This window comes from Sphingomonas sp. 28-62-20 (genome assembly GCF_002281505.1).
The window spans coordinates 1-56,701 of the sequence record NZ_NCGH01000018.1; the positions used below are offsets into that span (position 1 = coordinate 1).

Sequence of the window (56,701 nt, forward strand, 5' to 3'; positions counted from 1 at the left end):
CGGCGACATCGCGCGCGAAGCCGATGGGATTTCGCATTACTGGATCAATCGCGGCAAGGTGCCGACGGTGTTGCTGTCGTCAGACGTCCATCACGGTAACTGATCCGATTGATCGGATCGATGACAAGGAACGGGCTCCGCTGCCAAGGCTGGCGGGGCCCATGCGCTTGCAACGGTCGTTAAACAGCCGTGAATGCAAGCAGGCCGGAATCGACAGGTGAAATCAACATGAAGATGCTCGTATTCTACGGATCCTATCGCCGCGACCGTGTCGGCATTCGTTTTGCGAACTATGTCCGACAAAGACTCGCCGATCGCGGCCATGATGCCGAACTGATCGACGCCAAAGCGATTAATCTGCCGATGCTCGACCGGATGTTCAAAGAATATCCGTCAGCCGAAGCACCCCCGGCGATGGCAGAACTGGCGGCAAAGATCCGTGCGGCGGACGGCTTTGTGTTCGTCATCGGCGAATACAACTGGGGCATGCAGCCTGGCCTGAAAAACTTGACCGACCATTTCCTCGAAGAGTGGTTCTGGCGGCCGGCCGCGATCGTCAGCTATTCACCGGGACAAGTCGGCGGTGCCCGCGCGGCAATGGCCTGGCATCCGACGCTGTCGGAAATGGGAATGGTCGTCATTTCGAGCACGATCGTACTCGGTAGCGTCGGCGAGGCCCTCGATGCCGACAGCCTCCCGCAGGGGAAGGGCGGGAAAATGCTCGATCAGCGGTTCCCGCGTTTTGCTGCCGATCTCGAATTTTGGGCTGCTGCGGCCGCACGTCAACGGACGGCGCAAGCCCCGCCGTATTGATGAGCTTAAAATCGGAGAGCTTCTCCTGAACAAACGTCAGATTCCGGTCAGCGGACGAGGGTCGCCGATAGTCCGCATCTGGGTCGTTGCGGCTTCGACATCCGCTACATCTATTCGACCTTCCCCATCGTCTCCGCGCAAGAAGCGGCGAAATGGGGCAGTTATCGCGGCCGCGACCTGTGCCTCGCCTGGGTCAATGCGCTGATCGCCGGCAAGCCCGATGCCGAGGTCGCGGGGTGAGTGCCGCGGCACCGCTGGATTTCGCCGATTGCTCGAACGATTTTTGACCAACTGGATCTCGCATCTGCTTCTCAAGGCAATATTAGGAACAGTGAATACCATGGAATTCGAGATGGAATGAGCCGCCCAACCTTAGAATTTGGCGGCGTCAAACAGGCGAGGATCTCAGATCCTGCCATTTCTGGCAGATTCCCGCTACTGTTGAGCACTCAGGTGAATCTCACAGCGTGATCTTGTTGACAAAAAAACCTCGAAAAGCGTCAACAAACGACCAACAACTGTACATACAAGGTCCGTCCAATCTGCAATTTGTGTCGCCGATTATCCCTCCCGCATCGCAGTTATTCGAAGCTTGAACCCCAAGGGGCTTCTGAGGCCCTCAGGGAGCCGTACAGAGCGATTCAAACGAACTGCCAGGGCCGCAGCGCCGCAGCGCCGCAGCCAGAATTGCGCTGTGCGGGGCTCTATTGCACAATCAATTCCACGGCGATTAAGTTCTCTAACGGCGCTCCGCTACTATTCAAAGTCGACCGTGCGTCTCGACCAGCTGGCCGGCACCGCTTGATCGCATTCGCCAGGCCGATCCAATTTTGAGGATCACACCGGCCAGATCAAATGAGCAAAAGCATTATGCTCTCGCCTTGGGTAGCCAACCTCCAGAGTAGCGTGGCTTCAGCTATCAGTTCGCTTCGAATGGCGAGGCGTCGCATAGGAAGGGTTGAACTGAATTTTGCGGCGTTTTTGAACATATAATCGACATGCTGCGTATTGAAGATCGGCAGCCGAGGATCATGTAGCCAGACCCTGGATGCCGCGCTGATCGATTTCGAATTGGTGTTGTTACCAATCGGACCGCTTGCCGCGCGCAATGCCTGTCGGATTAGCCGCTTTCCCCAAACCAGCTCTGCGGTCTGCTTCCCCTCCTTTGCCGCAATCCGCCTAAGCGCCACAGCGACCCGTCCATTCTGTAGCGTTGGCAATGGCGCACAGAGCGCTTCGATTGCGCCATGGGCATGGGGTGCCACGGTGGCGCCGTTTTTGTCCCGGTCTTCCATGACGAAAAAGAACATCGGTACGGTCCCGCCGAACCGCGGACTCAACTGCCGACTGATTTAGTCCCGGAGGTAGTCTTTGGGATCCTTACCGATTTGAACCAGGTGATCCAAGACGCCCTGATCCAGATGAACCCTGAAGGGCATGAACCCCGTTTCACCCAGAACCAATTGAGCCATTTGAACCTTGAGCCATGGAGAGATTGATCTCCACTTAGGAAGCTGCCTGCCTTTAACGGATCTTATAGGGAATCCATTTCCCCTGTATCTCTTATATAGTGAGGGCTTGATTTTGAGCGGGCCACGCTGAGATGGCCTCTTCATGTTGCGCCGTACTCTTTCTTTCAGAATTTCAAGGAGTTGTGCGTCCCGGTGGATGGCCGGATCATCCATTCGAAGAAGCGATAGCGCGTCGACTTTTTGCAGCTTTGGACGCTTTTTGGCTGGTTGGATATTTGGCGGGATCATCCGCAATGCGCGTTGCAGCCGAGCGCCGGTGGGTCAACCGTAAAACTTTGGTTTCCCGCCCGTATTCCTTGCAATCGCCCTGTATATTTTGCTGTATATTTCAAGCGTGCGAAATTCGCATAAATACATGATATTGTTGTATAAATGATTGCTGGTCGGGAAGAGAGGATTCGAACCTCCGGCCCCTGCCTCCCGAAGGCAGTGCTCTACCAGGCTGGCATGGAAGCGGGCCTATACCGACGGCCATGCGCGGGTGCAAGCGTCAGCTTTACAGGCGAGCGGACGGCCCATTGCCGCGCCATTTCGTCCATAAATGCCGCACCAGCAGATGGGGCGGCATGCGCAGCCAATGCGACCGAACATAAAAGCCGAACCGTGTTACCGGGCGAGTCGCCCTGCCCCAGCCGTCGCGCGCGGTGAGCCGACGCAGATAGAGCGCGTCGGTCCGGTTAGGCGTGGCCCAATCAGGGGGAATCTCCGTGCCATAAAGTGCGTGCGCAAGCCGCACCGCGCGGCGGACCTCGCGCGTCAGCCCGTGATGCGCGGCGCGGGCCGCAACACCTGCCAGTCCGAATTCGCCAATCAAGCGATCGACGTCCCACAGATTGCGCATCCCACCCGCCAGATCGCCGTCTGCAAAGAGATGTGCAGCGGCATGAACGATCATGTCGGCGGGCGCGGGCACGCGCAGACCATTTTCCAGGGCAATACTGTCGGCGATAATCGCCGCGGGATCGGGGGTGATCCGCGCAGTGAGCGGCAGGATGCTGTGATGGACATCGATCATCCGGTCACGATCACGGTGAATCAGCGGCGGCAGTTCATGCATCCAGCGGCGATAATAGCTGTCATCATAAGGGTCAGGCTTGACCCATTCCCAGCCGCTGGCGAGCAACGCCGCCTCGACCGCATCAAGGGCGTCGCGCGGCACGAGAATGTCGAGATCGCCGATCGAGCGCCCCTGCCCCGCTGCCAGTCCGGCCGCGACAAAGGCGGTCCCTTTCAGCAGCACGACCGACCGATCCAGCGGCGCGAGCGCGCGGCGCGCCATTTCGGCCTCCCACAGCGCCGCCACCCGCCCCTGTTCGGCAGAAGCGCGAGCATCAGCGAGGAGACGTGCGACCGCAGTCGGCACCGGCAAACCGCCAAGCCGGTGCGCAAGCGAACCGATTAACTGTTCGGCGCGCGCCATGGCGAGCAGCGACGTCCAGCCCGCCGGGTCCAGATCAGCCGTCGTCGCCGGATCGCGCAGCGCATCGGCAAGCAGCCAGGCGGCGCGGTTCATGTCGACGCCCATAGCTGCTCAACCAGGTCGATCGCCGTTTGCGTATCGGGGTAATCGATTGCCTGGGCGGGGATCTGGCCGACCAACCCGGTCAGCGCATCAAAGCCGCGTTCGCCCATGGCGACATAGTTGGTCGACGCCTGAGTCAGCCGGACGAACACTTCGCTGGGCGGTACCGGGCGCATCGCGGCTTCAAGCCCAAAGCGCGGGAAGAGCAGCAAGGCGGGGCGCGCCGGCTGGTCCATTGTCGCAATAGCGTTGGCGTCGGGCACAAGATGTCGGATATCGCCCTTGGGCGTGCCTGCCAGCAGCGGGCCGAACCGAGCGCTGGGCACCGCCATTTCCACCACGCTGATCGCGGCATTTTTCAAACTGACCAGCCGGGGAAAGGCGTGCACCAGCCCGCTAGCCGGATCGATCAGCGCGAATTCATCGCCCATCAGCCGCCAGCCGCGCGCCGCCAGCAAGGCCGCCAGCGTCGATTTGCCCGCGCCCGATTCGCCGGTCATCAACAGCGCGCGCCCGTCGCGTTCGACGACTGAGGCGTGGAGCAGCAGATAGCGCCGCTGGCCGAGCGCCATTTGCAGGTTCATGCCCATTTCTGCCGCCAGCAGCCCCTGGGCGATGGGCAATGGCGCCGCTTCGGGCAGGACATAATCACCGCCGATCATCACTGAGGGGCGAATGAAGCGCCGCCACGGTCGCGCAGCGAACAGCCGCACGGTGAAATCGGGCACGCCGCCCTCCGGTGCAGGATAATCGCTGTAGAGTGCGCGCAGGGCGGCAATTGGTGCGGACCAATCCGATCCGATGCGAAAGCCGATCGGGCCAATCTTCACTTGATGGGCAAACCTCATCGTCGTTCGACCAGCCCGGCGGCGACAAGTTCATCCAGCCGGGCCAGCAACGCGACGGAATCAGCGTCGCCCAGATCATATTCGTCGCCCAAGCGCGCGAGCAGCGCCGCGCCGGTCAATGCTTCAGGCGCCAGGGCATCAAGAATTTCGGGGGCGGGGGGAGCAAGGATATGGGTAATGCCCGACGCGCGGTGATACACCAGCGTCAATTCATCAAGCTGCGTGGCCCGCAAAGTGGCGGCTGACACCGATCGATAGACTGGTGCCGACACGGCGCCTAGCCGCGCGGCATCTGCAGCGAGGCGAAACAGGTAAAGCCGCTGGTGCCCGATTGCAGGCGCCGAATATATTGCAGATAAGCGCGGGTACGATCGCTATCCATCCCCGGCAACCGCCCGCCAGCCATGGCACGGCGGACATCTTCGCCCTTGAACGGCACGCGCGCTGGCGGAAAGGCACCCGCTGTTCCGGCGGGCACCAATGAACCATCGGCGGCAATGTAGCTGCCGGCACGGGCGGGATCGGGCACTGGAATTTCGCAGGTGAGCACTGAAGCCGTGGTTTGCGCGAGCGCCGGGCGGATCGAGACGATGGCGGTTGCACCGACCGCGCCGAGCATCAACGCACGCCGCCGAGTTGGCATGGCCTCTGCTGCTGCCGCCAAGGACGGCGTCGCGGGCAGCGGCGGGGGCGCTTCTGCCGGGGGAATATCGTCGCTCATGGCCGTTCCATCATGCTGCCCCGAATATGATCCTGTGGCCCTTTCACAATCGTAAATTGAGTGCAAGCCGGGTAACCATACTCGCCGCCGCGCGCGGATTGCGCTAGACATGGCCAATGCTTGACGCCTTTGGTTATCGGACGCTCACCGCAATCGCCGTCATCGTCGTCGCGGCGATTGCAATCGTCATGCTCGAACAGGGCCTGCAGGGCGGGCTGATCGTGCTGGTCGGCGGCGTTGCAGCCGTGCTGGTCGCTGCGGGCACCGGCGATGTCGCGCCCGAACCAGCGGTGATTGCCGACCCAGTCGACCGCAGGGCGAACCCGATCGATATCGACGAAATGATCGAAGCTGTCATCGAGCCGATCCTGATCGTCGCCGATGGCCGCGTCGGCCATGCCAATCAACCCGCACGGGTTTTGCTCGGCGGGCATATCATTGGCGAGGATGTCCGCCTGGCGATTCGCCACCCGGCCGCCGCCGAACGGCTGACCGAGATGCGGAGCAATTCAACCCGGCCGATCAACCTGGTTGGGCTGGGTACGCTTGATCAACGCTGGGAAATGCGCGTGACGACCATGTCGGATGGCCGCCGCGTGGTGCATTTGATCGATCAGACCGGCAGTTATGCAGCCGAACGGATGCGCGTGGATTTCGTCGCGAACGCCAGCCATGAACTGCGCACCCCACTCGCCTCCATCCTGGGTTTTGTCGAAACGCTGAGCGATGAAAAGGCTGGCGGCGATCCCGATGTGCGTTCGCGTTTTTTGAAAGTGATGTTCGACGAAGCCCGGCGCATGCAGCGCCTGGTCGAAGATCTGATCTCGCTCAGCCGGATCGAAGCGGAGAAATACCGCGTGCCAGCAACCGCCATCGATCTGCGCCAGCTGATGGAAGAGGTGCATGCCGAAATCGCTGATTCGCATGACAAACGCGGTGCCGATCTGGTCAGCGATATCGAGGCCAATGTCCCCCCGGTCACGGGCGACCGCGCGCAATTGTCGCAGGTGCTGCACAATCTGATCGGTAACGCGATGAAATATGGCCGTCCGGGCACGCCGGTTATCTCGCGATTATGGGTCGATCAGACCGGGATGGTGCGAATCAGCGTGGCTGACGAGGGCGACGGCATCGCGCCCGAACATCTGCCCAGACTGACCGAGCGATTCTACCGAGTCGATGCCGGGCGGAGCCGATCATTGGGGGGCACCGGCCTTGGCCTTGCCATCGTCAAACATATTATCGAGCGCCATCGCGGTCGGCTCGATATCACCAGCATCGTCGGCAAGGGCACAACTGCGTCGATTCTGCTGCCCGCCATCCCCAACACCGCCCCGCGCCAGGAGGCCCTGTCATCAAACGGTAACCCTACTGTCACAGAGGCAACCCGTTCGGGGTGATAGCGGCGCCGCGGGAACAGTCCTGCAAGGAGGGATTCGATGCGACGTCATCTCGCGATTTTGGCGGTTACTGCGCTTACGCTCTCGGCATGTACCGATCAGGCCAATGGCGGCGGCGCGGGATCGCGCGACCAGATCAAGGCCGTTGGGTCATCGACGGTCTATCCTTTTACGACCTTAGTCGCCGAACAATTCGTCAACAAAAACCCCGGCATGAAGGCACCAGTCGTTGAATCGACGGGTACTGGTGCTGGCATGAAGCTGTTCTGCGCCGGGGTCGGCGCGCGGCACCCCGATATTGTCGATGCATCGCGCCGGATGAAGCTGACTGAATTCACGACGTGCACAGCAAATGGTGCCGATCGGATCATGGAAATCCAGGTCGGGCTTGACGGCATTGCCTTTGCCGAGGGCACGGACGGGCCGAAGCTGCAGCTGACGCCGGTTGACATCTATCTGGCGCTCGCCGCCAATCCGCGCGGCATGCCCAACACTGCCAAGACCTGGAAAGACGTCAATCCGGCGCTGCCCGCTGTCGCGATCCAGGTTTATGGCCCACCAGCGACCAGCGGCACCCGCGATGCGCTGGCCGAACTGATCATGGCGCGCGGTTGTGCTGCCATCTATCCCGCTAGCATCGCCATGAAGGACAAAAAGCCTGACGATTTTGCCAATGCCTGTACCCGCATTCGCGATGACGGCCCCTATGTCGATGCCGGCGAGAATGACAATCTGATCGTCCAGAAGCTCCAGTCAAACCCCAATGCCGTTGGCATTTTCGGCTATAGCTATCTTGAGGAAAACGCTGACAAGTTGATCGGCGTGCCGATCAGCGGTGTCACGCCAACCTATGAGACGATTACGGCGGGCACCTACCCTGGATCGCGCCCTTTGTTCATCTATGTGAAAAAGGCGCACCTCACCGCCATTCCTGGCCTGCCGCAGTTCCTGGATGCCTTTGCCGGTGCCTGGGGACCGGGTGGTCCACTCGTGAAGCGCGGCTTGATCGCGGCCCCGCAATCGGTGCGCGATGCATCGGCGGCGATTATCAAGAACGGCACAACCCTCGACGGCCGCACCCTGAACTAACGTTTTCGGCAGGATGGTGCTGATGATCAGCGCCATCCTGCCTTTTGTTTCCAGATAAGTTGAAGAATATCGCCCTTGCCCACGTTGCTGCTCCTTTTTCTCATCGCCGGTCTCGGTCTGATCGGCTGGCTGACAGCGCGCGTCCGCGCGGTTGGTTTCCGGCGCGGCGCGGCGCGGCGATTCAGCTCGTTGCCGTCTCACCATGGCACCTATGTCGCCATGTGGGTGGTGATCCCGGCGTTAATCTTCGTAACGGCCTGGCTGTTCATCACCCCCGGCATGGTCACCAACACCGTGCTGCAGGTGCCGATCGCCGCCAATCTGCCCCCGCCCGGCTTTGAGCGCGCGGCCGTCCTTTCAGAAGCCCGGTCGATTGCGCAAGGCAACCATTTCGGCAGCGGCAACCCGCTTGCCCAGGCGCTGGCCCCCGCCTATGCCAGCGCTCAATTACGCTACAACTGGATGGGATCAACGCTGGCGCTGCTGCTGGCGCTCTCCTGTGGTGCCTATGCCTATGTCCGGGTGAAGCCGGATTTCCGGGCGCGCACCCGGATCGAACGGGTGGTGATGCTGTTGCTGCTCACCGCATCGCTGATCGCGATCCTGACGACGGCGGGGATTGTCGGTTCGCTGCTCTTTGAATCCTGGCGCTTCTTTCAAATGGTGCCGATCCTGGATTTCCTGGCCGGCACGCATTGGAGCCCGCAGGTGATCGATGCGCGCGATCCGGGGGCATCACTGGGCGCGGTGCCGCTATTCTGGGGGACCTTCTTCATCGGCGCGGTGATCGCGATGATCGTCGCCATTCCCTTCGGGCTGATGAGCGCGATCTATCTGACGCAATATGCCGCCCCGCGGGTGCGCCGCTGGATGAAACCAATTTTGGAGGTGCTCGCCGGGGTGCCAACCGTGGTCTATGGCTATTTCGCGGCGCTGACGGTTGCGCCCGCCGTGCGCGATCTGGCGGTGGCAGCGGGCTATAGCGCGGCTAGTTCGGAAAGCGCGCTGGCGGCCGGGCTGGTGATGGGGGTGATGATCATCCCGTTTGTATCCTCCATGGCCGATGATTCGATCGCTGCCGTCCCCGCCGCGATGCGCGATGGGTCGCTGGCGATGGGCGCAACGACATCGGAGACGATCCGGCGGGTGTTATTACCGGCAGCACTGCCCGGCGTGGTTGGCGGCGTACTGCTCGCGATCAGCCGCGCGATTGGTGAGACGATGATCGTGGTGATGGCGGCCTCTGGCATCGCCACGCTCAGCATCAACCCGCTGGCCAGCGCGACGACCGTTACCAAGCAGATCGTCGATCTGCTGACCGGCGAGGCTGAGTTTGACAGCCCCAAGACATTGGCCGCTTTTGCGCTGGGGCTGACGCTGTTTGTCGTCACGCTGCTGCTCAACATCGTCGCGCTGACGGTGGTCAAACGCTATCGTGAAGCATATGAATAAGATGGGCCTTCCCCCGATCCAGCCCGATCGTGCGCCCACTGACTGGCGTGCAAACGCGATGCAGCAGCGCATCCGTCGGCGCTATGCCGCCGAACGCCGATTCCGGCTATTTGGCCTGGGCGCCGTAATCATGTCGGCCGGTTTTCTGGTGTTCCTGCTGGCGACCATGGCGATCAACGGCGCTCAAGGGTTCACGCAAACCGAAATCACCCTGCCGTTCGATTTTCCCCGTGCCGGCCTGGCCCTGGAAGCGGATCGACTGAAGGGGGAAGGCGCCGATCTGGCGCTGGCCGGTGCTGGGCTGGCCGAAGCAACATCGCGCGCCGCTGTCGTCGCCTTTGGTCGGGGTGGCGATGCCCTGCTTTCGGACGGGGCATGGCTGCGCGTGCGCGACCAGCTAAAGGCCGATCCGTCGCTGCTCGGCCGCCGGGTGATGCTGCGCGTACCCGCATCGACTGAACTCGATATCGCTTCCAAGGGTAAGGGATCGCCCGCCGCAGAGGCGACCGTCGCGCAGTTGCAGCGCAATGGGCGGCTCCACACCGTCTTCAACTGGCCGTTCTTGACCGAATCCGATTCAACCGATCCCACAATCGTTGGCATTTGGGGGGCGCTGAAGGGGTCATTGCTGACGATGTTGGTGACGCTGTCGATTGCCTTTCCGGTTGGCGTGCTTTCAGCGTTATATCTCGAAGAATATGCGCCCCGAAACCGCTGGACCGATCTGATCGAGGTATCGATCAACAACCTTGCTGCGGTCCCATCAATCATCTTCGGCCTGCTTGGCCTGGCAGTGTTTCTCAACACCTTCCACCTGCCCCGATCGGCATCGTTGGTGGGCGGCTTGACGCTGGCGTTGATGACGATGCCGGTGATCGTCATCGCCGGGCGCAACGCCATCAAATCGGTGCCGCCGTCGATCCGCGACGCCGCGCTGGGCGTTGGCGCGAGCCCGATTCAGGTGGTCTTCCACCATGTCCTGCCCCTGGCGCTGCCGGGCATCCTCACCGGGACGATCATCGGCATGGCGCGCGCCCTGGGCGAAACTGCGCCGCTCCTGATGATCGGCATGCGCGCCTTTATCGCCACGCCGCCGGCACGATTGACCGATCCGGCGACGGTCTTGCCCGTCCAGATCTTCCTCTGGTCGGACGAAGTGAGCCGTGGCTTCATCGAAAAAACCAGCGCGGCGATCATCGTGCTGCTCGTCTTCCTGCTCGCGATGAACGGGGTCGCCATCTATCTCCGCAACAAATTCGAGACCCGCTGGTAATGAACGCTTCCCCCCTTTCGCCCGCGCGCGCGCCCAAGATGACGGCGAAGCACGTAAATGTATTCTATGGCCCCAAACAGGCGATCGATGATGTTTCGCTGGACGTCGACAAGGATCATGTCACCTCGCTGATCGGCCCGTCGGGCTGCGGCAAATCGACCTTTTTGCGCACGCTCAACCGCATGAATGACACCATCCCCATCGCGCGCGTGTCGGGCGATATTCGGCTGGATGGCGAGGATATTTACGCTGCCGAGATGGACGTGGTGCAGCTGCGCGCGCGCGTCGGGATGGTGTTTCAAAAGCCGAATCCCTTCCCCAAATCCATCTATGAAAATGTCGCCTATGGCCCACGTATCCATGGGCTGGCGTCGACCAAGGCGCAGCTTGATGCCGCCGTCGAGCAATCGCTGCGCCGCGCTGGCTTGTGGGAAGAGGTCAAGGACCGACTGAGCGACAGCGGCACCGCCTTATCGGGCGGGCAGCAGCAGCGGCTGTGCATCGCGCGCGCCATCGCGGTCGACCCCGAAGTGATCCTGATGGACGAACCGTGCAGCGCGCTGGACCCAATCGCGACCGCCAAGATCGAGGAACTGATCCACGAGCTGAAAGGCCGCTACGCCATCGTCATCGTCACCCATAACATGCAGCAGGCCGCCCGCGTTTCGCAGCGCACGGCGTTTTTCCATCTCGGCACGCTCGTCGAATATGGCACGACTTCGGACATTTTCACCAATCCCCGCCAGGAGCGGACCAAGGATTACATCACCGGCCGTTATGGCTGATTGTTTCAAGATCGAGAAAATCATTGGTTGATCATACAGTTAAGGCGTTTGATGAAGATATTGGGGAACTTCGCGGGTTGATCGCGCAGATGGGCGGTCTTGCCGAACATGCGATTGTCGGCGCGATGAACGCGCTGAAGCGCCACGACCTGGAAGGCGCCGAGGCGATTGTCTCTGGCGACAAGCAGATTGACGCTATCGAAATGCAGGTGGAGCGGCTGGCGGTCCAGCTAATCGCCTTGCGCGCGCCGCTTGCCAATGATCTGCGTGAGGTTGTTGCTGCGCTCAAGATTGCCGGGGTGATTGAACGGATCGGCGATTATGCCAAAAACATCGCCCGCCGCGTTGCCGCCATCGAAGATCATGGCGATATCGAGCCGCTATCGGTGCTGCCCGCCATGGCTGGCCTGGCGACAACGATGGTGCATGACGTGCTCGATGCCTATGCAGCGCGCGATGCCGAAGCCGCCATCAGGGTCTGCGAAAGCGACCGCGCGGTCGATGATTTTTACAACAGCCTGTTCCGCGTCCTCGTCACCTATATGATGGAAAACCCGGCCAGCATCGGCCAGGTCGCGCATCTACTGTTCATCGCCAAGAACCTGGAACGCGTGGGCGACCACGCGACCAACATCGCCGAGATGGTCTATTATGCGGCCACAGGCGTTCACATGGGGGAGCGCGAACGCGGCGCTGCCCCAATTCACTGATTAAAGCCCACTGAACGGAGACGAATAATGGCCCGCGCCAAGATGTTGCTCGTCGAAGATGACGCCGCCCTCGCCGAATTGCTGATCTGGCATTTCAAGCGCGAGGATTTCGAGGTTCAGCAAACCCCCGATGGCGAAGAAGCGCTGCTGCTCGCCAAGGAGGCCACCCCCGATATCGTCCTGCTCGACTGGATGGTCGAGGGACTGTCGGGCATCGAAGTCTGCCGCCGCCTGCGCCGCATGCCAGAGACGGCGAATGTGCCGATCATCATGCTCACCGCGCGCGGCGAAGAGGAAGATCGGGTGCGCGGTCTGGAAACGGGCGCCGATGATTACGTCACCAAGCCTTTCTCGCCCCGCGAGCTCGTTGCGCGTGTTGGCGCGGTGCTGCGCCGCGTGCGTCCCGCGCTCGCTGGTGAGCAGCTGACCTATGCCGATATCGAGATGGACACGGTTGGCCATAAGGTCCGTCGGTCGGGCGAGGTGATCCCGCTCGGTCCCACCGAATTCCGGTTGCTCAAGCATTTCCTGGAGCATCCCGGCTGGGTGTTCAGCCGCGAACGCTTGCTCGACGCGGTCTGGGGCCATGATTCGGACATCGAATCGCGCACAGTGGACGTCCATATCCGGCGGCTGCGCAAGGCGATCAACAATGGCGACCGGCCGGATATCATCCGCACCGTCCGCTCGGCGGGCTATGCGCTCGATTCGGGCGCCTGAGCGCCGATCCGGACCCTAATCCTCCTCCCGGCGTTTGGTCAGGGTGCGGCTTCGGCTGCCCCCGACCCTTCGCCAGGAGAGACAAGATGAAATCCACTTATATCCTAACCAGCTTGGTCTTGCTGGCCAGCCCCTTGGTCGCACAGACCGGCCCCACCACCACCAACGGTATCCCAGATACCGCGCTGTCGACCGCGACGACACCATCGACCGGACCGCGATCGCGTGAGGCTGATCTGCAAACCAATACCGCCGCGCGCGCCAATCAAAGCATGCTCGCCGTCGCCCCGGAATCGACGCTGCCAGCACCAGCGCTCGATCCTTATCCGCTCTGCAAGGCGGGCGAGTTCGATCATTGTATGGAGCCAGGCAACGGCCCTGCCAAAAAGCACCGCCGGGCCAAGCGGCCACGCTGATATCGCGGTTATCGTGGTTATAGCGTCGTGGCGGGGCCGTAATGATGACGGTCCCGCTTGCACCGCCCGATCAATCGAATAGGAAGCGCACCAGATATCAATAGAGGAAGAGCGCTATGACCATCAGTTTCGAAAACCGCGTTGCCATCGTCACCGGCGCAGGCGGCGGCCTGGGCCGCGCCTATGCGCTCGAACTGGCGCGGCGCGGCGCGAAAGTGGTGGTCAATGATCTCGGCGGATCACGCGATGGCACCGGGCATTCCGATACGGCGCTGAAGGTCGTCGAGGAAATCGAGGCAGCTGGCGGCACCGCCATGTCGAATGGCGGCAGCGTCACTGAATATGACCAGATGGTCGCGATGGTCGAGGCAGCCAAGGCGAAATGGGGATCGGTCGACATTCTCATCAACAATGCCGGCGTGCTGCGCGACAAGAGCTTCGCCAAGATGGAACCGGCCGATTTCAAGTTCGTCGTCGATGTGCACCTCAATGGCTCGGCCAATTGCACCAAGGCAGTGTGGGAGACGATGCGCGCGCAAAATTACGGCCGCGTGCTGATGACCGCGTCGTCAACCGGCCTCTACGGCAATTTCGGCCAGGCCAATTATGGCGCGGCCAAACTAGGCCTCGCCGGCCTGACCAAGACGCTGGCGATCGAGGGCGCCAAGAACAACATCAAGGTCAACACGATTGCGCCGACCGCTGGCACGCGGATGACCGAGGATCTGTTCCCGGCCGAAGCCTTCGCCGCCTTCGCGCCAGAGAAAGTCGCGCCTGCCGCGCTGTTCCTGGTGTCAGAGGATGCCCCGACCAACATGATCATCGGCGCAGGCGCGGGTGTGTTCCAGGCGGCCTATGTCACGCTGACCCAGGGTAAGCTGCTGACCGGCGACGAGCTGTCGCCCGAAGGTATCGCCGCCCATTGGGCAGAGATTACCGACCGCGCCGGCGAACTCACCCCGCAATCGGGCAGCGAGCAATCGCTGAGCATCCTGAAGCTGCTGCAGGCCAAGTAACGACCGTCATCCGACAACCCCCACCTCCGTTCGCCCTGAGCGAAGTCGAAGGGCAAGCGCAGCGCCTGGGCTTCGACTTCGCTCAGCCCGAACGGAGGTCGATATAAGCACCGGTCTAATTGCGGCCCCGATTCATTCGTGCAACCTTGATCGCACGATGACATCCCCCCCCACCTTCACCAATGGAAAGCTGATCCGCAGCGTCGGGCTGTGGGGGCTGATCGCGATGGTGCTCAACGGTCTTATCGGCGCAGGGATATTCGGCTTGCCCGCCAGCGTCGCCAATAGCGCGGGTGGCTGGGCACCGGTGATTGTGCTGCTCGTCGGGCTGGCGATGCTGCCGATTGTGCTCGTCGTCGCGCGGCTGGCGCGGTTGTTCGACGGCACCGGCGGGCCAATTCAATATGTGGAGGCCGCCTTCGGCACGACCGCCGCTTTCCAGATCGGGTGGATGCAGCTGCTATCGACCACCGCATCGGCTGCCGCCAACGTTAACCTGCTCGCCGATTATGCCTTGCGGGGCTGGGGCATGCCGGAATCAAGCCTGCAGGCTCATATGGCCGTGGTCCTTGGCGCATTGCTGCTGATCTTCATCGTCAATCTGAATCGCACAAATGGTGTTGCCCGCATTTTGGGCGTGCTGTCGGTGATGAAGCTTGCTCCCCTGGCGCTATTGATCGTCCTCGCCATACCCCTGGTGGTCAGCGATGGCGCGAGCGTGCGCCCGGCATCAACATGGTCGCTGAGCCAGGCGGCCTTGCTGTCGGCTTATGCTTTTACCGGCTTCGAAGGCGCCCTGACGCTGGCGGGCGAAGCGCGTAATCCTAAACGGGATATGCCGCGCGCCGTTGTTGGTGTGTTTCTCGCCGTCAGCTTGCTCTATGCACTGTTGGTCTGGGGCTATGTCGCGACCGCCTATTCCCCGTCCGCAACCGACACCGCCCCGCTATCAACGATGGCCATGGTGCTAATTGGCAGTGCCGGGGCAGTGCTCATGCTCGCGACGGCGACATTGTCGATATTCGGCAATATCACCAACAACATGCTGTTTTTGTCGCGCCGGTTGCTGGCGTTGGAGGCATTGGGCGGCCTGCCGCGTTGGTTCGGCCAGGTCAGCCCCAAAGATGCAGTCCCGCGCAACGCAGTCATCTTCATCATGGCCGTTTTGGTCGGATTGTCGTTCAGCGGCGGCTTTGCGGCGCTGGCGGTGCTCAGCGTGGCATCGCGGCTGATCGTCTATCTGGGCTGCATTGCCGCGCTGCCCGTCATTGAGCGACGCCACGCCCCAAGCGGATCGGTGCGCACCGGGCTAATCGTCGTCGCAGCAGCGTCCGTCTGCCTCGCGCTGATCGCAGGCAGCGAAGCCAAGTCCTGGATATCGCTGGGGGTCGCCGCGATCATCGGGATTGCGGTATATTCGGTCACCCGCGCCGTACGGTCTCGTGATCCGATTGCGGCGACTTAAACGCTATCGATCACCCTATTGCCGGTACCGGGTAAAGCTCATCCATGGGCACCGACTTGCCATTCGCCTGCACCACCCGGACATGATAGCGGCGGAGCGCGCGCGGTTCGCCGACGCCGCAGCTATGCGCGATCACCTCGACCTCATGGACCAGGTTTTTGCAGTAATTCGCAACCTTCACCGCCTTGTCCTGCGGGTTGAGGCCCTTTTGCAGCCGCTGGTTGTGGGTGGTGATGCCGGTCGGGCAGGTATTCTTGTTGCACTTCAGCGCTTGGATACACCCCAGCGAGAACATGAAACCACGCGCCGAATTGACGAAATCCGCGCCGGTACACAGCGCCCAGGCGACGTCGGCCGGCGTCACCAGCTTGCCCGACGCGATCACCCTCACGCGATCGCGCAGGCCGTGACGGTGCAGGATATCCGCCACCATTGGCAGCGATTCCCTCAGCGTCAGCCCGACATTATCCATCAACGGCATCGGTGCCGCCCCAGTGCCGCCGTCACCGCCGTCGATCGTGATGAAATCAGGCGCGCTCTCAATCCCGCGCCGGTGGATTTCGACGCAAAGAGTGTCGAGCCACCCATAGGCACCAATCACTGATTTGAACCCGGTTGGCTTGCCCGTCACCCGGCGCACCCGGTCGATAAAGTCGAGCAGCTCGCCAACATTGTCGATCTCAGGATGGCGGTTCGGTGAAATCGAATCCTCGCCCGCGCGAATGCCGCGAATGGCGGCGATCTCATCGGTCACCTTGGCCCCAGGCAGGATGCCTCCCTTGCCAGGCTTTGCCCCCTGCGACAGCTTGACCTCAAACATCCGAATTTGGTCCAGCGCCGCCATCTCGCGCAATTTGTCGTCGCTCAGATTGCCGTCCTCGTCGCGTACGCCATATTTGGCGGTCCCAATCTGGAAGACGATATCGGCCCCGCCCGACAAATGATGCGGCGACAGCCCGCCCTCACCCGTATTCAGCCAGCACCCCGCCAGCTTCGCCCCGCGCGACAGCGCCCGCACCGCAGGTGTCGACAGCGCGCCATAGCTCATCGCCGAAATATTGAAGATCGACGGTGCTATATAGGGGTGCGCGGCATAGGGCCCGATCTGCAGCGGCTTGGTTCTGGCCGCATCATCGTCCAGCGTGGGAAAGGCGCAATTGGCGAAGATGACGCTACCCGGCAGCATGATGTTCTTGGTCGATCCAAAGGCGACCGTGTTGTCATGCCCCTTTGCCGTATCATAAATCCAGTTCCGCTCGGCCCGGTTGAAGGGCATTTCCTCGCGGTCCATCGCGAAGAAATATTGGCGGAAGAATTCGCCCAGCGACGTGAACAGATCACGGAACCGCCCCACCACTGGATAATTGCGGCGGATCGCATCGCGCGTCTGGCCGATATCCGCCAGATACATCGCCAGCACGAGCAGAACGCCGGCACCCACGACGAAGATAAAGGCATAGGCCAGCAGCTGCAGCGTCTCCACCAGCCAGAACGGCAACATTTCGACCATGATGTTTCTCCCCCGGTCCCCTGTCAGGCGGTGACGCCGACAAAACAGGCGTGACGATAGCAGGGTTGGAGAGCACCGTCCGCTAAGGTACGGGTAGCTCAGCGTCCGTACCGGTGCGTTTTTACAACGAACCGGTGCGTTTTCAGCCCGTCAATAGACCGCCCGCACCAGCTGGCGGACGCTAGCGCGAATGCGCGACCAGTCTTCGTCAGTGACAAGATCGATCCCGGCAAAACCACCAATCGACGACGCTGACAGGACAAGATGCTGGGCGGCGGCGATCAGCATCGCGTTAATCGCCGGCGCATCGATGGCTGGCGGTGGCATCAGATCCCCACGCTGCTTTTCGACCCAACGCCGCAATACAAAGCTGCGCGCCGACGCAAAGCGGATCACCATCGGGCCCGGCTCAGAGATTTCCCAGGCAATGATCCGCTGCAAGAGCGAATCGGCGCGAAGTACCTCGATAAAGCCAAGCACGAGCTTTTCGATCAGGCCGGCATAGCTGTCGGGCACGCCCTCCCCGGCCTGCTCGGTCAACCGCTGACCGAGCCCGTTGGCAACATCATTGCCGATCGCGTCGGCTAATCCGTCAAGCCCGCCATAATAGCGATAGAGCAATTGCTTGTCGCATCCCGCCTGGCGCGCGATTGCATTGATCCCGAACCCCTGAAAGCCCTGATCGGCGAGCACGCTGCGGGCAGCGGCGATAATCACTTCCTCGGTACGGGCGCGATCGCGGGTTTTCGGGTTCGGCTCGGCGATCTTGTCGGTCATTTTCATCTCCTGCAGCCCCACCCTAGCAGGCCCGAAAACCCCGTCCATAAAAAATGTCACCGATTGGTGATAAAATCGCTTGCAGATGTCACCGACCGGTGGCAAATGTTTTGTCACCAACTGGAGACAATGATTCGCCATGACCCAACGCACCTGGACCGGCCTGGCCACAATGGGCCTCGCCATCGCTTTCAACATTCCCTACGCCGTGCTCGCGGTGATTTTCGATTATCCGGAAATCCTGCGTCTCAGCGCCGCCGACGTGCTCACCCGCTTTGCCGGGGGTGGCGCGCAGCTGCTGATCAGCTGGTACGGCTTCATGCTCGCTGCATTGGCGCTTGTGCCGCTCGGCGCTGCACTGTCGGTTACCGCCGATCGCCTCACCCGTCGCCCCGCGCTCGCGATTGGCGCAGCGATCGCGGCGGGCCTGTCCGGCCTCGCCCAGGCAATCGGCTTGTCACGCTGGGTCTTCGTGGTGCCCGCCTTAGCCCGCGATCACGCCAATCCCGCGTCAACACCCGAAGCGCGCAACGCCTTTGAGCGCAGCTTTGAACTGCTGAACAGCTATGGCGGCGTCGCGATCGGCGAACAGATTGGCCAATGGCTGCTCGCCTTGTTCGTGATCCAGGTCGCCACGATGCAGTGGCAAGAACAGGATCGACCCGCCGCATTGATTGGCATCGCCACGGCCGCATTGATCGCGGTCGGCACCGGCGAAGGGCTGGCGATCGCCCTTGGTGGCTCGGGGGCGCTGTTCTCCATGGCCACCATCACCGGATTTCTGGGCCTCACCATCTGGCTGATCGCCACGGGCATCACCCTGCTGCGCGCGCCCCGCGCCGCCTGACCTGAACAATCAATCCCGTTTTACCCCGCACCGTCACGACGGCCGGTGCCCTGTTTCCGCGCGCCGTCGAAACCCACCACAAAGGACCAAGATCATGAACATGTTTCAAGCCGTATTGCCGATCATCGCCCTGCTGGCGCTGACCACCCCTGCCGCCGCCCAGGAAGCCGACACGATCGACCAAAAAGATGGCGGCGTTCACGGCACCGTCATTGCCGGTATCGGCGCGGTACCTGATTATGAAGGCGCCGACACATACCGCCTCTTCCCACTGCTCGGCGGCAAGATAAATCTCGACAACCGCTATGTCGCGATTGAGGGATTGAGCGCGCGCGCCAACATCCTCAACAGTGACCGTTTCGAATTCGGCCCGGTCGCCCACTTGACGCTGGGTCGCCGCCGCAGGATCGACAGTGCCGCCGTGGCCAGTCTCGGCCGGATCGACGATGCTTATGAAGTTGGCGCCTTTGCCGCGACATCGTTCACGATCGGCGACACTGGTCGTCTGCGGCTGGCGATAGAGGGCGTCCATGATGTCAGCCAAGTTCACAACGGTTGGCTGGGCACCGCGACCATTGGCTATGTCCAGACACTGGGCAGCAAATGGCGTGTTTCCGCCGATGCATCGCTCACCGGGGCAAGCGACGACTATGCCCAGCGCTATTATTCCATCTCGACACTCGGCGCGGCGGCGAGCGGGCTCAACGCCTTCACTGCCCAGGGCGGCATCAAGGATGTCGGCGCGTCGCTGGGGGTTGGCTATCAACTGTCGCCGCGCTGGTCGATCAACGGCTTTGCCAATTACAAGCGCCTGTTGGGCGACGCTGCTGCCAGCCCGGTTGTCGCGCGCGAGGGCTCTGCCAACCAGTTCAGCGGCGGGATCGGCATCGGCTTTTCCTTCTAACACAGGTCTGTAGTAGTGTATTGAACCGCTAACACACTTATGCTATCCTCACGGAATCAACGGGAGGATTACGATGTATAGCGAAAGCGATATTGACGGCGCGGTGGCCGCGGGGGTTCTTTCCCCCGATCAGGCCGCCGCGTTTCGCAACTTCACCGCCAGCGGGCGCTACGCCCCGGCAGTGGACGAAGAGCATTTCAAACTGCTGACCGGCTTTAACGACATTTTCGTCGCGATTGCGCTCAGCCTGTCGCTCGCCGCGATTGCGCAGATCGGCGGCATGGTAACCCCGGCGCTCGGTGGCGCTGGTGTCGCCGTATCGGCCTGGCTGCTGGCGGAGTTTTTCACCCGCCGTCGCCGGATGGCGCTCCCCAGCATCCTGCTGCTGCTCGCCTTTGTCGGCGGTGTCGCTGCAACGATGATCGGCGGGTTGGTCAGCTTGCAGCCCGATCTGCCCGATCGCACCGATGCGGTAATCGGCGCGGGCATTGCGCTGGTGACGGCCGGGGCTGCCTGGGCGCATTGGCGGCGCTTCATGGTGCCGATCACGGTGGCAGCGGGTGCTTTGTCCCTGGTCGGCATGGTGATTGCGCTAACCCTTGCGGCGGTGCCTGCCGCGAAGGACGCCATTTATCCGATCACGTTGGCCGCCGGTGTCGCGGTGTTCCTCGTCGCCATGGGGTGGGACATGTCTGACAAGGAACGCCGCACGCGCCGGTCCGATGTTGCCTTTTGGCTGCACCTCGCTGCGGCGCCGCTGATCGCCCATCCGGTGTTTCAGCTGCTTGGCGTGTTCAACCAGGATGTTGATATTGCCAAGGCGGGGATCGTGCTTGGTTTGTACCTGATCTTCGCCTTTGTTGCGCTGGCGATCGATCGCCGGGCACTGCTGGTTTCCAGTCTCGTCTATGTGCTTTACGCCATGTACGCGCTGTTCCAGAGCGCGGGCGCGGTTGAACTGAGCGCCTCACTCACCGCCTTTGTCATTGGCTCGGCGCTGCTCACTCTTTCAGTCTTTTGGCACCAGATGCGCGGCTTTGTCGTTTCGCTGCTGGGTGGCCTCCGCAATCGACTGCCCCCTGTGCAGACGATGGTACCAGCGTAACGCCATTCCGTTGGTACGAAGCCCCTGCCCCGGCGCCCCCACGGCGCCGGGGCTTTTTTCATTCGGTGACCAGCTTGACCAATCGGCGTTCGACCGGGGCAAGCACGGCGGCCAGATCATGGCCGCGCTTCAGCACGGCTCCACTCTCTCCCACCAGCGCCCACATGCCCTGGCGGTTGCGCAGCATCGGGCGCTTCTCGATCCGAAACTCTGGCCGCTCGGCGGCTCGGCGAAAGGCGGAAAAGACGGCAGCATCGCGGCCCATATCCATCGCATAGTCCCGCCAATGCCCCGCCGCGACCATCCGCCCATAAAGATCAAGGATCCGCGTCAACTCCGCGCGATCGAAACCGACTTGCACGGGCATGCGAGCGGCAGGCAGCGGAAAGGGTGTAACCGTCCCCATCAGGCACTCAACGCCGGGCCATTAGCGCTGATCCTTCAGCGCTGGACTGTTACGCACGATCACGCAGATCCTCATTATCCGCGAGCAACGCATCCAGGCGCTTGCGCAGCGTATCAATCTCACAGCGGAGCAGTTCGACCTTCTGCGTCTCGGGATCGAACATTTCGCTGCACGGCGTGCCATAGGGCACGAAGCTCTTGTCGCTCCGCCCCCCATCGACCATCGTCGCGCGCGCCGGGATGCCAACCATTACCGCGCCGGGCATAACGTCCTTGGTGACGACGGCATTCGCCCCCACCCGCGCGCCCACGCCAATAGTGATCGGCCCCAGCACCTGCGCGCCCGATCCGATAATGACATTATCGAGCAGGGTCGGGTGCCGCTTTCCCGCCACGCCATTGTCCGGGCTGGTGCCGCCCAGCGTTACGCATTGGTAAATGGTAACATTGTCGCCAATTTCGACGGTTTCCCCGATCACCGTGAAGCCATGATCGATAAAGAAATTGCGCCCGATTTTGGCCCCGGGGTGGATATCGATCGCCGTCAGGAATCGCGACAGGTGATTGACGAGACGCGCCAGAAAAAACAGATCGGCCTGATACAAGCTGTGTGCAACCTTGTGCAAGCCAAGCGCCAGCACGCCGGGATAAAGCAGGATTTCCCAGCGTGATCGCGGCGCGGGATCGCGCAGCTTGATCGAATCGAGATAGGCTGTCAGGCGCTCGAACATGAGCCGGGTCCTCTTTTGAACTCGCGCCTATTTAGGCACTCCCCCGGACGAATTCCATAACCGCTTCGTCGCAGTATTTAGTCCAATAAATCCTATCTATCTTGTAGGGTATAATGTCGCTGCCTATTCTTCCTATATCCAAGGGAAGGCGGCCGGCGTGTTTGACGTTTCTCTTATTGATTTCAATGTTATCCTGCCCTTCATCCTGGCCGGATTCGCTGCGCAGGTTATCGATGGCGCACTGGGCATGGCCTTTGGCGTGATCTCAAGCACGTTGCTCGTCAGCCTGCTTGGCGTGTCGCCCGCGCTTGCCTCGGCAAGCGTTCATGCGGTCGAGACCTTTACGACGGCAGCTTCCGGCGCCAGCCATATCTATAACCGCAATGTCGATTGGAAACTGTTCAGGCGGCTCGTCATCCCCGGCATGATCGGCGGTGCGCTGGGGGCTTATGTGCTGAGCAGCATCGATGCATCGATCGCGAAGCCGTTTGTGATGGCCTATCTGGCCGCGATCGGCCTTTATCTGCTGTATCGCGCCTGGCGCGGGCAGACCGAACCGCGCAAGCCGAGGGTTGTCGCGCCGATCGGCTTGATTGGCGGATTTTTGGACGCGGCGGGCGGCGGCGGCTGGGGGCCGGTGGTGACGTCAAACCTGCTCGTTCAAGGCGCGGCGCCACGCACGACGATCGGCACGGTCAACACATCCGAATTCTTCCTGACCGCAACAATTTCGGCAACCTTCATTGCCACGATGGGTTTTGCGGCATTCACGGTTGCCACGCTTGGAATCCTGATCGGTGGGCTCATCGCTGCGCCATTCGGGGCTGTGCTTGCCAAGCGCATGCCCGCGCGGGCGCTGATGGTGATGGTCGGCATGCTGCTGACCATCACGAGTGTCTACACGATCTGGAAGGCGCTGAGCTGATCCCGGGCCGCTCCCCCCGCCAAGGGTCAGTTCAGCGCCGCATGGACCGAAGCAACCGCCTTCATCACTGATGCATAGCGAACGGCATGCTGGATCGTCTCGGCATTCACGCCTGCCTTTTTCAGCACCTGCTCATGGCTGTCGATGCACATCCCGCAGCCGTTCATCGCTGAGACCGCCAGGCAGAACAGCTCGAAATCGGCCTTGTCGATGCCCGGTGCACCGATCACGTTCATGCGCAACTTGGCGGGCATGTTCAGATATTCCTTGTTCCCGGCCAGATGCGTGAAGCGGTAATAAACATTGTTCATCGCCATCACGGCAGCGGCAGCGCGGGCAGCGGTGGCTGCTTCAGCGCTCAGTTTGCCACTGCATTCGGCTTCGACGGCATCGACCAGGGGCTTATAGGCGGAACCATGCGCGCAGGTCAGCAGCAGGCCATATTTGCGCTGGTCGGGCAGCGCCTGTTCGTTGAGCAATGACGATACGTTGAGCCGGATATCCTTGGCGAAGTCAGGCAGCGCACCCGAAAATTCCTTGAGCGACATGGTCGATCAATCTCCTGAAAACGAGTCACCCCGGCGCTGGCCGGGGTGACAAGAAAGCGGGCGGAACCACGCCCGCCTCGCTGGTGGATTAGGCGGCGAGCTGGAGGACGTCGTCGCCCTTGTTCCAGTTGCACGGGCAGAGTTCGTCGGTCTGCAGCGCATCAAGCACGCGCAGCGTTTCCTGCGGGTTGCGGCCGACGTTCAACCCGTTGACCTGCACCGCCTGGATGACATTGTCGGGATCGATGATGAAGGTCGCGCGGTAAGCGACATGCTCATTGGCATCGAGAATGCCGAGCGCCGAGGCCAGCACCGCGCCATTATCCGCCAGCCAGGGGAAATCGGCTGCCGCCAGATCAGGATCCGACTTCCGCCAGGCGAGATGGACATGTGCGGTATCGGTCGATGCGCCGATCAGCACGGCATCACGATCGGCGAAATCATCCTTCAGCGCGGCATAGCCGATGATCTCGGTCGGGCAGACAAAGGTGAAATCTTTTGGCCAGTAAAACAGAATCTTCCACTTGCCCGGGAAGCTATCCTGGCTGAGCGTTTCGCCGGCGGGGAGGGCATGAATGCCCTGCTGAACGGGAACGGTGAAATCGGGCAGCGTATCGCCAACGGTCAACATGGATAGGGACTCCTTTAAATGAACTCGGAGCCAGCCAGGTCCTCTCACGTCCACGGGGCGTGCGCCGCCCTCTCTTCTCGCTCCGCCTATATAAGGCTGTTATTTAACGAGCCAACAGGTTATTTGTTCCGTATTGATTGACTGGAACGATAAATGGCGACGTACCTGCCAACGCTCAAGCAACTGCAATATCTTGTTTCCTTGCAGGAACACGGGCATTTCGGGCGCGCGGCAGAGGCGTGTTTTGTCACACAATCAACGCTGTCAGCCGGCCTGCGTGAACTGGAAACGCTGATTGGCGTCACCCTGGTTGAACGCACCCGTCGGGTCGTCCGCTTTACGCCCTTGGGTGATCGGATAGCCGAAAAGGCGCGACGCGTGCTGCGCGAAGCCGATGAGTTGGGCGATCTGGTGCGCGCGGCCGGGCGGCCGCTATCGGGCGACATGCGGATGAGCGTGATCCCGACGATAGCGCCCTTCATGCTGCCGCGCATCCTGCCAAGATTGCGCACCGACTATCCCGACCTGAAACTCTATCTGCGCGAAGAGCCCAGCGGTGTCGCGTGTGACGGGCTGCATAATGGCCGCACCGATTGCGTGCTGCTGGCATTGCCCTATGCCTGCGGGGAAGTTTCGGTGCAGCCCTTGTTCGATGACCGCTTGTTCGTGGCGTTTCCGGACGGCGAATACACCCCCTGCCCCGCCAGCATCCTTGCCGCTGACATCGACGAACATCGCCTGTTGCTGCTTGAAGACGGGCATTGCCTGAAAGATCATGCGCTATCGGCCTGCAACCGGCCTGAACTGCGCGCCGAGGCCACGATGCTGGGCACGTCGCTGCATACGATCGTCCAGATGGTCGATAATGGGCTGGGGGTAACCATGCTGCCGGAAATGGCGATCACGGCAGGGATATTGGAACACACCAATATTGCCGCCCGGCCACTGGAGGCGGACAATGCGATCCGCCGGATCGCGCTCGTCTGGCGACGCGCATCCCCGCGCGAAAAGGATTTTCTACTGCTGTCGCAAGTGCTCGCCGATGCGCAATCGCTGCCGCGTTAAAGCGCGCCGGATTGGCGCTGCCGCTTTAGCTGCCGCATTAGTTGCCGTTGGCTTTAGCTTCGCTGCCGGTGCACAGCAGTACGACGTCATGATCGCTGTCGGCACTCCCGCGCCGATGCCGACGGCCGACATTGGCAGCACCAACATGCAGGCGAACAAGAAAATCGCCGAAAATGTCGCTGCCGCACCGAATTTGTCGGCGCTTTTCGCCGCCGTGCAAGCCGCCGGGCTGATCGATACGCTGATCAATCCTGGGCCGTTGACGCTATTCGCGCCAACCAATGCCGCCTTTGCCCGCCTCCCACCCGGCACGGTGGAGATGCTGCTGAAACCCGAGAACAAAGCGGCGCTGGTCAGAATATTGCGCTACCATATCGTGGCCGGCGCGATCACTACCGAGCAGATCCGCGAACGGGTAAAGGCTGGCGGCGGCAAGGCGCGCTACACCAGTATCGACGGCGAGCCGCTGGTGATCCAAATCATCCATGACGCAATCAGCATCACCGACGCCAATGGCAACAAGAGCTATATCGAAACCGCCAATCTCCGCCAGGCCAATGGCGTGGTGCATATCGTGGGCGGCGTATTGCTCCCCAAGCTGGATTGAGTGACGAGCTACGCCGTAATGAAGAACGCGGTGCACTATTGGAGCATTTGACGCGCGCAATTGTGAACATTGTCGCCCGACCGTCACGCCAGATTCCAGATTGGCTCACTTTCCAAATATAACCCCAATTGCAGACGTCAGCCAGAAACGATATCATTGGCAAATGAAAGATCTGGGCAGTTATCCAACATGGATTTTGGTCGCGCTTGGGATCATATCGCTTGTGCTCGGGCTCGTCAGCAGTTTCGCGCTCGGCACCAATGGATTACCAGTGGGCATGGGGTTCATTATAACTGCGATCATATTAATCACCTCCCCATTGAAGCGTTCAAAAACGAAATAATCGGTTGCCAAGGAGGGGCTGTTTTCCAACCATCCGCCTGAGCGCACTGAATCGCAGCGCAGCGCAATCCCTACCCAGCCCGCCAGCGATCAGCCGCTGCATCATCGCTAGCACGCGGCTCCACCCAGCGGGCATCGCTGCCGCGCAGCTCACGCTTCCAAAAGGGCGCGTCGGTCTTCAGCCGGTCGATCAGGAAGGCGCAGGCGTCAAGCGCAGCACCGCGATGGGCGGCGGCGGTGCCGACAAACACGACCCGGTCGCCGGGAACCATCGGCCCGACCCGGTGGATGATCTCGACGGCAATGAGCGACCAGCGCGCGCGCGCTTCGACCGCAAGAGCTTCCAGCGCTGCTTCGGTTGCCCCCGGATAATGCTCTAGCTCCAGCACGGAAACGCCATCATCGCCGCGCACCAGGCCGGTAAAGCTCGCCACCGCGCCCGCCCCCGGTGCCTCAAGCCCGGCAAGCGCTGCCGCCGTATCGATCGGCTCGGCCTGCACGCGAACCGCCATCATCCGCCCGTCACCGGTGGGAAAATGGCGATTTCGCGGGCCCCTTCGATGGGCGCGTCGAGCGGACCGAAGCGCTGATCGATCGCCGCCCGCAACCGCGCGCGATCGGCAAAGGCGGCGGCATGGCCGGCGCTTCGACCGGCTAGCCAATCGATCAGATCGGCCACCGTCGCCAGGCCTTCGGGCGGCGAGACGCTTTCATGGCCACGGCCAATCTGTTCGCGGACCCAAGCGAAATAGAGCATCTCGACCGCCATCGCCGTCAATCCATATGCTTCAGGCCGACGCGCAGATAATCCCAGCCCGTGATCACCGTCAGCCCAGCCGCCAGCCAAAGGGCTGACAGACTAGCCAGCTTGATCCAGGCCGCTGCCGGCAGCGCCCCGGCCAGGATCAGCCCGCCAAAGGCAATGATCTGCAGCGCGGTCTTCCATTTGGCGAGCTGCGATACCGGCACCGAGACGCGGAGCTGCGCCAAAAACTCCCGCAAGCCAGATACCGCAATCTCGCGCAGCAGGATGACGAGGGCTGCAACCTTGTGCAGCCCGGCGATATCGCCCGTCCCCACCAGCAGCAGAATAACCGCGGCGATCATGATCTTGTCGGCAATCGGATCGAGAAATATGCCAAGCTTGGATACGGTGCCCTGTGCACGCGCCAGATAGCCATCGAAATAATCGGTGATGCCCATCAGGCAGTACAGGCCGAAGCCGATCGCATAGCCAAGCCGCCAATCGGGCCACCACAACAGGGCAGCGAGCAACGGCACGGCAAGGATCCGCGACAGGGTCAACAAATTGGGCAAGGTCAACATTGCGGGCCGCTCTACGCCTGTCATGGGCCGACGCAAACCCCACCCGGCGGGCGCATGTACATTATCCGATTGCCGGTTTCCGCGCCGCTCGGCTATGGCCTTGTCACAGTCTTGCCATTTTGAGGTACGGTTTTTCCATGTTGAATGCGCTCGGGCTCCTGAAGAAGCGCAGATTTCTGCCCCTTTTTGTCACTCAGTTCCTCGGCGCCTTTAACGACAATCTGTTCAAGACCTCGATGGTGCTGTTCGCGACGTACCAGATTTATAACGATCCCAAGATCGAGCAAAATTTCAATGCGATTGCGACAGCGATCGGCATTTTGCCGTTTTTCCTGCTCTCGGCGCTGTCCGGCCAGCTCGCGGATACGCACGACAAGGCAAAGATTATCCGGATCGTGAAGACCGCCGAAATTTTGATCATGATCGTCGGTTCGGCAGGCCTGCTGTTGGCGCATGGTGGCTATGCCACCCCCGGCCTGGCGCTGATGCTCATCGCGGTGCTGGGGCTTGGCATTCATTCGGCGTTTTTTGGGCCAATCAAATACGCCATTCTGCCCCAGCATCTGCACGAAGACGAAGTGCTGGGCGGCACCGGCCTGGTCGAATCTGCGACCTATCTGGCGATCCTGGCCGGCACGATCGTGGCGGGCTTGCTCGCGGCCCAGCCGGCCGAGTGGACCGTGATCACGGTACTTGTCGTGGCGCTGATCGGCTGGGTCACCGCACTGTTCGTGCCAGCAGCGCTGCGCGCCGGGCCAGAGCTAAAAATCAACTACAACCCCTTTACCTCATCCTGGCGCGTGATCAGCGCGACGATGCATATCCCCCGCCTGTTCATGACGATTTGCGCGATCAGCTTTTTCTGGTCGATGGGGGCGGTGCTGATCATCATCTTCCCGCCGCTGGTCAAAAATGTGCTCACCTCTGATGAGGCTGTTTCAACCTTTGTGATTGCGCTGTTCTCGGTCGGTGTCGCGGTTGGCTCGGTTGCGATCAACGCGCTGCTCAAGGGACATACCTCAGCGCGCTATGCGCCAGCGTCGGTGTTGGCGATGGGCGCATGCGTCGTGATCTTTTCCTTACTGTGCCGCAGCTGGCCAGCCGCCCCGGCCGGTACACTGTATGATTTGCACAGTTTCATGCAGTTGCCGCGCGGCATTGCTGTGGTCGCTGCGTTGATCGCGATTGCTGTAACGGGCGGCATGTTCGTGGTGCCGCTCTATGCCTTTTTGACGACGACCGTCACCAAGGATCAGACCGCGCGGACCGTCGCTGCCAATAATGTCGTCAATGCCGGCGCCATGGTGCTGGGCGCCGTTGGTGTGCAGGGGTTAGCGCTTGCCGGTGTCGGCCCTAGCGACATGCTGTTCGTGGTCGCGGTGATGTGCCCGATATCGGCATGGCTGGGCTATAAACTGCACCTGCTCTGTGACGACATCCCGGCGACCTAACGCCTGCCAGGCCAGCTCCAGGCGATAACGCCTATAAAATCAGCGTATAGATGCAGATGAAGAATGCGGTGAAGCTGAGCGCAAACAGCTTCAGCTCATCCTCCCCCTTTGCCGCAGCGGCCAGCGCCTTGGGCGCAGAGCGCTTGGTTCCCACCATCCGGCGGATCGGGTGGCCATGGGCCGGGGCGGATGCGATTGATCTGAATGCCATGCGCTGAAGTTAACGCGATGTTTACGATTATTGCCAGCATTCAAGATGGTTAAGCAGTGTTACGCTTTGGTACAACGGCAGCGGCAATGCTGCCTGTGGTGTAAAGAAGTATTGCTTGATTCGCTTTGGGAACCGCACTCCGTTGACGCTCCGGAACGCTCCCCCTACTTCTGTTCGATGAAACTAGGCGATCTTGTATGACGGCCCCAACGATTCTGCTGGTTGAAGATGACCCAGCGCTTCGCACGCTTACCACCCGAGCGCTGCAGGAAAACGGCTATACCGTCCGCCCTGCGGCCGCCGCTCCCGAAATGTGGTTGGCCTTTGATCAAGGGCCGGTTGATCTCGTGCTGCTCGATATCATGCTGCCCGGCACCAACGGCATCGATCTGTGCCGGTCGCTGCGCCAGCAAAGCGATGTGCCGATCATTTTCATCAGCGCCAGGGGGAGCGAGACCGACCGGGTCGTCGGTCTTGAGCTGGGCGCGGACGATTACATTGCCAAACCCTTTGGAACGCGTGAGCTCGTCGCGCGCGTCCGCGCAGTGCTGCGCCGTCCCGCGCTTGACCGGGGCAAGGGCGATGGCGAAGCCAAAACCATTGTTTTTGATGGGTGGGTGGTTGACCTGCCCCGCCGCGAATTACGCTCACCCAGCGGTGCCAGCGTCGATCTGACCGGCGCAGAGTTCGATCTGCTGGTAACATTGCTTGATCACGCCCAGCGCGTGATCGCCCGTGATCGGCTGATCGAATTGTCGCGGACCCGGCTTGGCGACAGTTCGGATCGCAGCATCGACGTGTTGATCAGCCGGTTGCGCCGCAAGCTTTCCAGCGCCGGCCGTGATGCGCCGATCATCACGGTGCGCGGGATTGGGTATATGCTGAACGTCCCTGTCGAGCGTCGTTGATCAAGTTCGTCCGTCCATCGCCCGGGGTCCTTGGGCAGATTGTGGCGATCCTGCTGCTGACGGTGATTATCGAATTCGGCATCAGCACAATCCTTTACGAGCGCGACAGCCAATTTTCGGTGCGCGATGACGAAGCGCGCCGCATTGCCGAACATCTGGCGATCACCCAGCAACTGGTGTCCGCAGCACCCGTCGCCCAACGGCCGCAGCTTGCGGCATCGCTGAGCACCGGCCACTATCTGGTCCAGTGGCAGACTACACCGCACCCGCCGCCGCCATCGGCAACGGCGCTCGCTGGGATGACAAAGCAAATTGTGGCATGGGAACCGACGCTGGGCAGCACTGACCTGCGGATTTGGCTCGAATCGCCAGGCCGCAAATCCGTGGTCACGGGCGGGCTTCACCTCGCCGACCATAGCTGGCTGTATTTTCGCACCCAGGAACCTGTCGCCAATGTGCGCGTCATTACCGAACGGGTCCTGCTCGCGCTGGCACCAGCAATTGCCCTGGTGCTGATGGCGGGTTTGCTGATGCAACGGACATTGCAGCCGCTGCGCCGGTTGGCAGCCGCCGCCGACCAAACCGGCAGCGGCGTCGAAGTCTATGTCAAGGAAGAAGGGCCAACCGATGTCGCGCAGGTGATTCGCGCCTTTAATGGCATGCAAAGCCGTATCCATGGGCTGATCAACGATCGCACTCAGGCGCTGTTCGCGGTCGGTCATGATCTGCGGACGCCGCTTTCGCGGCTTAAGCTGCGCGCCGATGGCGTTCAGGAGCAACAAGTACGCGACGCGATCCGCGAAGATATTGATGAAATGGAAGCGATGGTTTCATCGTTGCTCGCCTATTTGGGCGGCGACGAGGATCCAGAAACGCCAACCCGCGTCGACCTTGCGGTAAAATGCGCGACTATTGCCGATGATGCGACCGATCATGGCGCCAATGTCAGCTATGTCGGCCCTGATCATCTTGAGGTGATGATCCGTCGATCGGCAATCAAGCGCGCCATCACCAATCTTGTCGATAATGGCCTGCACCACGGATCATCGGTGATGCTGACGCTGCAAGACGATGGCGATGCGATCCGCCTCTATGTTGAAGATAACGGGCCCGGCATCCCGCCCGACAAGCTGGCTGATGTCCTTAAACCCTTTGTCAGGCTCGACACCGCCCGCCAGCGCGACACCGTCGGCTTTGGCCTCGGGCTATCAATCGTCTCGCGCGCCGTTGAGGATGAGGGCGGGACGATGACGCTATCGAACCGCGCCGAAGGCGGGCTGCGTGCGGAGATCTACCTCCCCATGGCCAAGGCGGTTACGCGGGCGCAGCCAGCGTCTTCAAGGCGATCAGTGGATCGGCCAGCTGGATCGGATCGGGTGACAGCCCCGTCGTAATGCCAGCAACCACCAACGCCCGCCCCGCGACATAATCCTTGATCATGTTGACGCAATCCAGCGCGATCACATGCCCATCACGCAAATAGATGACCGAGAAGCTGCGCGTGGCGGGGTCCCCACGCACCAGCACATGATCATAGCCCGTCGATAGACCGACCGTCTGCAACTTCAGATCATATTGGTTGGACCAGAACCACGGCACTGCGTCATAGCCATCAGTACCGCCCATGATCGCCTTGGCGGCAATTGTTGCCTGATCATTGGCATTTTGGACCGATTCCAGCCGGATCACCGCGCCCCCGGCGAAGCGATTGGCATGGGCCGCGCAATCGCCAATCGCGAAGATATCGGGCAGGCTGGTGCGGCACTGCGCATCAACCAGCACACCATTGCCCCCTGCGGCACCTGCCTCCAGCAGCGGCGCGACAGCGGGAATGATGCCGATCCCCACCACCACCATGTCGCAACCGATCAGCTCGCCGTCCGTCAGCCGGACGCCAATTGCCCGGCCGTTCGCGCCCTCAATCGCCTCGACCATCGCGCCCAACCGCACATCGACGCCGTGCGCGCGATGTTCGGCTTCGAAAAAGCGCGACAGCGGTTCCCCGGCGACACGGGCCAGCACGCGATCAAGCGCTTCGACCACCGTCACCTGCTTGCCGAGCTTGCTGAGCACTGCCGCCGCTTCAAGCCCGATATAGCCGCCGCCAATGACGACGACCCGGCTTACCGACGCCAATTCAGCGATCTGCTGATCCACATCAGCGCGACTGCGGACATAATGGACGCCCGCCACCTCTGCCCCCGGACAAGTCAGCTTTCGCGGCGCGCCGCCGGTCGCCCAGATGAGCGTGCGATAGCCGAATGATTGGCCATCCTCGGTCGTGACCCGATGCTCCTCTGGCAGCACTGCGTTGACCCGCATGCCCAGCCGAAAATCGATCTGCCGTTCTGACCAGAACGCCGCTGGGCGGATCAGTAGTCGTTCAAAGGGCTTGTCGCCAGCCAGATAATCTTTCGACAGCGGCGGCCGTTCATAGGGCAGTTCGGGCTCTTCGCCGATAATCGCTATTGAGCCGGTAAAGCCCTGTTGCCTGAGCGCAATCGCCGCCTGCGCGCCGCCATGCCCTGCCCCGACGATGACTATATCTGCCTGATCCACACCGCATCCTCTACCAATTGTTCTGCCGCTATCCTTGGTTGGACAGCGGATCGCAAGCCGCGCTAGGCGACCAGCCCGATGTCCTGCCAATGCTCGGCGAGCACGCCGAGCATCCTGGGCATGACCGCAAATTGCTTTGGCCGAACAAACTGAAATACCCCGATCTGGCCCGCCATCGCCGCGCTCGCCTGGAGATAGCTGGATTTACGCCCCATGCGTTGCATCAGCACCGGGCGATAAGCATTGGCAACCAGCAGCGCGGTGCGATCGGCCAGATTAGGAATCTTGACCTCAATTGCCGCCCCAGAATCGCTTTCGGACAATTGATAAATCGCGCCGATCGCCAGAGCGTCCTCGCTCCGCTGGGCGGGATCGACATAAAATTTGTTGGGATTGATCGGCACCGCGCCTTGCCGTCGCCCGTCCAGCGCCAGCGCCGCGATCGAGGGCGTCCATAATTTCAATTGGCGCCCATCAGGTCGAAGCATCGGCCGCGATGCCGTATCCAGGGCAATCGCGCATTGATCGTCGGATAGCAGCGGGTATCCCTGTTCAGCAAGCGCCGCGGCGAGCGTCGATTTGCCAGCGCCCGATCGCCCGCAAAACAGCACGGCGCACCCGCCAACCGCAATCGCGCTGGCATGCAGAACGATGTCGCCCCGCTGATGGAGCAGCACCGCAAAGACCGTACCGACCAGGAACATCGTCAGTTCTTCCGGCGCGGCATCGGGTTCAGCAGCATAATGGATCATGCTGCCGCCTTCGATCAGGAAGCGCCCAATGCCGGGACGCAGCGACAACGCCTGGGTCGCGCCAAGCTGCAATCGCGGCCGCAGTAGCACGGGATCAGGGAGCATGGTTGGCACGACGCCGGCCGCGATGGTCACATCGGGCGGCGCATCGCTTGCCAGTCGGCGCAACCCGGGCAGGGCAAGATCGCTTTGAACAGTTAATCCCGAAACACGGTATCGATAGACCGGCGGTCGATCGCCAGGTTCAGCCATGGTCACGCAGGCGCAAGGCCAGCAAAGCGCCAGGGCAGGATATCCCCGGCATGAAAGGGCACCAGATTGCCCGCATCGGGCGTGGCGATGATTGCGGGAACCGTCACCGGCACGCGTTCCAGCACGATCCGTTCATCGCTGAGCGGAAGCCCATAGAAGCGCGGTCCATGCTCGGCGGCGAAAGCCTCCAGCCGATCGATTGCGCCCTCCTCCTCAAAGGTCGCAGCATAGCTTTCAATTGCGAAGGGGGCGTTGAACAAACCGGCGCAGCCACAGGCCGATTCCTTGCGGCCAACCTCATGCGGCGCCGAATCCGTGCCCAGGAAAAACTTCGGCGAGCCCGAAATCGCCGCCCGGCGCAGGGCGAGCCGGTGCCGCTCGCGCTTGGCGACAGGCAGGCAATAAAAATGCGGCCGGATGCCGCCTTCGAACATCGCGTTGCGGTTTATCCGCAAATGATGCGGCGTAATCGTCGCTGCAACCAGCGGGCCACTCGCCTCAACAAAGGCCACCGCATCAGCGGTGGTGATATGTTCAAATACTGTCTTCAATCCCGGAAAATCGGCGCTGATCCGGGAGAAAATGCGATCGATAAACACCGCTTCCCGGTCGAAAATGTCCACCGAAGGATCGGTCACTTCGCCGTGCAGCAACAGCGGCATGCCGATTTTCTGCATCCGCTCCAGCACCGCGCTGATCGCGCTGACATCGGAGACGCCATGTTCAGCGTTGGTGGTGGCATGCGCGGGATAAAGTTTGGCAGCCGCAAAAACACCCTCGGTAAAGCCGCGCTCAACCTCATCGGGATCGCTATGATCGGTGAGATAGCAGGTCATCAATGGCGTGAAGCCAAGGCCAGGATCGACCGCCGCCATGATCCGCGCCCGATAGGCCGATGCGGCTGCCCGGTCCGTCACGGGCGGCACGAGATTGGGCATCACAATCGCCCGTGCAAACTGCCGGGCGGTAAAATTTGCAACGCCAGCCAGCATTGCCTCATCGCGCAGATGAACGTGCCAGTCATCTGGCCGACGAAGGATAAGTCGATCGGGCGAAAGCGGATCAGCAGCCATCACCGCCATTTACCCGACCGTCGCGCAAAGTCCATTGCCGCCCGCACGACGCAACGGCGGGATCCCGCAAGGGCAAACCCCTTGCGGGATCAACCGATCAGAAACTTGCCAAAACCGAGAACACGACCTGTGGGCCGGCAATCGGGCCGCCATCCTTGGTCGAGCTGAAATTCGGCAACAGATACGCCGATTCCGCCGACGTGATGTCCGTGTCGACATAGGCAACACCGAGCACCAAGGGTCCTACCACTGCGTCAACGCCGAGCAGCCAATCGACATATTTCCCGGTCGGTGCAACGCTGGTGCCGTTCGGGCCAAGCCCTGGGTTACCGTCCGAATAGCCAACATGCGCCTTTGCGGTGATTGGCGTTCTCGGGATGCCAACGCTGGCATCACCCCAGACGTAAATATTATCGTCGGACTGGCCACGGCTGAACGGCGTGTTCGAGAAATTGCCGAGCGCCCGCTGCTTGGGCGCATAAGCAAAGCCACCGAGCACCGACACTGGCCCCACCGTGCCGCTGAGCTTGACATAAGGCTCGGCAAAGTCGGTGTTGCTTGCGCCGCCTGGGTACACATACCAGGTCAAACCGACATCGAGCGTCGCGCCGCCGATGGGCCGTTTGTAGCCAGCAAAAAGGTCGAGCTCGCTGTTTGAACCGCCAAAAGCGCCCCAACCAGCAAGGTTGGATGCCCAGGTCCCGGCATAGAGGCCGCTTTCATGCGTGACGGTGAAGCCGCCCTGCACGGCAAGCTCTTCGTCGGACTGGGAAACGCCGCGAAAACGATAATCTGAGACCAGCGCAATCGAGCCCGTTACGGTCAGTGCCTTGGGCGCTTCGGTTTCCTGGGCAGCAGCAGGCTGCGCGATGATCAACATCGCTGCGGCGACAGTGCTAGCGGTGGTGAAAACTGATAACTTCATGGGATCTCCTGTTGCCAGATTGAGGTCCCGCCTGCGCCTGCCTCGTCGCCACTCTCGCCGTAGAAGGCGGGAGAAGCATCGGAACAACCTAGAAACCCTGACGCAGATATATGGCTCAATAATGACTTGTTTATAACAAATTGTGGTTCTATCGACTATGTCAGCATTGTGTTGCAGTGCAGCATCGCTTTACTTCCGCAAGCGGTGCCCGAACCCCTCGCTGCCGCGGCACCGGCCAAGAAAATGCCGGATGCCCAGCCAACGGGGCACCCGGCTTAATGGCTGCAATCGATCGGGCGATCACATTCAGGCAACCCAAACCTTGTCGAGTGCCATGCAGAAATTCTTCATGTCGGTCATCGATCCCACGGTAATCCGCGATACGGTCGGCCAGATTGGCCAGGACCGACCAATTTCCACGCTTTGCGTGCGGAAGGCCGCCTGCACTTCCTTGGCGGCTTTGGTCTTCCAGTCGATCATCACCATATTGGCATTGGTGGGCACCACCGACAGGCCGCGCGCCTTCAGGTGATCAATCGTCATACCCCGCGCTTGCTCCATTTCGGCCTTGCGCGCCGCGATCAGCGTCTTGGCCGTCAGGCTGGCCGTCGCGCAGGCAAGCGAGGGCAGCGGCAACGCGCCCGATTGCATGCCGCCATCATAACGCATCATCTTGGCGATATTGGCGGGGTTGGTCATGATGAAGCCCATCCGCATGCCGGCCATCCCGAAGATTTTCGAAAAGGTCCGCAGGACGATCACATCCTTGTGCGTCACGACAAAGGATGACGCGACCGGCACCCCGGCGAAATGGGTATAGGCCTCATCCACCAGGACCATCGATCCTTCGGGCTTGTTCTTGATCAGCCATTCAATGTCGGCAATCGGTGTGATGGTGCCCGTCGGGTTGTTGGGCGTGCAGATATAATAAAGGCCGGCATTGGGATCAACCGCCAGCATCGCCTTCACGTCATGGCGGAAATCCGGGGTCAGCGGCACCCGCTTGACCGGCGCGCCAATCCATTCGGCGGTGCGGCCAGCGAGTTCAAAGGTCGGATCCGCCGTCACTAGGCCTTTGGTCGGCGAACAATAGCTGATCACCGCGCGCGACAAGGGATCGCTTGATCCAGGCCAGGGGGCGACATGATCATAGGGCACGCCTTCAATCGCCATCACCGCCTTGATGAAATCGCCGCGTTCGTCATGCGGCGAATAACGGTTGCTATGCGCAATCATTTTGCTGGCGGCGATCTGGCCCGGCATCAGCGGCCCGGTCCAGCATTCATTGGCACCGATGCGGGTCTTGGCGCTGGGAGCAGGATCCGGCACACCGGCGGCGGCCCAGGCCGGGCGCCCCGTCGTCGCCGCCACCGCGCCCACGCCAAACACAGCCGCGAAACGAGCAAGGTCGCGCCGATTAAAGCCGCGCGTCAACAAATCATCCTGCGCTTCGGGCGGCAGGATCAAGGCGGTCGGCTCGGTCATCACATCGGTCATCTTGATCACTCCCTTTAGCTGTTGGCCTTATCGCTCATCGCTCATCGACGCCGGCGATACCCGGCGCGCTTTTTGGTCAGTCACATCGTCACTCATCACATTTTCATTGCATTGCGGAACATCACAATCGCAATGAAAACAAGGTAGAGCCCGAAAATCCGCCGCAGCGGGGTTGCGGGCAAGCTATGCGCTGCCGCAACGCCAAGCGGTGCGGTCAGGATCGACATTGATGTGATCGCCGCCGCCGCCGGCACGTTGACAAAGCCAAGCGATCCCCAGGGCAGCCCGGCCTCACCAAGTCCGATCAGCACAAAGCCAATGGCACTGGGAATGGCGATCAGCGCGCCAATGCCCGACGCCGTCGCAATCGCCCGGTGGATCGACCGGCCACACAGCGTCATCACCATGATCGCAATCGTGCCGCCGCCGATGCCCAGCAGGGCGGAAAAGGTCCCAAGGCCGCCCGCAATCGCAACGCGCGGGGCGATACCTGGCATATCATCACCAAATTTATGGTCGGCCAGGTGCGGGATTAAAAACAGCAGCGACATCAACCCAACGCCAATCGCGAAGATCATCGTCAGAATATGGCCATCAATCCGCCCCGCCAGCAGCACGCCAACGGCATCGCCAATGATCAGCCAGGGTGCCCAGCTCCACAGAATTGGAAACTCCACCGCACCGCGCCGGGCATGCGAGCGCAGCGATCGAATGGAGGTGATGATGATCGTAGCGGCAGAGGTGCCGATGGCGACATGCGCAAGCTGCGCGTTATCGCCGCCAAACAGGGGCAATACCACCAGCAGCGCTGGGACGACGATGAAACCGCCGCCAATCCCGAACAGGCCCGCCGCAAAACCGGCGACCAGCCCAGCCACGATCAGCGCTGCAAACGGCACGCCCGCATTAAGCAGTAAATCAACCAAACGAGACCCCTTTGAAAATCCGGGTCTCTCCCGCGCAATAGCAGTATCACGCGACATCACATCGCGCCCCTGCCCGCCGCAAGATTGGCCATGCCCTTTTGGAATTGCAATCGCTAATGTCCAAGGCACCCTGCTCGCGTCGCAATCGGCCGGGCGGCCAGGATCGCAGCGCAGATGAACGGCCAAGTGCTGCCGGGATGGAACTGGCCCAGACGTGGCTAGCCACGTTCCAACAATTTCCCAAACGCTGTCAGCATTTCGTCAGGCCAGGGGCGCAGCAGGATAAATCTACCGCGTACCGGCAAGCAGTTTTCTGCGCTGATTGGCGCCCCTGCCGCTGGCGATGATTACGGGCTACAAGGGAACAGTCGAAAGGACGGACACCGACAATGCGCCTGTTGCTGGTTGAAGATAATGCCCGTCTGGCAAGCCTCATCCGCGAGGGGCTCGACCGACAGGGCTTTGCAGTCGACTGGTGCGAAACCGTCGGTGGTGCGGAACACGCCCTGAAGATCAACGACTATGATTTGATGCTGCTCGATCTCGGCCTGCCCGATTGCGAAGGGCTTGATCTGGTGCGCGGGCTTAGGCGGCGGCACGATATGGTGCCGATCCTGATCCTGACCGCGCGTGGCGGGCTCGATGATCGGGTGCTGGGGCTCGATGCCGGCGCGGACGATTATCTGGTCAAGCCGTTCCAGATTCCCGAGCTTGCCGCCCGCTGCCGGGCGCTGCTGCGCCGACCAGGGGCTTCGTTGGGCACCGAACTCAGTGTGGGCAATGTCCTGCTGCATTCAGCCGAACGCAGCGTGAAAGTGGCGGGGCTGCCGGTCGAGGCCACCCCGCGCGAGGTCGATCTGCTCGAATGCCTGTTGCGGCGCGCAGGGCATGTCGTCGCCAAGCCAGCGCTGGAAGGTGCGCTCTATTCGATGGATGCGGAGGTGACGCCAAACGCGCTGGAGGCGTGCATCTCGCGGTTACGCAAACGGCTGACCGGGGCCAATGCAGACATCCAGATTCGCACCGTCCATGGTGTCGGCTATGCGCTGTTCGCACCGATGACCGTTTATGGCTAAAGCGGGCCATGGACAGGGCCGGTAACAGTCGCAAAGGACCGTCGGGGCCAACGCTGTTTCGGCAGATCGCCACCCGGCTGGCCGCCTTCACCTTGCTGTTCGCGCTGCTCGATATCGGGATCGTCGTCGTCACCTATAGCCGCCAGCCGGAATCGCTGGCGCAGGAATTGCTGACGCTGGAGGCGCACCGCGCGGAAAACTCGGCCGACCTGACGATCGGGCCACCGGGGGCCGAGCATTGGTCTGCCCGCTATATCGATCCAGCCACGATCGCCGGGCAATCACGCCCCGGTGTGCTGATGGACTGGACCCGGCGCGAGCGCATCGCTGGGGGATTTCGCATTTCGGGGGTGCGAACCATCGATCAAGACGGGCGGTCGCGCTGGCTGTTCATGCAGTTCGAAGGCGATGGCATCGCCCCTTATGTGCCGGTGATCTTCAACGAAATCGTCCAGCATGTGTTGCTGCCGCTGATCCCCTTGTCGCTGCTCCTGCTGCTGTTCAATATCGTTGCCGTCCGGCGCGTGCTGCAACCGCTCAGGCGGGCTGAGGCTGAGGTCGATGCGCTCGATGCCGACAATGTCTTGCGACGCTTGTCCGAAGCGCCCGAGCCGCGCGAGGTCAATACGTTGGTCCGCGCGGTCAACCGCGCGCTAACCCGGCTCGACGAGACGATGGCGATCCTGCGCGGTTTCACCGCCAATGCCGCGCACGAACTGCGCACGCCGCTGTCGATCATGCAGCTGTCGCTCGACAAATTGCCGCCCAGCACGCTTCGCGATGATCTGCAGGCCGACACCCAGCATATGGCGCGGCTGGTGGGGCAGATGCTCGATCTTGCCCAGGCCGATGCGCTCGCGGTCGAGCCCGATGTCCTCGTCGATCTCGCCGATATCGGGCGCGAGGTAGTGGCAGCGATGGCCCCCAAGGTGTTCGCAGCAGAGCGCGACCTGCGCTTCGAGAGCGTCGGCGACACCCGTGCGCTCGGCCATGCCGAGGCGATCTATCGTATCTATCGCAACCTGATCGACAATGCGTTGGCGCATGCGCCGGGCGACACGCCGATTGAGGTGACCGCCGGCCCGGGGCCACAGCTCAGCGTGCGTGACCATGGCCCCGGCATCGCTGACGAAGACCGGCCGCACATCTTCGAACGCTTCTGGCGCAAGGACCGGCGCAAAACCGATGGCGCCGGGCTGGGGCTCGGTATCGTCCAGCGGCTGGCGCAGGCCCATGGCGGCGCCATCACAGTCGACAATGCATCCGGTGGCGGTGCGCTGTTCCGCGTGACCTTCGCCGCACCCGACGAGGATCGATAGCCGCCGCTGTCAGGTTTGTGTCAGCAATTGGGTCGAAGCATTCGCCTCCACGGAGGTGACCATGCCCGATCTTTCGATTTCCCCGCTGCCCATCACCGCTCCCACCACTGCCGCTACTGTTCGGGTCTGGGATGTCCCGGTCCGCGTCTTTCACTGGGTGCTGGTCGGGACCATTTTGCTGGCGTTTCTGTCGTCGGAGGAAGGCAGCGCGCTTGCCCCCTGGCATATTCCGGCCGGCTGGGTCGCGGCGCTGCTGATCGCCTTTCGCCTGGTATGGGGCTTTGTCGGCGGCGAGCATGCGCGCTTTGCTGATTTCCTGAAGCCGGGCGAGATTGCCCATCATGTCGGCGGGTTGTTTTCGGGCAAACCCGAACGGACGATTGGCCATAATGCGCTGGGCGGGGTGGCGATCATCGCGCTGCTCGGCACGGTCGGCGGCATCATCTATACCGGCGCGACGATGCAGGGCGAAGCCGAAGGCGGCCTGCACGAGACATTGGCGAATGTGTTGATCGGCCTGATCGCGCTGCACGTGATTGCGGTGATCGCAATGTCGCTGATGACCAAGGATAACCTGATCCGCGCCTTCATCACGGGTCGCAAGCGCGCAGACCTCCACCCCGGCATTTCTGATGCGCGGTCGCCCACGCCGCTCGGGCTTCCCATCGCGACGGTTGCGATTGGTGCCGCTGCCTATGGCATCACGCTGGTCGATCCGGTCGCGTTCTCGCCCGGCGCGCATGCCGAAGCGGGCGAGAATGGCGGTGGTGAAGCGGGCGAAGGCGCGGGCGACAATGACTAGGCGTCTGCTCCAGCCCGAGCGCAGACGAGAATGACTGCGCTCGCGCTCGCCGGTTATATCTGCGCTGCGCTTGCGGTGCAGGTAATTGCGGCGATCATCTTCGCAGCATCCCGTCCCCGGCCGCCATCGGTGCAGGCCATACCGACCCGCGCCGTGCCCAACGCCGCCTGGGCTGGCCTGCGCGCGTTTCGGGTGCGATCGCGCGATGATGAGGACGACGCGATCAGCCAAAGCTCCTTCTATCTGGAGCCAGTCGATGGCAAGCCGCTCCCGCCGTACCAGGGCGGCCAGTTCCTGACGCTTCACCTCGAACTGCCCGACGCGCGCGGCATAATTGGCACCTTCACGCGCTGCTATTCGCTGTCCGATCGCCCCGACAAACTGGCCTATCGCATCACCATCAAGCGTATCCCCGCGCCCGCTGATCACCCTGATCTGCCGCCGGGCCGCGTCTCCAGCTATTTCCACGACCATGTGGCCGCAGGCACGATCCTTCAGCTGCGCGCGCCTGCAGGGGCCTTTGTCCTCGACGACGACGCCAGCATTCCCGCTGTGCTGATCGCGGGCGGCATCGGCATCACCCCGCTGTTCGCGATGGCGCGCGCAGCGCTTGCTGCAAAGGCCGACCGCGCGATCCACCTGTTCTACGGCGTTCGCGATAGCCGGGAACTGGTGTTCGAGGCCGATCTGCTGGCGATGGTCGAGCGGCACCCCAATTTCCACCTGACCATCGTCCAGAGCGCGCCCTTGCCGCTCGAAGCCAAGGGCGATCGCTACCACGCGATCGGCTACATCGATGTCGCCTTGCTGCGGCGCATCCTGCCGCACGGCGAGCATCATTTCTATGTCTGCGGGCCGCCACCGATGATGGCGAGCTTGGTCCCGGCGCTGCGCGCATGGGGCGTGGCGAGCGATGCGGTGCGCTATGAAGCGTTCGGCCCGGCATCGATTGAATCGGCTGAGGACGTCGCGCCCACCCCCCTCGCCAATCCGTTGGAAATTTGCTTCACGCGATCGGGCCGGACGCTCAGCTGGACCGGCGAGGAGACCAATTTGCTCGATTTTGCCGAACGCAATGGCGTGGCCGTCCTCTCTGGCTGTCGCTCCGGGAGTTGCGGAAGCTGCGACACCGCAGTCACCTCGGGCGAGGTGCGCTACGCCCAGCCGCCATCCTTTGACGTCGCAAAGGGCCATTGCCTCCTTTGCATCGGCGCGCCGGTCGGCGATCTGGTGCTCAACGCATGACCGGCATCCGCGCCAGCCTGATGCAGCGGGACGTGATCCCGTTCTACTTGTCGCTCGCCGCCCTAGCCGGCGGGACACTCGCGCTCGATGCCGGTCTGCATCTGGCCAATGCCGTCTGGATCGGGCGCTATCTGGGCATCCCCGGTGTGCTACTCATCCTCGCCTCGTCGGGCTATTCGATGCGCAAGCGCAAGCTGATCTCATCAGGCAAGCCTGCCGATCTGCTCCACTGGCATGAACGGCTCGCCTGGGCCGGATCGCTGCTGATCCTGGTTCACGCGGGCATTCATTTCAACGCGATCCTCGCCTGGCTGGCGGTGGGGGCAATGCTGATCAACATCGCCAGCGGGCTGACCGGCAAATATCTACTCGGCCGATCGCGCCAGCGGCTTGAGGCGACCCGCACCCGGCTGCGCGCGCGCGGCCTGTCGCCCGAGCAGCTCGAAGAGCGGACCTATTGGGACAGCCTGACCTTCGACATGGTCAAGTCATGGCGCGTCGTCCATCTGCCGATCACGCTGGCGTTCAGCGTGCTGGCGCTGGCGCATATCATCGCGATCTTCCTGTTCTGGGGGTGGCAATGATACGCCGCTGGGCGCTTTGGCTGATCGCCGCCAATCTGTGCGGGCTGATCGCGCTTGCCTTTATCTTTCCGCAACAGATGGTCGCGCCCGGTCCGCTGATCCCGGCGCATGCGGGTTTTGCCAACAATTGCTTCGCCTGCCATGCGCCCTTCAGGGGCGTATCGGTTCAGCGCTGTACCGCTTGCCACACGCTTGCCGAGATCGGCATCCGCACCACGACGGGCAGATTAATGCGCAAAGACGGCGATGCCGTTGCCTTTCACCAATCGCTGACCGAACCCAACTGCCTAGCCTGCCACAGCGACCATAGCGGGCCCAAATTGGTCAAGGCGACAAAGCAACGCTTCGCGCACACGCTGTTGCGGCCCGAGGTGCGCGACCAGTGCGCCACCTGCCACCGCGCACCGAAAACGCCGCTTCATGCGCAGGCGGGCACCAACTACGCGGCCTGCCACGCCCAGACCGGGTGGAAACCCGCTACCTTCGACCATAGCCGCTATTTCGCACTGATCGGTCCGCACAAGACCACCTGCGCGACGTGCCATACAGACGGCAATTTCACCCGCTACACGTGTTACAGCTGTCACGAGCACAGCCCTGCCCGGATCAACGCCATCCACGCCGAGGAAGGTATCCGCGACATCGCCAATTGCGTCCGTTGCCATCGCAGCGGTTCGGGCGAGGGCGGCGAGGGTCGCGAAGGGGGCGAGCGTGGCGGAGACGACTGACCCCGATCGCTGCGGCCTGTCTTCAGCCGAAGCAGCAGCCCGGTTGGCAGCCGATGGGTCCAATGAATTGCCAAAGACCGGGCGACGATCGGTCTGGCGCATTGCGGTCGAGGTGTTGCGCGAGCCGATGCTGGCGCTGCTGCTGGCGGGCGGTACTGCCTATCTGCTGCTCGGTGACTTGACTGAGGCGCTGATCCTGCTGGGGTTTGCGACTTTCTCAGTCGTCGTCACGGTCGTGCAGGAAGCGCGCACCGAACATGTGCTGGAGGCGCTGCGCGATCTGTCCGCGCCGCGCGCTTTGGTAATCCGCGATGGCATTCGGCTGCACGTGCCGGGGCGAGAGGTAGTGAAGGGCGACCTGATCGTCCTGGAACAGGGCGACCGGATTGCCGCCGACGCGCTGCTGATCGAGTCAGGCGACCTCCAGGCCGATGAGTCGCTGCTGACCGGGGAATCGCTACCGGTCGGGAAGCAGGTTGCGGCAGGCGATGCGAACGGCGCGCACCGCCCCGGCGGCGATGGCCAGCCCTATGTCTATTCGGGATCGCTCGTCACGCGCGGCAGCGGCATTGCGCGGGTGCTGGCAACAGGGCCACGCAGCGAAATCGGCCGGATCGGGCAATCGCTGGCAACGCTAGACACCGAAGCGCCGCGCCTGCGCCGCGAGACAACGCGGATCGTAACCTGGTGCGCGGCGGGCGGAACGGCGGTCGCGTTGCTCGTGGTGCTGCTCTACGGGCTGCTCCGCGGTGGCTGGATCGAAGCAGTGCTGGCCGGCATCGCCATCGGCATGTCGATGCTGCCCGAAGAATTTCCGGTCGTGCTGACGGTGTTTCTGGCGATGGGCGCGTGGCGGATCGGCAAGGTCGGCGTGCTCACGCGCCGCGCCGCCGCGATCGAGACTCTGGGCTCGGCGACCGTGCTGTGCACCGACAAGACGGGGACACTGACCGAAAACCGCATGTCGCTCGCCGAACTCTGGCTGCCATCGGGCGAGACTTTGGCGATCGGCGCTGATATCGCCACCCCCGCAGCGTGGCACAGGCTGATCGAAACCGCCGCGCTAGCCAGCGCCGCGCAGCCAAGCGATCCGATGGAGATCGCCTTGCAAGAGGCCCGCACGGCTGTCCCCGCAATTGCCGCCACCGGCGACACGCTGGTGCATGCCTATGCGCTGCGCCCCGACCTATTGGCGATGTCCAACATCTGGCAACAGCGCGACACGCTGACGATGGCCACCAAGGGCGCGCCCGAGGCAATTGCCGACCTTTGCCAGCTCGCCGCGCCCGACCGCACCGCGATGACCGCCGCAGTAGAGGCGATGGCCGGGCGCGGCATCCGGGTACTGGCGGTCGCCACTGCCACCCCGCCCGACAGCACCTGGCGGGAGAGCCAGTTCGATTATGAGTATGTGCTGGCCGGGCTGGTCGGCCTCGCCGATCCGCTGCGCGCCAGCGTTCCCGCCGCCGTTGCCGAATGCCGCAGCGCTGGCATCCGCGTCGTGATGATCACCGGCGATTATGCCGCGACCGCGCGATCGATCGCGACGCAGGCGGGGATTGCCGATGGCGAAGTGCTGACCGGCACGGCACTCGACGCGCTCGATGATGCAGCGTTGGCCGATCGGCTCAAGGCGGTCACCGTCTTCGCGCGCATCATGCCCGAACAAAAATTGCGGATCGTGCAAGCCTATAAGGCGCTCGGCGAGATCGTCGCGATGACCGGCGACGGGGTCAACGACGCGCCGTCACTGAAGGCTGCGCATATCGGCGTGGCAATGGGCAAACGCGGCACTGACGTCGCCCGCGAAGCCGCGGCGATCGTTTTGCTTGACGATGATTTCGGGTCGATCGTCGAGTCGGTCCGGCTCGGGCGGCGGATTTACGACAATATCCGCAAGGCGATGGCGTTCATCTTCGCGGTGCATGTGCCGATTGCGGGGCTGGCGCTGTTGCCCCTGTTCTTCGGCCTGCCGCTGTTGTTCGGGCCGATCCATATCGCGCTGCTTGAAATGGTGATCGATCCCGTTTGCGCGCTGGTGTTTGAAGCGGAACGCGACGAGGATGATATCATGGCACGACCACCGCGCGACCCGAACGAACCGCTCTTCTCGATCGGGATGATCGCGTGGAGCGTGGTGCAGGGGGGATGGCGTTCATTATGCTCTCGACTGTTTTCCTGGTTGAGACCTGGAGCGGGATGGCGGATGCCGAGTTGCGCGCGCTGATTTTCTTCGCGCTGATCGCCGAGCTAATCGCGCTGATCCTGGTGAACCGCTCTTTCGGGGCGTCGCTGGGGGAGGCCGTGTCGCGGCATAACGCGGCATTGCGCTATGTCGTCCTGGCGATTGCCGCCATCACCGCGCTGATCCTTTTCCTGCCTTCTGCGCAGGTCTTGCTCAAATTCGGAGCGATCGCCTGGAGCGATATGGCGTTGGCGCTCGGGCTGGGCGCGGTGCTGCTGGTCGTGCTTGAGGGGGCCAAGCCATTGGTCGGCCGCCTGCTCGCTGTGCGCTCGGGACTCGTCGCGGCCAACGGGATGGGGCACGCATGACCGAACCGGCTGACGCCCGTACCATTCTTGAGCGCAGCTTCATGCCCTTGTTGCTCTTGCTCGTCACCGTCGCCTTTGTCTGGCTGATCGGGCCGTTCATCGGGGCAATCCTGTGGGGCGTGATCACCGCGATCCTGTTCACGCCACTCAACGCGCAGGTGCTGGCGCGGATCCCGCAGCGCCGCAGTCTCGCCGCCATCATCACCCTGGTGATCATCATGGCGGTCGCGATCATCCCGGCGATGCTGCTCGGGGTCGCATTACTCAGCCAGGCGACGGCGATCTATGGCCAGGTCCAGTCGGGCGAGATCGACATCGGGCGCGGCTTCGTCGCAGCGGAGCGCCATTTGCCGCCGTTCGTGCGCGCTTGGCTCGTGGATATGGGTCTGGGCGATTTTGACGCCGTGCGCGACCGGATCGGCCAGGGCATCGCCAGCAGTTTCCAGACGCTGGCACGGCAGGCGTTTACGGTCGGGCAGGGAACGATCGCGTTTTTCCTCTCGCTTGGCGTGATGCTGTACCTGACCTTCTTCCTGCTGCGCGACGGCCAAGCCCTGACCATGATGGTCGAGCGCAGCCTGCCGCTGCCGGTCGATCAGCGACGTTTCCTGGTGGCGCGCTTCGTCGCCGTCGTCCGTGCGACCATCAGGGGCAGCATAATCGTCGCGATCCTGCAGGGGCTGGTCGGCGGGGTCATGTTCTGGACGCTCGGGATCAGCGGCGCCTTGCTCTGGGGTGTGGCGATGGCGATTTTCTCGCTGTTCCCCGCGATCGGTACGGGCCTTATCTGGGTGCCAGTCACCGTCTATCTCCTCGCCACCGGCGATGTCTGGCGCGGCGTCGCGCTGTTTCTGTGCGGCTTTTTCATCATCAGCAGCGTCGATAATGTCGTGCGGCCAATTCTGGTCGGACGCGATGCCCGTATGCCCGATTATGTCGTGCTGATCGCAACGCTCAGCGGTTTCGAGCTGATGGGATTCAACGGCTTCGTGATCGGCCCCGTCATCGCCGCGCTGTTCATGGCGGTTTGGGAAATTCACGCTAATACCCCGGCAAGCAACGCTACCGACAGACCGGCTGATTGACTGAGATTAACGCCTCATTCCCACTCGATCGTGCCGGGCGGCTTGCTGGTATAGTCGTAAGTCACGCGGTTAATGCCCTTGACCTCATTGACGATGCGGGTCGCCACGCGCGGCAGGAATCCGCCGGGATATTCAAACGCCTGTGCGGTCATCCCGTCGGTTGACGTCACCGCACGCAGCGCCAGCACATTGTCATAGGTCCGCCCGTCGCCCATCACGCCCACCGATCGAACGGGGAGCAGCACCGCAAACGCCTGCCAGATCGCATCGTACAACCCGGCATTGCGGATTTCCTCAAGGTAGATCGCATCGGCCTTGCGCAGAATATCGCAGCGTTCCTTGGTCACCTCGCCCGGGATACGGATCGCCAGGCCAGGTCCAGGAAACGGATGCCGCCCGACAAAGATATCGGGCAGGCCAAGCTCGCGCCCGAGCGCGCGGACCTCGTCCTTGAACAATTCGCGTAAAGGCTCGACCAGCTTCATGTTCATGCGTTCGGGCAGACCGCCGACATTATGGTGGCTCTTGATCGTGACCGATGGCCCGCCGGTGAACGACACGCTTTCGATCACATCGGGATAGAGCGTCCCCTGCGCCAGAAACTCCGCGCCGCCGATCTTACGCGCTTCGGCCTCGAACACTTCGATAAAGGTCGCACCGATGAACTTGCGCTTCGCCTCAGGGTCAGTGAGGCCCTTGAGCCCGTTCAGAAACAGTGTTTCCGCGTTCACATGGACCAGCGGAATATTATAATGGTTGCGAAACAAGCCCACGACCTGATCGGCCTCGCCACTGCGCATCAGCCCATGATCGACGAACACGCAGGTGAGCTGTGTCCCGATCGCCTCATGGATCAGCACGGCGGCAACGGCTGAATCGACCCCGCCGGACAGGCCGCAAATCACCCTGCCCGTTCCCACTTGCGCGCGGATCTCGTCGATCTTGGTCTGGCGAAATTCCGCCATCGTCCAGTCGCCCGCCAGCCCGCAAACATGGCGCGCGAAATTGGCGATCAGCTTGCCGCCATCGGGGGTATGGACCACCTCCGGGTGGAACTGCATCGCGTAATATTGGCGGGTATCATCGGCGATGACGGCAAAGGGCGCGCCGGGGCTGGTCGCGACCGTGCGGAAACCGGGGGCAAGGCTGGTGACCTTGTCGCCATGGCTCATCCACACCTGATGCGTCTCGCCCTCTGTCCAAAGCCCGTTGAACAGCCCGCAGCTATCCTGCACCTCGATAAAGGCATGACCAAACTCGCCGCTATCGCCGAGCTGCACCTCGCCGCCGAGCTGCGCCATCATGGTTTGCTGGCCATAACAAATGCCCAACACCGGCACCCCGCTATCGAACACGATCTGCGGCGCGCGCGGACTATCGGCATCCAGCACCGAAGCCGGACTGCCCGACAGAATCACGCCCTTTGGCTGCATCCGCGCAAAGGCGGCGGCGGCGGCGTTAAAGGGAGCGATCTCACTATACACCCCCGCCTCACGCACACGGCGGGCGATGAGCTGGGTCACCTGGCTGCCGAAATCGATGATCAGGATGGAGTCGGGATGCTGGTTCATGGCGTCAGATAACGGCCCAAAACGATGAAGGCCAGTCCGCACGAACGGCACGGAAAATTTCGTTCGTTCACAACAAGCTAGGCTTTGGGGGCACATTGCCGCGAGATTGGAGGCGAAAAATCCGGCCGATATGCGTCCCAATGCGGCAGGCAAAGCGCCAAAAAACGCTTGTCAAACGATAGAGTCACGAAGATGTAACAATCGCTCGGGGGGAATGAATTTTTGGAAGGGCACATGATCAGATCAGCGATCCGATCGTTGGGAATACCCGTCGGCATTCTCCTCGTCACGCTTTGCGCCATTCAGCTGCTGGTCGCTGACATGCTCGGCGCGCTGACGGGTGTGTCAGCGCGCGCCATCTATCTCAGCTTTGCGATCATCGGGTGGATCGCCGGTGCGATCATCATCTGCCGGTTGACCGAAATGCTGTTCTGGAACCAGCTCGGCCGGTCCAGTGGCCGCAAAACACCGCGCTTGTTGATCCAGATTACCAATGTGCTGATCTATTGCACCATGGGACTGGCAATGGCGGCAACGCTGTTCAACATCCCCCTCACCGGCGCGATTGCCACGTCGAGCGTCATCGGTCTGGTGATCGGCTTTGCAGTGAAAAGCCTGATCTCGGACACATTTTCCGGCATCGCGCTCAACCTCGACAGCGGTTTTGGCATCAACGATTTCGTCCAGATCCTCAGCCGTGGCACCACGACCCGCATTCAGGGCCGGGTGACCGAGATTAACTGGCGCAGCACCTATATCCTCACGCCCGAAAATTCGATGATGGTCATCCCCAACACGGTGATGAGTGAATCGATCGTCCTCAATTATTCGAAGCCCGATCGGATGGGCGAATTCGAAATGGTCGTGTCGCTCGATTTCGAAGTGAGCACTGATCGCGCGCTCCGCGTGCTGTCATCGGTGATCCAGGCGGCCGCACGGGAAAATGACGCCATCTGGGACGTGAAAGCGCGGATATCCGAGGCAACCGGCAACGGTATCAATTACAAGATCAAATATATGCTCGATCCGGCCAAGCTGGCACCGGGCAAGGCGAAGCATCTCATCCTCGGGCACTTGCTGCGCCATTTGTCGACCACGGGCCTGGCGCTCGCGCATCCAAAAATCGACAACTGGACCGCCGAGCCGCAGGATTATGGTCGCTTTGCCGAAGTGCCGGGCAGCCGGTTCCGTCTGCTCAATCAGGTCCAGCTCTTTGCGGATATCGATTCCGCAACACTCCACCAGCTGGCGGACCGGATCGCCCGCCGGAATTTTGTCGCAGGCGAGCGGCTGATCACGGCAGGCGACCCTGGCCAGTCGATGTTCGTGATGAGCGAAGGGCTGGTATCGGTCCGAATCCCGCAAGGCGACAGTGAGCTGGATGTCGCCGCATTTTCGCCCGGCGATTTCTTCGGCGAAATGTCTTTGCTCACCGGCGAACCGCGCAGCGCGACCATCGTCGCGGTGACCGACACCATCGCCTATGAAATCGACAAGACCGATATCGAACATCTGCTCGACACCTGCCCGTCGGCCGCCGAAACGTTGAGCATGGCCGCCGCCGAACGTCGCCTTTCGTCGGACAAGGCCCGGTCGAGCAGGCCCCCTGAACAGATCGAAGCAGAGCGCATCTCGATGGCCGGCAAGATCCTGGCGGGGATGACCCGCTTCCTGGCGCGCAAACTGCCCAAACCCGAACTCGCGCAGATTGGTTCAAGATGATTGGCCGAATGAAATCCCTCGGGTCGCTTCTGGCCGCCGCGGTACTGCTCAGCGGCTGCGCCTATGCGGGGCCGCGCGCGCTTATCGCCACCCGGCCGCTTTATAATCAGGCGATCGCCCAGACCAATGACCAGGAACTGCTGCTGAATCTGGTGCGGATCCGGTACCGCGACACCACTTACTTCACGAGTGTGGAGCGGATCGCCGCGTCGCTCGAAATGAACATGTCGATCGGCAGCAGCGGCAGTTACAGCCAGACATCAAGCACCGCCGCCAAGGATACAATCGGCCGCGTCTTCGGCTTTGGGCCAGGCACGATCGCGCTGAACGAAAAGCCAACGATCTTCTACGCGCCGCTGGAGGGCGAGAAGTTCGTTCGGCAGATGATGACACCGATCAACCCCGAGATTCTGTTCTTGTTGGTGCGGTCCGGCTGGTCGATCGACCGGGCATTTTCGATCGGGGTGATCGAGATGAATGGGCTGAAGAACGCGCCGACCGCGTCTGGCCCCGCCCCGTCGCGCGAGCCGGAATTTCGCGAATTTGCCGATGCCGCCAAATTGCTGCGCGCGCTGCAACGCGACAATCGGCTCGATCTGGTCCGCATCCCAGGCGAAAAGCCGAGCATCGAACTACGCTTCACGCGCGGATCGGCTGCGAGTGAAGAGGCGCTGAAATTCAAGTCACTGACCGGGATCGATCCGTCCGCCGATCGCATCCGCATCATTCTGGCAGGCGATGCGCCGGATACCAAATCGCTGGTCATCACCACGCGCCCAGTAATGGCGGCGCTGCATTTCCTGGCGACCGGGGTGGAAGTACCGGGGCGTGATCTCGATGCCGGGCTGGTGCGCCGCACCACGCGGGCAGATGGCAGCCCGTTCGATTGGCAGGAAATGTTGGGTGGCGTGTTCCGCGTCCAGGTATCCGACCGGGAGCCGGTGGGAGCGACCACGATGGTCCACTATCGCGGCGCGTGGTTCTACATCGCCGATAATGATCTAGAGACTAAGTCGACCTTTGAATTACTGACCCAGGTCATCGCGTTGCACTCCGCCCCGCCATCCACCACCGCGCCCATTGCCTTTACCGTCGGCAAGTAACGGCGGCAAAGCGCAGTTTGACCGCCGCGCGGGCGGTGCCTTCGGCCATCACCCGCCCAGGTCGCGAAGAGCTGTCTTCAGGCGCGGCGCGACAAAATCCAGGAACGCCCGCAATTTGAGCGGCACCAGCTGAGCCGGGGGATGGACGAGATGGACGGGCATCGGATCGGGTGACTGGTCGGCCAGCAGCGGAATCAACTGCCCGTGACTGATCGCCTCTGCCGCCTGATAGGATAATAACCGGACGACCCCCATATCCGCGACGGCAGCCGCGATCACGGCATCGGCAGTATTCCCCGCGAAGCGCGGCTTGATGGCGATGGTGCGGGCATCGGCCCCCACCCCGAAGGGCCAATGGCGCGCGGGCTGCAATCCTTCGAACGCAATACAATCATGGGCGGCAAGGTCCTCAGGCGTTTGCGGGGTGCCGCGCTGTTCAAGATAAGCCGGGCTCGCGCACACCACCCAACCCGTTTCTCCAATCCGCCGGGCGACCAGGCCACTATCGGGCAGGCGACCGACCCGTACCGCGACATCGACATGGTTCTCGATCAAATCGACGACATAATCTGCTGCGATCACTCGCACATTCACTTGCGGATATTCGGCCAGAAAGGCCAACACCACCGGGGTCAGATAGGCCTTGCCAAAGCGCAGCGATGCCGTGACCAGCAACTCTCCGCTTGGGGTGCGATATTCGCCTGCCGCAGCCCGCTCGGCCTCTTCCAGCTCCCCCAGCACGCGCCGCGCGGCGGGCACAAACCCTTGACCAGCCTCTGTCAGCACGAGCTTGCGGCTGGTCCTGATCAGCAATTGCGTGCCGAGATGGGCCTCCAGCTCCGAAATCTTGCGGCTGACGGTGGGCAACGGCATGCCCAGTCGCCGGGAAGCGGCGGATAAGCTGCCGCCATCGACTGCAGCCAATAGAGTGCGCAGCGCATCGAAACGATCCATTCGGATATTCCATTTTGTGGAAGTCAACGTCTCAAAAATAACGTCTGCTGGCGATCAATGGAAGTTACTAATTCAGCGTCACCGGCCAATCAGGCCTGTTGCTGAAAGGCCTGCTGCTGAAAGGATTGCCTTCCCCCTTCCCTGACCATCGCGGCGATTGCCGACGGGCACGCATGACATCGGGCTGACCAGCCCAAAGCGTCGTGATCCTGCCCGTTCCCAGTCACCCAGCCAATTGCACCAGGCGCCACCCATTCGCGGTGGCGCCGTCGCCCCTCTGCACCCTGACCCCAAGGACGTTTGTGATGACCACTCGACTGCCCCTTTTCCATGCCGTTTCGATCGCCGCCGTGCTGATCGCAACCACCCTGACACCCCCCACCTCCACCCACGCCGCCGCCCCGGTAGCGGCCAGCAAAAAGGCTGTTTCAATGACCCAGACCACCTATCATTATGCCACCGTCAACGGCCGCAAGGTCTTCTACCGCGAAGCCGGTGACCCAAGCCTGCCGACGATCATCCTGCTGCACGGCTTCCCGACCAGCAGCTTCATGTTCCGCGATCTGATCCCGCAATTGGCGGGCAAATTCCATGTGATCGCGCCTGATTATATCGGCTTTGGCCAATCCGATGCGCCCTCGGCGACCGAGTTTGACTATTCGTTCGACAATCTCACCACCCATGTGACTGGCCTGATCGATCAGCTCGGCCTGAAGTCCTACGTCTTGTATATGCAGGATTATGGCGGCCCGGTGGGTTTCCGCATCTTCACCCAGCGCCCGGACGCGGTGAAGGGTTTCGTGATCCAGAACACCAACGCCTATATGGAGGGCGTCGGCGATCCGCCAAAGCTGGTGTTCCTGCCGCTATGGGCGCACCGCGATGCCAAATCCGAAGAGGGCGCGCGCAGCTTCCTCCAGGCCGGCACCACGCAGTTCCAATATACCGTTGGCGCGAAGAACCCCGACGCGATCAGCCCCGATAACTGGACGCACGACCAAGCTTTGCTCGATCGCCCCGGCACCGATGCCTATCAGCTCAACCTGCTGGAAAACTACAAGACCAATGTCGCGCTGTACGACAGCTGGCATGCGGCCTTCCGCCAGCATAGCCCCAAGACGCTGATCCTGTGGGGCAAGCATGATCCCTTCTTCATCGAAGCCGGCGCGACTGCCTTCCTGCGGGATCTGCCCAAGGCAAAGCTGGTCTGGCTCGATGCCGGCCACTTCGTCCTCGATGAAAACGCCGCCACCGTTGCGGCTGAGATCAAGGCCGAATTCGCGACAAAGTGACTCTGTCCCCCGCCCGGGCGTCGCCCCCTCGACGCCCGGGCACCCAACCCGCTTTCTCAGGGACTCCCCCAATGACCAAGACCTATCTCATCACCGGCGCCAGCGAAGGCATTGGCCTGGAAACCGCGCGGCTTGCCGTCGCATCGGGTGCTGCTGTGCTGATGGTCGCGCGTGATGCCGCCAAGCTGCAGGCCGCCGCCAACGGCCTGCCCGGCGCAATCCGCCCGCAAATCGTCGCTGTCGATCTCGCTGATCCGCAAGCGCTCAACGCCTTTATCGCTGCTCTGGATGCACAGGGCTATGTGCCGGAGGTGCTGGTCAACAATGCCGGGCACGGCGCATCAGGCGCATTTGCCGATGCCGATTGGGCGAAGATCGATGTCATGCTGCGGCTCAACATCAACGCGCTTGCCCGGCTCAGCCATTGGGCGGCCCGCGGGATGAAAGCGCGCAAGAGCGGGTCGATCGTCAACCTGTCCGCCGCCGTTGCGACCCGTCCGACGCCGTATTTTGCTGCCTATGCGGCATCGAAAGCCTTTGTGACCAACCTCAGCATCGCGATGTTCAGCGAGCTCCGCGCCTACGGTGTCTCGGTCTCCGCGATCCATCCACCGGCCGTCCGCACCAGCTTCGGCACGGCGGGCAAGGCGGACTTGAAAACCACCTTGGTGCACAAGCTTTTCCCGACCGTGGGCCCGAAGACCGTCGCCCGCGCGGTGATGAGCGCGGTGCGCCGCCGCCGCCGTTCGGTCATCATTGGACCAGTCGCCGCCATCGTGATGGGCACCGCCCCCATCCTGCCGCGCGGCTTCGATCTCGCCTTCATGACCCTGCTCTTCAAGGGCAAGCGGGCCGCTGCCTGAACGGCCCGTTCTCTGAAGGGATTGTGACATGACCACCCACCGACGTGATCCGTTGCCCAGCCCGTGGGGTGGATGGCGGCGACACGAAATCGGTCTAGCCCTGCCCCGCTCAGGAGAATGAAGATGCTTGTTTCAGGATTTGTTGAACGCCCCGATTACCGGGTCGATCTGCTCCCGCGCCGCAATCGAGTGACGGTGCAAGTCGGCGACCAGACCGTGGCGTCGAGCAACAGAACGATTGTTGTCGATGAGCAAGGCCATGGGCTGGTTTTCTATTTTCCGCCCGTGGATGTTGATTTCGACCGGCTGGTTGCCATCGACCAGCGAACAACGTTCTGCCCGTTCAAGGGCATTGCCCGTTATCTTGCGGCCAGCACCGCGCCCGAGCTACCGATCGCCTGGGCCTATGCGGATCCCTTTGTTCAGGTGGCTGCCCTGGCGGGCTATATTGCCTTTTATCAGGATCGGGCGATCATCACGGTCGGTGGCGAAGACCCAATTGGATAACCGAGCATCAAGCGGTCGCCGCCGCCCGACTCAATCAGCCGGAGCGACGGCGACGCCAGGTTATTTGACCGTCATCCCGGTCCATTTTGCGGCGAAGGCCCACAAGTCAGCCGCCTCCTCGATCACCTTGTCAGTCGGCTTACCACTGCCGTGCCCAGCGCGTGTTTCAATGCGAACCAAATGCGGCTTGGGGCCAATATCGGCATGCTGGATGGCAGCGGCATATTTGAAGGTGTGGCCGGGCACGACGCGATCATCGGTATCCGCCGTGGTCGCCAGGATCGCGGGATAAGCGACGCCTGATTTGACATTGTGATAGGGCGAATAGGCAAGCAGCACCTTGAAATCCGCCTCTTTCGACGGATAGCCATAATCATCGACCCAATAGCGCCCGGCGGTGAACCGGTCGAAGCGCAGCATGTCCATCACGCCCACCGCCGGCAATGCCGCCGCGAACAGATCAGGCCGCTGGTTGACAACGGCACCGACCAGCAGACCGCCGTTGGACCCGCCCTGGATCGTCAATTTGTCCTTTGTTGTGATGCCCTTCGCGATCAGATATTCGCCCGCCGCGATGAAATCATCGAACACGTTCTGCTTGTTCTCCAGCCGCCCGCCATCATGCCAGGCACTGCCATATTCGCCACCGCCGCGAATATTGGCGACGACGAGCACCCCGCCCTGCTCCATCCAGGCGAGCCGCGTTGCGGAAAAGCCCGGTGCGCTCGAAATGTTGAACCCGCCATAAGCGTAAAGCAACGTCGGTGCCGGGCCCTTGGGCAATGCCTTTTTGTGGACAACGAACATCGGCACTTTGGTGCCATCCTTCGACGCGTAGAATTTCTGCTCGACGACATAATCTGCTGGATTGAAGGCAACCTTCGGCGCGGCCCAGGGGGTCGCGGTGTTCGCCTTCGCGTCGTAATGATAAATCGTCGTCGGCGTAGCGAAGCTGGTGAACGCGAAAAAGGTTTCGGTATCGAGCTGATCGCCGCCAAAGCCGCCCACCGAGCCGATTCCGGGCAGGGGCAGGGTCCCGCGCTTCTTGCCATCCAGCGTGTACAGCCGGACTTCGCTTTTCACATCGACCAGATATTCGGCGACCAGATTGCCGCCGATGATGGTGGCGCTTTCGAGCACCGCCTTATCCTCGGGCACGATTTCACGGATCGCTGGCAGCTCGCCCGCCTTTGCCAGATCGGTCGCGACGATGCGCAGCTTGGGCGCGCCGCTGTTGGTCTTCCAGAACAGCGTGGCC

General features: G+C 62.0%; 56 protein-coding genes and 1 pseudogene (1 of these 57 cut by a window edge). 33 read left to right on the top strand and 24 right to left on the bottom strand.

Annotation, left to right across the window (positions count from 1 at the left end; translation table 11 throughout):
• Positions 1 to 222 precede the first annotated feature (222 nt).
• Positions 223 to 813 (top strand): NADPH-dependent FMN reductase, encoded by a 591-nt coding sequence (locus B7Y43_RS14640; protein WP_374132475.1) that lies wholly within the window; start codon positions 223 to 225, stop codon positions 811 to 813.
• An 851-nt stretch (positions 814 to 1,664) separates the two neighbouring features.
• On the opposite strand, the gene B7Y43_RS14645 is transcribed toward B7Y43_RS14640, so the two are convergent.
• From B7Y43_RS14645 to B7Y43_RS14665, 5 genes are all read right to left on the bottom strand, one after another.
• Positions 1,665 to 2,123, bottom strand: a complete 459-nt coding sequence (locus tag B7Y43_RS14645) for a hypothetical protein (RefSeq protein WP_374132410.1) — start codon at positions 2,121 to 2,123, stop codon at positions 1,665 to 1,667.
• 718 nt (positions 2,124 to 2,841) lie between these two features.
• A complete protein-coding gene (locus tag B7Y43_RS14650; RefSeq protein ID WP_374132411.1) occupies positions 2,842 to 3,858 on the bottom strand; it encodes a nucleotidyltransferase family protein in 1,017 nt (338 codons plus the stop codon).
• Positions 3,855 to 4,715, bottom strand: a complete 861-nt coding sequence (locus B7Y43_RS14655; RefSeq protein WP_374132412.1) for an HprK-related kinase A — start codon at positions 4,713 to 4,715, stop codon at positions 3,855 to 3,857. The genes B7Y43_RS14650 and B7Y43_RS14655 overlap by 4 nt, the downstream gene beginning before the upstream one ends.
• A complete protein-coding gene (locus B7Y43_RS14660) occupies positions 4,712 to 4,987 on the bottom strand; it encodes an HPr-rel-A system PqqD family peptide chaperone (RefSeq protein ID WP_374132413.1) in 276 nt (91 codons plus the stop codon). Before B7Y43_RS14660 ends, B7Y43_RS14655 begins: the two co-directional genes overlap by 4 nt.
• Positions 4,988 to 4,992: 5 nt before the next feature.
• Complete coding sequence (locus B7Y43_RS14665) at positions 4,993 to 5,436, bottom strand: hypothetical protein (protein ID WP_374132414.1); 444 nt, start codon at positions 5,434 to 5,436, stop codon at positions 4,993 to 4,995.
• A 116-nt stretch (positions 5,437 to 5,552) separates the two neighbouring features.
• On the opposite strand from B7Y43_RS14665, the gene B7Y43_RS14670 reads away from it, so the two are divergent.
• From B7Y43_RS14670 to B7Y43_RS14715, 10 genes are all read left to right on the top strand, one after another.
• Positions 5,553 to 6,836, top strand: a complete 1,284-nt coding sequence (locus B7Y43_RS14670) for an ATP-binding protein (RefSeq protein ID WP_374132415.1) — start codon at positions 5,553 to 5,555, stop codon at positions 6,834 to 6,836.
• A gap of 39 nt (positions 6,837 to 6,875) precedes the next feature.
• Positions 6,876 to 7,925, top strand: a complete 1,050-nt coding sequence (locus tag B7Y43_RS14675) for a substrate-binding domain-containing protein (RefSeq protein WP_374132416.1) — start codon at positions 6,876 to 6,878, stop codon at positions 7,923 to 7,925.
• A gap of 75 nt (positions 7,926 to 8,000) precedes the next feature.
• Entirely contained in the window at positions 8,001 to 9,377 is a 1,377-nt protein-coding gene (gene pstC, locus B7Y43_RS14680) for a PstC family ABC transporter permease (protein ID WP_374132417.1), read from the top strand.
• Position 9,378: 1 nt separating this feature from the next.
• Positions 9,379 to 10,650, top strand: coding sequence for a phosphate ABC transporter permease PstA (pstA, locus tag B7Y43_RS14685; protein WP_374132418.1), 1,272 nt, complete (start codon positions 9,379 to 9,381; stop codon positions 10,648 to 10,650).
• A complete protein-coding gene (pstB, locus tag B7Y43_RS14690; RefSeq protein ID WP_374132419.1) occupies positions 10,650 to 11,435 on the top strand; it encodes a phosphate ABC transporter ATP-binding protein in 786 nt (261 codons plus the stop codon). The genes pstA and pstB overlap by 1 nt, the downstream gene beginning before the upstream one ends.
• 23 nt (positions 11,436 to 11,458) lie before the next feature.
• Positions 11,459 to 12,145 carry a phosphate uptake regulator PhoU gene (phoU, locus tag B7Y43_RS14695; RefSeq protein WP_374132420.1) on the top strand — a complete coding sequence of 229 codons (687 nt, stop codon included), beginning with the start codon at positions 11,459 to 11,461 and terminating at the stop codon, positions 12,143 to 12,145.
• A gap of 27 nt (positions 12,146 to 12,172) precedes the next feature.
• Positions 12,173 to 12,865, top strand: coding sequence for a phosphate regulon transcriptional regulator PhoB (gene phoB, locus B7Y43_RS14700; RefSeq protein WP_374132421.1), 693 nt, complete (start codon positions 12,173 to 12,175; stop codon positions 12,863 to 12,865).
• A gap of 86 nt (positions 12,866 to 12,951) precedes the next feature.
• A complete protein-coding gene (locus tag B7Y43_RS14705; protein WP_374132422.1) occupies positions 12,952 to 13,281 on the top strand; it encodes a hypothetical protein in 330 nt (109 codons plus the stop codon).
• A 116-nt stretch (positions 13,282 to 13,397) separates the two neighbouring features.
• Complete coding sequence (locus tag B7Y43_RS14710; RefSeq protein WP_374132423.1) at positions 13,398 to 14,297, top strand: SDR family NAD(P)-dependent oxidoreductase; 900 nt, start codon at positions 13,398 to 13,400, stop codon at positions 14,295 to 14,297.
• 157 nt (positions 14,298 to 14,454) lie between these two features.
• Positions 14,455 to 15,762 carry an APC family permease gene (locus B7Y43_RS14715; RefSeq protein WP_374132424.1) on the top strand — a complete coding sequence of 436 codons (1,308 nt, stop codon included), beginning with the start codon at positions 14,455 to 14,457 and terminating at the stop codon, positions 15,760 to 15,762.
• A 10-nt stretch (positions 15,763 to 15,772) separates the two neighbouring features.
• Here the strand turns inward: B7Y43_RS14715 and B7Y43_RS14720 are convergent, their stop codons facing one another.
• Positions 15,773 to 17,272 (bottom strand): FMN-binding glutamate synthase family protein, encoded by a 1,500-nt coding sequence (locus tag B7Y43_RS14720; RefSeq protein ID WP_374132425.1) that lies wholly within the window; start codon positions 17,270 to 17,272, stop codon positions 15,773 to 15,775.
• Positions 17,273 to 17,422: 150 nt separating this feature from the next.
• The gene (locus B7Y43_RS14725; RefSeq protein ID WP_374132426.1) at positions 17,423 to 18,049 is read right to left on the bottom strand and encodes a TetR/AcrR family transcriptional regulator; all 627 of its coding nucleotides are present in this window, start codon (positions 18,047 to 18,049) and stop codon (positions 17,423 to 17,425) included.
• Between the two features lie 139 nt (positions 18,050 to 18,188).
• On the opposite strand from B7Y43_RS14725, the gene B7Y43_RS14730 reads away from it, so the two are divergent.
• From B7Y43_RS14730 to B7Y43_RS14740, 3 genes are all read left to right on the top strand, one after another.
• On the top strand, positions 18,189 to 18,896 hold the full coding sequence (locus tag B7Y43_RS14730; protein ID WP_374132427.1) for a DUF4386 family protein: 708 nt from the start codon (positions 18,189 to 18,191) through the stop codon (positions 18,894 to 18,896).
• A 94-nt stretch (positions 18,897 to 18,990) separates the two neighbouring features.
• Positions 18,991 to 19,800 (top strand): MipA/OmpV family protein, encoded by an 810-nt coding sequence (locus B7Y43_RS14735; RefSeq protein WP_374132428.1) that lies wholly within the window; start codon positions 18,991 to 18,993, stop codon positions 19,798 to 19,800.
• A 73-nt stretch (positions 19,801 to 19,873) separates the two neighbouring features.
• Positions 19,874 to 20,905: a hypothetical protein gene (locus B7Y43_RS14740; protein ID WP_374132429.1), complete on the top strand. Its 1,032-nt coding sequence runs from the start codon at positions 19,874 to 19,876 to the stop codon at positions 20,903 to 20,905.
• 58 nt (positions 20,906 to 20,963) lie between these two features.
• Here the strand turns inward: B7Y43_RS14740 and B7Y43_RS14745 are convergent, their stop codons facing one another.
• Positions 20,964 to 21,311 carry a DUF2794 domain-containing protein gene (locus B7Y43_RS14745; RefSeq protein ID WP_374132430.1) on the bottom strand — a complete coding sequence of 116 codons (348 nt, stop codon included), beginning with the start codon at positions 21,309 to 21,311 and terminating at the stop codon, positions 20,964 to 20,966.
• A gap of 49 nt (positions 21,312 to 21,360) precedes the next feature.
• Positions 21,361 to 22,041, bottom strand: a complete 681-nt coding sequence (gene epsC / locus B7Y43_RS14750; RefSeq protein WP_374132431.1) for a serine O-acetyltransferase EpsC — start codon at positions 22,039 to 22,041, stop codon at positions 21,361 to 21,363.
• A 157-nt stretch (positions 22,042 to 22,198) separates the two neighbouring features.
• On the opposite strand from epsC, the gene B7Y43_RS14755 reads away from it, so the two are divergent.
• Entirely contained in the window at positions 22,199 to 22,966 is a 768-nt protein-coding gene (locus B7Y43_RS14755; RefSeq protein ID WP_374132432.1) for a sulfite exporter TauE/SafE family protein, read from the top strand.
• A 26-nt stretch (positions 22,967 to 22,992) separates the two neighbouring features.
• Here B7Y43_RS14755 and B7Y43_RS14760 read toward each other — a convergent pair whose 3' ends face one another.
• Positions 22,993 to 23,514, bottom strand: coding sequence for a carboxymuconolactone decarboxylase family protein (locus tag B7Y43_RS14760; protein WP_374132433.1), 522 nt, complete (start codon positions 23,512 to 23,514; stop codon positions 22,993 to 22,995).
• An 88-nt stretch (positions 23,515 to 23,602) separates the two neighbouring features.
• Complete coding sequence (locus B7Y43_RS14765) at positions 23,603 to 24,145, bottom strand: peroxiredoxin (protein WP_374132434.1); 543 nt, start codon at positions 24,143 to 24,145, stop codon at positions 23,603 to 23,605.
• Between the two features lie 153 nt (positions 24,146 to 24,298).
• Here B7Y43_RS14765 and B7Y43_RS14770 point away from each other — a divergent pair, with 153 nt between their 5' ends.
• Positions 24,299 to 25,210: a hydrogen peroxide-inducible genes activator gene (locus B7Y43_RS14770; RefSeq protein ID WP_374132435.1), complete on the top strand. Its 912-nt coding sequence runs from the start codon at positions 24,299 to 24,301 to the stop codon at positions 25,208 to 25,210.
• A gap of 88 nt (positions 25,211 to 25,298) precedes the next feature.
• Positions 25,299 to 25,817 carry a fasciclin domain-containing protein gene (locus B7Y43_RS14775; protein WP_374132436.1) on the top strand — a complete coding sequence of 173 codons (519 nt, stop codon included), beginning with the start codon at positions 25,299 to 25,301 and terminating at the stop codon, positions 25,815 to 25,817.
• Positions 25,818 to 26,230: 413 nt separating this feature from the next.
• Here B7Y43_RS14775 and B7Y43_RS14780 read toward each other — a convergent pair whose 3' ends face one another.
• From B7Y43_RS14780 to pgsA, 3 genes are read right to left on the bottom strand one after another with little or no spacing between them, the layout of a single operon-like run.
• Positions 26,231 to 26,674, bottom strand: a complete 444-nt coding sequence (locus tag B7Y43_RS14780; protein WP_374132437.1) for a molybdenum cofactor biosynthesis protein MoaE — start codon at positions 26,672 to 26,674, stop codon at positions 26,231 to 26,233.
• Positions 26,671 to 26,928: a MoaD/ThiS family protein gene (gene moaD, locus B7Y43_RS14785; protein WP_374132438.1), complete on the bottom strand. Its 258-nt coding sequence runs from the start codon at positions 26,926 to 26,928 to the stop codon at positions 26,671 to 26,673. Before moaD ends, B7Y43_RS14780 begins: the two co-directional genes overlap by 4 nt.
• Before the next feature lie 5 nt (positions 26,929 to 26,933).
• A complete protein-coding gene (gene pgsA / locus B7Y43_RS14790) occupies positions 26,934 to 27,485 on the bottom strand; it encodes a CDP-diacylglycerol--glycerol-3-phosphate 3-phosphatidyltransferase (protein ID WP_374132439.1) in 552 nt (183 codons plus the stop codon).
• A 137-nt stretch (positions 27,486 to 27,622) separates the two neighbouring features.
• On the opposite strand from pgsA, the gene B7Y43_RS14795 reads away from it, so the two are divergent.
• Positions 27,623 to 28,936, top strand: coding sequence for an MFS transporter (locus B7Y43_RS14795; RefSeq protein WP_374132440.1), 1,314 nt, complete (start codon positions 27,623 to 27,625; stop codon positions 28,934 to 28,936).
• Positions 28,937 to 28,967: 31 nt separating this feature from the next.
• Here the strand turns inward: B7Y43_RS14795 and B7Y43_RS14800 are convergent, their stop codons facing one another.
• Positions 28,968 to 29,147 (bottom strand): hypothetical protein, encoded by a 180-nt coding sequence (locus tag B7Y43_RS14800; RefSeq protein ID WP_374132441.1) that lies wholly within the window; start codon positions 29,145 to 29,147, stop codon positions 28,968 to 28,970.
• 197 nt (positions 29,148 to 29,344) lie between these two features.
• Here B7Y43_RS14800 and B7Y43_RS14805 point away from each other — a divergent pair, with 197 nt between their 5' ends.
• Both B7Y43_RS14805 and B7Y43_RS14810 read left to right on the top strand, forming a co-directional pair.
• On the top strand, positions 29,345 to 30,055 hold the full coding sequence (locus B7Y43_RS14805) for a response regulator transcription factor (RefSeq protein WP_374132442.1): 711 nt from the start codon (positions 29,345 to 29,347) through the stop codon (positions 30,053 to 30,055).
• Positions 30,052 to 31,449 carry an ATP-binding protein gene (locus tag B7Y43_RS14810; protein ID WP_374132443.1) on the top strand — a complete coding sequence of 466 codons (1,398 nt, stop codon included), beginning with the start codon at positions 30,052 to 30,054 and terminating at the stop codon, positions 31,447 to 31,449. The genes B7Y43_RS14805 and B7Y43_RS14810 overlap by 4 nt, the downstream gene beginning before the upstream one ends.
• Here the strand turns inward: B7Y43_RS14810 and B7Y43_RS14815 are convergent.
• From B7Y43_RS14815 to B7Y43_RS14840, 6 genes are all read right to left on the bottom strand, one after another.
• Entirely contained in the window at positions 31,370 to 32,614 is a 1,245-nt protein-coding gene (locus tag B7Y43_RS14815) for an NAD(P)/FAD-dependent oxidoreductase (RefSeq protein WP_374132444.1), read from the bottom strand. The genes B7Y43_RS14810 and B7Y43_RS14815 overlap by 80 nt on opposite strands.
• Before the next feature lie 62 nt (positions 32,615 to 32,676).
• Positions 32,677 to 33,618 (bottom strand): HPr kinase/phosphorylase, encoded by a 942-nt coding sequence (locus tag B7Y43_RS14820; RefSeq protein WP_374132445.1) that lies wholly within the window; start codon positions 33,616 to 33,618, stop codon positions 32,677 to 32,679.
• A 2-nt stretch (positions 33,619 to 33,620) separates the two neighbouring features.
• Positions 33,621 to 34,691 (bottom strand): dihydroorotase, encoded by a 1,071-nt coding sequence (gene pyrC / locus B7Y43_RS14825; protein WP_374132446.1) that lies wholly within the window; start codon positions 34,689 to 34,691, stop codon positions 33,621 to 33,623.
• A 97-nt stretch (positions 34,692 to 34,788) separates the two neighbouring features.
• Entirely contained in the window at positions 34,789 to 35,616 is an 828-nt protein-coding gene (locus B7Y43_RS14830; protein ID WP_374132447.1) for a TorF family putative porin, read from the bottom strand.
• A gap of 306 nt (positions 35,617 to 35,922) precedes the next feature.
• Entirely contained in the window at positions 35,923 to 37,113 is a 1,191-nt protein-coding gene (locus B7Y43_RS14835; protein WP_374132448.1) for a pyridoxal phosphate-dependent aminotransferase, read from the bottom strand.
• A 95-nt stretch (positions 37,114 to 37,208) separates the two neighbouring features.
• Complete coding sequence (locus tag B7Y43_RS14840; protein ID WP_374132449.1) at positions 37,209 to 38,039, bottom strand: sulfite exporter TauE/SafE family protein; 831 nt, start codon at positions 38,037 to 38,039, stop codon at positions 37,209 to 37,211.
• Positions 38,040 to 38,428: 389 nt separating this feature from the next.
• Between B7Y43_RS14840 and B7Y43_RS14845 the strand changes: the two genes are divergently transcribed.
• The 8 genes and pseudogenes from B7Y43_RS14845 (at position 38,429) to B7Y43_RS14880 (ending at position 47,431) form a co-directional block, all read left to right on the top strand.
• Complete coding sequence (locus tag B7Y43_RS14845; RefSeq protein WP_374132450.1) at positions 38,429 to 39,115, top strand: response regulator transcription factor; 687 nt, start codon at positions 38,429 to 38,431, stop codon at positions 39,113 to 39,115.
• Positions 39,116 to 39,123: 8 nt separating this feature from the next.
• Positions 39,124 to 40,434, top strand: coding sequence for a sensor histidine kinase KdpD (locus B7Y43_RS14850; protein ID WP_374132451.1), 1,311 nt, complete (start codon positions 39,124 to 39,126; stop codon positions 40,432 to 40,434).
• Positions 40,435 to 40,495: 61 nt separating this feature from the next.
• A complete protein-coding gene (locus B7Y43_RS14855; protein WP_374132452.1) occupies positions 40,496 to 41,236 on the top strand; it encodes a cytochrome b/b6 domain-containing protein in 741 nt (246 codons plus the stop codon).
• 30 nt (positions 41,237 to 41,266) lie between these two features.
• A complete protein-coding gene (locus B7Y43_RS14860; RefSeq protein ID WP_374132453.1) occupies positions 41,267 to 42,481 on the top strand; it encodes a 2Fe-2S iron-sulfur cluster-binding protein in 1,215 nt (404 codons plus the stop codon).
• On the top strand, positions 42,478 to 43,065 hold the full coding sequence (locus B7Y43_RS14865; RefSeq protein WP_374132454.1) for a hypothetical protein: 588 nt from the start codon (positions 42,478 to 42,480) through the stop codon (positions 43,063 to 43,065). The genes B7Y43_RS14860 and B7Y43_RS14865 overlap by 4 nt, the downstream gene beginning before the upstream one ends.
• Entirely contained in the window at positions 43,062 to 43,793 is a 732-nt protein-coding gene (locus B7Y43_RS14870) for a cytochrome c3 family protein (RefSeq protein ID WP_374132455.1), read from the top strand. Before B7Y43_RS14865 ends, B7Y43_RS14870 begins: the two co-directional genes overlap by 4 nt.
• Positions 43,777 to 46,346, top strand: a pseudogene (locus tag B7Y43_RS14875) (cation-translocating P-type ATPase). The gene B7Y43_RS14870 and the pseudogene B7Y43_RS14875 overlap by 17 nt, the downstream one beginning before the upstream one ends.
• Positions 46,343 to 47,431 (top strand): AI-2E family transporter, encoded by a 1,089-nt coding sequence (locus B7Y43_RS14880; RefSeq protein WP_374132456.1) that lies wholly within the window; start codon positions 46,343 to 46,345, stop codon positions 47,429 to 47,431. The pseudogene B7Y43_RS14875 and the gene B7Y43_RS14880 overlap by 4 nt, the downstream one beginning before the upstream one ends.
• A 14-nt stretch (positions 47,432 to 47,445) precedes the next feature.
• Here the strand turns inward: B7Y43_RS14880 and guaA are convergent, their stop codons facing one another.
• Positions 47,446 to 49,002 (bottom strand): glutamine-hydrolyzing GMP synthase, encoded by a 1,557-nt coding sequence (gene guaA, locus B7Y43_RS14885; protein WP_374132457.1) that lies wholly within the window; start codon positions 49,000 to 49,002, stop codon positions 47,446 to 47,448.
• Positions 49,003 to 49,236: 234 nt separating this feature from the next.
• Between guaA and B7Y43_RS14890 the strand changes: the two genes are divergently transcribed.
• Together B7Y43_RS14890 and B7Y43_RS14895 are read left to right on the top strand one after the other, a co-directional pair.
• Complete coding sequence (locus B7Y43_RS14890) at positions 49,237 to 50,724, top strand: mechanosensitive ion channel family protein (RefSeq protein ID WP_374132458.1); 1,488 nt, start codon at positions 49,237 to 49,239, stop codon at positions 50,722 to 50,724.
• A gap of 8 nt (positions 50,725 to 50,732) precedes the next feature.
• A complete protein-coding gene (locus tag B7Y43_RS14895; protein ID WP_374132459.1) occupies positions 50,733 to 51,827 on the top strand; it encodes a hypothetical protein in 1,095 nt (364 codons plus the stop codon).
• A 48-nt stretch (positions 51,828 to 51,875) separates the two neighbouring features.
• Here the strand turns inward: B7Y43_RS14895 and B7Y43_RS14900 are convergent, their stop codons facing one another.
• On the bottom strand, positions 51,876 to 52,781 hold the full coding sequence (locus B7Y43_RS14900; RefSeq protein WP_374132460.1) for a LysR family transcriptional regulator: 906 nt from the start codon (positions 52,779 to 52,781) through the stop codon (positions 51,876 to 51,878).
• 305 nt (positions 52,782 to 53,086) lie between these two features.
• Between B7Y43_RS14900 and B7Y43_RS14905 the strand changes: the two genes are divergently transcribed.
• The 3 genes from B7Y43_RS14905 (at position 53,087) to B7Y43_RS14915 (ending at position 55,443) form a co-directional block, all read left to right on the top strand.
• On the top strand, positions 53,087 to 54,073 hold the full coding sequence (locus tag B7Y43_RS14905) for an alpha/beta fold hydrolase (RefSeq protein ID WP_374132461.1): 987 nt from the start codon (positions 53,087 to 53,089) through the stop codon (positions 54,071 to 54,073).
• Positions 54,074 to 54,144: 71 nt separating this feature from the next.
• A complete protein-coding gene (locus B7Y43_RS14910) occupies positions 54,145 to 54,936 on the top strand; it encodes an SDR family oxidoreductase (RefSeq protein WP_374132462.1) in 792 nt (263 codons plus the stop codon).
• 123 nt (positions 54,937 to 55,059) lie between these two features.
• Complete coding sequence (locus tag B7Y43_RS14915) at positions 55,060 to 55,443, top strand: DUF427 domain-containing protein (protein WP_374132463.1); 384 nt, start codon at positions 55,060 to 55,062, stop codon at positions 55,441 to 55,443.
• 60 nt (positions 55,444 to 55,503) lie between these two features.
• On the opposite strand, the gene B7Y43_RS14920 is transcribed toward B7Y43_RS14915, so the two are convergent.
• A protein-coding gene (locus tag B7Y43_RS14920) for a prolyl oligopeptidase family protein (protein ID WP_374132464.1) crosses the window boundary here: on the bottom strand, positions 55,504 to 56,701 show its 3' portion. The gene runs 953 nt beyond the window's last position; 1,198 of the gene's 2,151 nt are visible here — the last part of the coding sequence; its start codon lies beyond the right edge, outside the window; it ends in the stop codon at positions 55,504 to 55,506.

Coding starts and splice junctions, on each gene's coding strand:
- B7Y43_RS14900 (WP_374132460.1), bottom strand. CDS start 52,781: ATGGATCGTTTCGATGCGCTGCGCACTCTATTGGCTGCAGTCGATGGC.
- B7Y43_RS14895 (WP_374132459.1), top strand. CDS start 50,733: ATGAAATCCCTCGGGTCGCTTCTGGCCGCCGCGGTACTGCTCAGCGGC.
- B7Y43_RS14730 (WP_374132427.1), top strand. CDS start 18,189: ATGACCCAACGCACCTGGACCGGCCTGGCCACAATGGGCCTCGCCATC.
- B7Y43_RS14725 (WP_374132426.1), bottom strand. CDS start 18,049: ATGACCGACAAGATCGCCGAGCCGAACCCGAAAACCCGCGATCGCGCC.
- B7Y43_RS14705 (WP_374132422.1), top strand. CDS start 12,952: ATGAAATCCACTTATATCCTAACCAGCTTGGTCTTGCTGGCCAGCCCC.
- B7Y43_RS14770 (WP_374132435.1), top strand. CDS start 24,299: ATGGCGACGTACCTGCCAACGCTCAAGCAACTGCAATATCTTGTTTCC.
- pstA (WP_374132418.1), top strand. CDS start 9,379: ATGGGCCTTCCCCCGATCCAGCCCGATCGTGCGCCCACTGACTGGCGT.
- phoB (WP_374132421.1), top strand. CDS start 12,173: ATGGCCCGCGCCAAGATGTTGCTCGTCGAAGATGACGCCGCCCTCGCC.
- B7Y43_RS14845 (WP_374132450.1), top strand. CDS start 38,429: ATGCGCCTGTTGCTGGTTGAAGATAATGCCCGTCTGGCAAGCCTCATC.
- B7Y43_RS14675 (WP_374132416.1), top strand. CDS start 6,876: ATGCGACGTCATCTCGCGATTTTGGCGGTTACTGCGCTTACGCTCTCG.
- B7Y43_RS14745 (WP_374132430.1), bottom strand. CDS start 21,311: ATGGGGACGGTTACACCCTTTCCGCTGCCTGCCGCTCGCATGCCCGTG.
- B7Y43_RS14820 (WP_374132445.1), bottom strand. CDS start 33,618: ATGGCTGAACCTGGCGATCGACCGCCGGTCTATCGATACCGTGTTTCG.
- moaD (WP_374132438.1), bottom strand. CDS start 26,928: ATGGCGGTCGAGATGCTCTATTTCGCTTGGGTCCGCGAACAGATTGGC.
- B7Y43_RS14835 (WP_374132448.1), bottom strand. CDS start 37,113: ATGACCGATGTGATGACCGAGCCGACCGCCTTGATCCTGCCGCCCGAA.
- B7Y43_RS14860 (WP_374132453.1), top strand. CDS start 41,267: ATGACTGCGCTCGCGCTCGCCGGTTATATCTGCGCTGCGCTTGCGGTG.
- B7Y43_RS14760 (WP_374132433.1), bottom strand. CDS start 23,514: ATGTCGCTCAAGGAATTTTCGGGTGCGCTGCCTGACTTCGCCAAGGAT.
- B7Y43_RS14780 (WP_374132437.1), bottom strand. CDS start 26,674: ATGATGGCGGTTCGCGTGCAGGCCGAGCCGATCGATACGGCGGCAGCG.
- B7Y43_RS14850 (WP_374132451.1), top strand. CDS start 39,124: ATGGACAGGGCCGGTAACAGTCGCAAAGGACCGTCGGGGCCAACGCTG.
- B7Y43_RS14880 (WP_374132456.1), top strand. CDS start 46,343: ATGACCGAACCGGCTGACGCCCGTACCATTCTTGAGCGCAGCTTCATG.
- B7Y43_RS14720 (WP_374132425.1), bottom strand. CDS start 17,272: ATGGTCGAAATGTTGCCGTTCTGGCTGGTGGAGACGCTGCAGCTGCTG.
- B7Y43_RS14855 (WP_374132452.1), top strand. CDS start 40,496: ATGCCCGATCTTTCGATTTCCCCGCTGCCCATCACCGCTCCCACCACT.
- guaA (WP_374132457.1), bottom strand. CDS start 49,002: ATGAACCAGCATCCCGACTCCATCCTGATCATCGATTTCGGCAGCCAG.
- B7Y43_RS14650 (WP_374132411.1), bottom strand. CDS start 3,858: ATGAACCGCGCCGCCTGGCTGCTTGCCGATGCGCTGCGCGATCCGGCG.
- B7Y43_RS14830 (WP_374132447.1), bottom strand. CDS start 35,616: ATGAAGTTATCAGTTTTCACCACCGCTAGCACTGTCGCCGCAGCGATG.
- B7Y43_RS14655 (WP_374132412.1), bottom strand. CDS start 4,715: ATGAGGTTTGCCCATCAAGTGAAGATTGGCCCGATCGGCTTTCGCATC.
- B7Y43_RS14740 (WP_374132429.1), top strand. CDS start 19,874: ATGTATAGCGAAAGCGATATTGACGGCGCGGTGGCCGCGGGGGTTCTT.
- B7Y43_RS14735 (WP_374132428.1), top strand. CDS start 18,991: ATGAACATGTTTCAAGCCGTATTGCCGATCATCGCCCTGCTGGCGCTG.
- pstB (WP_374132419.1), top strand. CDS start 10,650: ATGAACGCTTCCCCCCTTTCGCCCGCGCGCGCGCCCAAGATGACGGCG.
- epsC (WP_374132431.1), bottom strand. CDS start 22,041: ATGTTCGAGCGCCTGACAGCCTATCTCGATTCGATCAAGCTGCGCGAT.
- B7Y43_RS14805 (WP_374132442.1), top strand. CDS start 29,345: ATGACGGCCCCAACGATTCTGCTGGTTGAAGATGACCCAGCGCTTCGC.
- pgsA (WP_374132439.1), bottom strand. CDS start 27,485: ATGTTGACCTTGCCCAATTTGTTGACCCTGTCGCGGATCCTTGCCGTG.
- B7Y43_RS14795 (WP_374132440.1), top strand. CDS start 27,623: ATGTTGAATGCGCTCGGGCTCCTGAAGAAGCGCAGATTTCTGCCCCTT.
- B7Y43_RS14765 (WP_374132434.1), bottom strand. CDS start 24,145: ATGTTGACCGTTGGCGATACGCTGCCCGATTTCACCGTTCCCGTTCAG.
- B7Y43_RS14670 (WP_374132415.1), top strand. CDS start 5,553: ATGCTTGACGCCTTTGGTTATCGGACGCTCACCGCAATCGCCGTCATC.
- B7Y43_RS14915 (WP_374132463.1), top strand. CDS start 55,060: ATGCTTGTTTCAGGATTTGTTGAACGCCCCGATTACCGGGTCGATCTG.
- B7Y43_RS14800 (WP_374132441.1), bottom strand. CDS start 29,147: ATGGCATTCAGATCAATCGCATCCGCCCCGGCCCATGGCCACCCGATC.
- B7Y43_RS14645 (WP_374132410.1), bottom strand. CDS start 2,123: ATGTTCTTTTTCGTCATGGAAGACCGGGACAAAAACGGCGCCACCGTG.
- B7Y43_RS14865 (WP_374132454.1), top strand. CDS start 42,478: ATGACCGGCATCCGCGCCAGCCTGATGCAGCGGGACGTGATCCCGTTC.
- B7Y43_RS14665 (WP_374132414.1), bottom strand. CDS start 5,436: ATGAGCGACGATATTCCCCCGGCAGAAGCGCCCCCGCCGCTGCCCGCG.
- pyrC (WP_374132446.1), bottom strand. CDS start 34,691: ATGGCTGCTGATCCGCTTTCGCCCGATCGACTTATCCTTCGTCGGCCA.
- B7Y43_RS14715 (WP_374132424.1), top strand. CDS start 14,455: ATGACATCCCCCCCCACCTTCACCAATGGAAAGCTGATCCGCAGCGTC.
- B7Y43_RS14905 (WP_374132461.1), top strand. CDS start 53,087: ATGACCACTCGACTGCCCCTTTTCCATGCCGTTTCGATCGCCGCCGTG.
- B7Y43_RS14890 (WP_374132458.1), top strand. CDS start 49,237: ATGATCAGATCAGCGATCCGATCGTTGGGAATACCCGTCGGCATTCTC.
- B7Y43_RS14775 (WP_374132436.1), top strand. CDS start 25,299: ATGATCGCTGTCGGCACTCCCGCGCCGATGCCGACGGCCGACATTGGC.
- B7Y43_RS14910 (WP_374132462.1), top strand. CDS start 54,145: ATGACCAAGACCTATCTCATCACCGGCGCCAGCGAAGGCATTGGCCTG.
- B7Y43_RS14870 (WP_374132455.1), top strand. CDS start 43,062: ATGATACGCCGCTGGGCGCTTTGGCTGATCGCCGCCAATCTGTGCGGG.
- B7Y43_RS14710 (WP_374132423.1), top strand. CDS start 13,398: ATGACCATCAGTTTCGAAAACCGCGTTGCCATCGTCACCGGCGCAGGC.